Annotated in this window: 50 protein-coding genes and 2 pseudogenes; 46 read left to right on the plus strand and 6 right to left on the minus strand. The window is 59.8% G+C overall.

Features of this window, described 5'->3' with window-relative positions; all coding sequences use genetic code 11:
• Positions 1–57 precede the first annotated feature (57 nt).
• Positions 58–3291: a ribonuclease E gene (gene rne, locus PMI01S_RS26015; protein WP_084322974.1), complete on the minus strand. Its 3234-nt coding sequence runs from the start codon at positions 3289–3291 to the stop codon at positions 58–60.
• 701 nt (positions 3292–3992) lie between these two features.
• On the opposite strand from rne, the gene rluC reads away from it, so the two are divergent.
• Genes rluC through sppA form a run of 3 tightly spaced genes read left to right on the plus strand, consistent with a single transcriptional unit; the run spans position 3993 to position 6618 of the window.
• On the plus strand, positions 3993–4955 hold the full coding sequence (gene rluC / locus PMI01S_RS26025) for a 23S rRNA pseudouridine(955/2504/2580) synthase RluC (RefSeq protein WP_084322975.1): 963 nt from the start codon (positions 3993–3995) through the stop codon (positions 4953–4955).
• The gene (locus tag PMI01S_RS26030; RefSeq protein WP_084322976.1) at positions 4942–5604 is read left to right on the plus strand and encodes an HAD-IA family hydrolase; all 663 of its coding nucleotides are present in this window, start codon (positions 4942–4944) and stop codon (positions 5602–5604) included. Before rluC ends, PMI01S_RS26030 begins: the two co-directional genes overlap by 14 nt.
• Before the next feature lie 24 nt (positions 5605–5628).
• Positions 5629–6618: a signal peptide peptidase SppA gene (gene sppA / locus PMI01S_RS26035; RefSeq protein WP_084322977.1), complete on the plus strand. Its 990-nt coding sequence runs from the start codon at positions 5629–5631 to the stop codon at positions 6616–6618.
• A gap of 140 nt (positions 6619–6758) precedes the next feature.
• Here sppA and PMI01S_RS26040 read toward each other — a convergent pair whose 3' ends face one another.
• On the minus strand, positions 6759–7337 hold the full coding sequence (locus PMI01S_RS26040) for a Maf family protein (protein ID WP_084322978.1): 579 nt from the start codon (positions 7335–7337) through the stop codon (positions 6759–6761).
• 105 nt (positions 7338–7442) lie between these two features.
• Here PMI01S_RS26040 and PMI01S_RS26045 point away from each other — a divergent pair, with 105 nt between their 5' ends.
• From PMI01S_RS26045 to PMI01S_RS26175, 27 genes and pseudogenes are all read left to right on the plus strand, one after another.
• The gene (locus PMI01S_RS26045) at positions 7443–7970 is read left to right on the plus strand and encodes a YceD family protein (RefSeq protein ID WP_017340114.1); all 528 of its coding nucleotides are present in this window, start codon (positions 7443–7445) and stop codon (positions 7968–7970) included.
• Positions 7971–7983: 13 nt separating this feature from the next.
• Complete coding sequence (gene rpmF, locus PMI01S_RS26050; RefSeq protein WP_003179396.1) at positions 7984–8166, plus strand: 50S ribosomal protein L32; 183 nt, start codon at positions 7984–7986, stop codon at positions 8164–8166.
• A 4-nt stretch (positions 8167–8170) separates the two neighbouring features.
• Complete coding sequence (plsX, locus tag PMI01S_RS26055; RefSeq protein WP_084322979.1) at positions 8171–9181, plus strand: phosphate acyltransferase PlsX; 1011 nt, start codon at positions 8171–8173, stop codon at positions 9179–9181.
• 125 nt (positions 9182–9306) lie between these two features.
• Positions 9307–10245 (plus strand): ACP S-malonyltransferase, encoded by a 939-nt coding sequence (gene fabD / locus PMI01S_RS26060; protein ID WP_084322980.1) that lies wholly within the window; start codon positions 9307–9309, stop codon positions 10243–10245.
• 16 nt (positions 10246–10261) lie between these two features.
• Positions 10262–11005, plus strand: coding sequence for a 3-oxoacyl-ACP reductase FabG (gene fabG / locus PMI01S_RS26065; RefSeq protein WP_007942004.1), 744 nt, complete (start codon positions 10262–10264; stop codon positions 11003–11005).
• Between the two features lie 191 nt (positions 11006–11196).
• Positions 11197–11433 (plus strand): acyl carrier protein, encoded by a 237-nt coding sequence (acpP, locus tag PMI01S_RS26070; RefSeq protein WP_003442511.1) that lies wholly within the window; start codon positions 11197–11199, stop codon positions 11431–11433.
• A gap of 109 nt (positions 11434–11542) precedes the next feature.
• Positions 11543–12787 carry a beta-ketoacyl-ACP synthase II gene (gene fabF / locus PMI01S_RS26075; protein WP_084322981.1) on the plus strand — a complete coding sequence of 415 codons (1245 nt, stop codon included), beginning with the start codon at positions 11543–11545 and terminating at the stop codon, positions 12785–12787.
• Complete coding sequence (gene pabC, locus PMI01S_RS26080) at positions 12787–13602, plus strand: aminodeoxychorismate lyase (RefSeq protein ID WP_084322982.1); 816 nt, start codon at positions 12787–12789, stop codon at positions 13600–13602. The genes fabF and pabC overlap by 1 nt, the downstream gene beginning before the upstream one ends.
• A gap of 3 nt (positions 13603–13605) precedes the next feature.
• Positions 13606–14853, plus strand: a complete 1248-nt coding sequence (mltG, locus tag PMI01S_RS26085) for an endolytic transglycosylase MltG (protein ID WP_084322983.1) — start codon at positions 13606–13608, stop codon at positions 14851–14853.
• Positions 14854–14872: 19 nt separating this feature from the next.
• Positions 14873–15505, plus strand: a complete 633-nt coding sequence (gene tmk, locus PMI01S_RS26090) for a dTMP kinase (RefSeq protein WP_084322984.1) — start codon at positions 14873–14875, stop codon at positions 15503–15505.
• Positions 15498–16484, plus strand: coding sequence for a DNA polymerase III subunit delta' (locus PMI01S_RS26095; protein ID WP_084322985.1), 987 nt, complete (start codon positions 15498–15500; stop codon positions 16482–16484). The genes tmk and PMI01S_RS26095 overlap by 8 nt, the downstream gene beginning before the upstream one ends.
• Before the next feature lie 42 nt (positions 16485–16526).
• Positions 16527–16883, plus strand: a complete 357-nt coding sequence (locus PMI01S_RS26100) for a PilZ domain-containing protein (protein ID WP_084322986.1) — start codon at positions 16527–16529, stop codon at positions 16881–16883.
• 14 nt (positions 16884–16897) lie between these two features.
• A complete protein-coding gene (locus PMI01S_RS26105; protein WP_084322987.1) occupies positions 16898–17689 on the plus strand; it encodes a TatD family hydrolase in 792 nt (263 codons plus the stop codon).
• 397 nt (positions 17690–18086) lie between these two features.
• Entirely contained in the window at positions 18087–18725 is a 639-nt protein-coding gene (locus tag PMI01S_RS26110; RefSeq protein ID WP_008031613.1) for a TetR/AcrR family transcriptional regulator, read from the plus strand.
• A gap of 138 nt (positions 18726–18863) precedes the next feature.
• Positions 18864–19832, plus strand: a complete 969-nt coding sequence (locus PMI01S_RS26115) for a GTP 3',8-cyclase MoaA (protein WP_084322988.1) — start codon at positions 18864–18866, stop codon at positions 19830–19832.
• Between the two features lie 120 nt (positions 19833–19952).
• Positions 19953–20561, plus strand: coding sequence for a DUF4823 domain-containing protein (locus PMI01S_RS26120; RefSeq protein ID WP_084322989.1), 609 nt, complete (start codon positions 19953–19955; stop codon positions 20559–20561).
• A 16-nt stretch (positions 20562–20577) separates the two neighbouring features.
• Entirely contained in the window at positions 20578–21138 is a 561-nt protein-coding gene (locus PMI01S_RS26125) for a DUF1285 domain-containing protein (protein WP_084322990.1), read from the plus strand.
• Between the two features lie 207 nt (positions 21139–21345).
• Positions 21346–22062 (plus strand): FadR/GntR family transcriptional regulator, encoded by a 717-nt coding sequence (locus PMI01S_RS26130; RefSeq protein ID WP_017340101.1) that lies wholly within the window; start codon positions 21346–21348, stop codon positions 22060–22062.
• Positions 22063–22193: 131 nt separating this feature from the next.
• Positions 22194–23066 (plus strand): annotated as a pseudogene (locus PMI01S_RS26135) (SMP-30/gluconolactonase/LRE family protein); the annotation flags it as partial.
• A 200-nt stretch (positions 23067–23266) separates the two neighbouring features.
• Complete coding sequence (locus PMI01S_RS26140) at positions 23267–24085, plus strand: SDR family oxidoreductase (RefSeq protein ID WP_084322991.1); 819 nt, start codon at positions 23267–23269, stop codon at positions 24083–24085.
• Positions 24086–24200: 115 nt separating this feature from the next.
• Positions 24201–25205 carry a substrate-binding domain-containing protein gene (locus PMI01S_RS26145; RefSeq protein ID WP_084322992.1) on the plus strand — a complete coding sequence of 335 codons (1005 nt, stop codon included), beginning with the start codon at positions 24201–24203 and terminating at the stop codon, positions 25203–25205.
• 64 nt (positions 25206–25269) lie between these two features.
• On the plus strand, positions 25270–26814 hold the full coding sequence (gene araG / locus PMI01S_RS26150) for an L-arabinose ABC transporter ATP-binding protein AraG (protein WP_084322993.1): 1545 nt from the start codon (positions 25270–25272) through the stop codon (positions 26812–26814).
• Between the two features lie 12 nt (positions 26815–26826).
• On the plus strand, positions 26827–27795 hold the full coding sequence (araH, locus tag PMI01S_RS26155) for an L-arabinose ABC transporter permease AraH (RefSeq protein ID WP_084323013.1): 969 nt from the start codon (positions 26827–26829) through the stop codon (positions 27793–27795).
• Positions 27796–28015: 220 nt separating this feature from the next.
• Positions 28016–28729, plus strand: coding sequence for a GntR family transcriptional regulator (locus tag PMI01S_RS26160; protein ID WP_084322994.1), 714 nt, complete (start codon positions 28016–28018; stop codon positions 28727–28729).
• On the plus strand, positions 28726–29724 hold the full coding sequence (locus PMI01S_RS26165; RefSeq protein ID WP_084322995.1) for an ADP-ribosylglycohydrolase family protein: 999 nt from the start codon (positions 28726–28728) through the stop codon (positions 29722–29724). Before PMI01S_RS26160 ends, PMI01S_RS26165 begins: the two co-directional genes overlap by 4 nt.
• 213 nt (positions 29725–29937) lie before the next feature.
• Positions 29938–31404 carry a purine-cytosine permease family protein gene (locus PMI01S_RS26170; RefSeq protein WP_008031640.1) on the plus strand — a complete coding sequence of 489 codons (1467 nt, stop codon included), beginning with the start codon at positions 29938–29940 and terminating at the stop codon, positions 31402–31404.
• Positions 31397–32326, plus strand: a complete 930-nt coding sequence (locus PMI01S_RS26175) for a PfkB family carbohydrate kinase (RefSeq protein WP_084322996.1) — start codon at positions 31397–31399, stop codon at positions 32324–32326. Before PMI01S_RS26170 ends, PMI01S_RS26175 begins: the two co-directional genes overlap by 8 nt.
• A 183-nt stretch (positions 32327–32509) precedes the next feature.
• Here the strand turns inward: PMI01S_RS26175 and PMI01S_RS26180 are convergent, their stop codons facing one another.
• Together PMI01S_RS26180 and PMI01S_RS26185 are read right to left on the minus strand one after the other, a co-directional pair.
• On the minus strand, positions 32510–33712 hold the full coding sequence (locus PMI01S_RS26180; RefSeq protein WP_084322997.1) for an MFS transporter: 1203 nt from the start codon (positions 33710–33712) through the stop codon (positions 32510–32512).
• Positions 33713–33820: 108 nt separating this feature from the next.
• On the minus strand, positions 33821–34474 hold the full coding sequence (locus PMI01S_RS26185) for an HD domain-containing protein (RefSeq protein WP_084322998.1): 654 nt from the start codon (positions 34472–34474) through the stop codon (positions 33821–33823).
• A 133-nt stretch (positions 34475–34607) separates the two neighbouring features.
• On the opposite strand from PMI01S_RS26185, the gene PMI01S_RS26190 reads away from it, so the two are divergent.
• The 6 genes from PMI01S_RS26190 to PMI01S_RS26215 all read left to right on the plus strand — a co-directional run bounded on the left by PMI01S_RS26190 (position 34608) and on the right by PMI01S_RS26215 (position 40454).
• Positions 34608–35090: a GNAT family N-acetyltransferase gene (locus tag PMI01S_RS26190; RefSeq protein ID WP_084323014.1), complete on the plus strand. Its 483-nt coding sequence runs from the start codon at positions 34608–34610 to the stop codon at positions 35088–35090.
• Between the two features lie 190 nt (positions 35091–35280).
• Positions 35281–36273, plus strand: a complete 993-nt coding sequence (locus PMI01S_RS26195; RefSeq protein WP_084322999.1) for a 2-dehydro-3-deoxygalactonokinase — start codon at positions 35281–35283, stop codon at positions 36271–36273.
• Positions 36274–36292: 19 nt separating this feature from the next.
• Positions 36293–36913: a 2-dehydro-3-deoxy-6-phosphogalactonate aldolase gene (locus PMI01S_RS26200; RefSeq protein ID WP_084323000.1), complete on the plus strand. Its 621-nt coding sequence runs from the start codon at positions 36293–36295 to the stop codon at positions 36911–36913.
• A 47-nt stretch (positions 36914–36960) separates the two neighbouring features.
• Positions 36961–38109, plus strand: coding sequence for a galactonate dehydratase (gene dgoD / locus PMI01S_RS26205; protein ID WP_007903915.1), 1149 nt, complete (start codon positions 36961–36963; stop codon positions 38107–38109).
• A gap of 170 nt (positions 38110–38279) precedes the next feature.
• Positions 38280–39590: an MFS transporter gene (locus tag PMI01S_RS26210; RefSeq protein ID WP_084323001.1), complete on the plus strand. Its 1311-nt coding sequence runs from the start codon at positions 38280–38282 to the stop codon at positions 39588–39590.
• A 60-nt stretch (positions 39591–39650) separates the two neighbouring features.
• Positions 39651–40454, plus strand: a complete 804-nt coding sequence (locus PMI01S_RS26215) for an IclR family transcriptional regulator (RefSeq protein ID WP_084323002.1) — start codon at positions 39651–39653, stop codon at positions 40452–40454.
• On the opposite strand, the gene PMI01S_RS26220 is transcribed toward PMI01S_RS26215, so the two are convergent.
• A complete protein-coding gene (locus PMI01S_RS26220; RefSeq protein WP_084323003.1) occupies positions 40455–41507 on the minus strand; it encodes an NAD(P)-dependent alcohol dehydrogenase in 1053 nt (350 codons plus the stop codon).
• A 190-nt stretch (positions 41508–41697) separates the two neighbouring features.
• Here PMI01S_RS26220 and PMI01S_RS26225 point away from each other — a divergent pair.
• Positions 41698–42588: pseudogene (locus tag PMI01S_RS26225) on the plus strand (AraC family transcriptional regulator).
• A gap of 180 nt (positions 42589–42768) precedes the next feature.
• Here PMI01S_RS26225 and PMI01S_RS26230 read toward each other — a convergent pair.
• The gene (locus PMI01S_RS26230) at positions 42769–44433 is read right to left on the minus strand and encodes an electron transfer flavoprotein-ubiquinone oxidoreductase (RefSeq protein WP_084323004.1); all 1665 of its coding nucleotides are present in this window, start codon (positions 44431–44433) and stop codon (positions 42769–42771) included.
• 547 nt (positions 44434–44980) lie between these two features.
• On the opposite strand from PMI01S_RS26230, the gene PMI01S_RS26235 reads away from it, so the two are divergent.
• From PMI01S_RS26235 to PMI01S_RS26275, 9 genes are all read left to right on the plus strand, one after another.
• Entirely contained in the window at positions 44981–45730 is a 750-nt protein-coding gene (locus PMI01S_RS26235) for an electron transfer flavoprotein subunit beta/FixA family protein (RefSeq protein ID WP_017340080.1), read from the plus strand.
• On the plus strand, positions 45731–46660 hold the full coding sequence (locus tag PMI01S_RS26240) for an electron transfer flavoprotein subunit alpha/FixB family protein (protein WP_084323005.1): 930 nt from the start codon (positions 45731–45733) through the stop codon (positions 46658–46660).
• 181 nt (positions 46661–46841) lie between these two features.
• Positions 46842–47681 (plus strand): substrate-binding periplasmic protein, encoded by an 840-nt coding sequence (locus tag PMI01S_RS26245; protein WP_084323006.1) that lies wholly within the window; start codon positions 46842–46844, stop codon positions 47679–47681.
• Positions 47682–47690: 9 nt separating this feature from the next.
• Positions 47691–48047, plus strand: a complete 357-nt coding sequence (locus tag PMI01S_RS26250; protein ID WP_084323007.1) for a DUF4398 domain-containing protein — start codon at positions 47691–47693, stop codon at positions 48045–48047.
• Positions 48044–48856 (plus strand): OmpA family protein, encoded by an 813-nt coding sequence (locus tag PMI01S_RS26255; protein WP_084323008.1) that lies wholly within the window; start codon positions 48044–48046, stop codon positions 48854–48856. Before PMI01S_RS26250 ends, PMI01S_RS26255 begins: the two co-directional genes overlap by 4 nt.
• A 300-nt stretch (positions 48857–49156) precedes the next feature.
• Entirely contained in the window at positions 49157–50596 is a 1440-nt protein-coding gene (locus PMI01S_RS26260; RefSeq protein ID WP_084323009.1) for an aminotransferase-like domain-containing protein, read from the plus strand.
• Positions 50597–50694: 98 nt separating this feature from the next.
• Positions 50695–51168: a translation initiation factor 2 gene (locus PMI01S_RS26265; RefSeq protein ID WP_084323010.1), complete on the plus strand. Its 474-nt coding sequence runs from the start codon at positions 50695–50697 to the stop codon at positions 51166–51168.
• 165 nt (positions 51169–51333) lie between these two features.
• Positions 51334–51588: a YkgJ family cysteine cluster protein gene (locus PMI01S_RS26270; protein WP_084323011.1), complete on the plus strand. Its 255-nt coding sequence runs from the start codon at positions 51334–51336 to the stop codon at positions 51586–51588.
• A gap of 41 nt (positions 51589–51629) precedes the next feature.
• Entirely contained in the window at positions 51630–52235 is a 606-nt protein-coding gene (locus tag PMI01S_RS26275) for an START domain-containing protein (protein WP_084323012.1), read from the plus strand.
• Positions 52236–52461: the final 226 nt, after the last annotated feature.

The following is a 52461-nucleotide window of genomic DNA, read 5'->3' on the forward strand; positions in this document are numbered from 1 at the left end:
GACATAAAAAAAGCCCCGCCTGGATTACCAGGCGGGGCTTTTTAGTGGCCGATGGAATCAGACGAGGGGTTTAGGCTCGTGCTCTTTTTCCAGGGCTTGCTCGTGTTGCTCTACCGCTTCCTGAACGGAGCGCGGTGCTTCGTCGATCACGGATTCAACTGGCTCGGCAGTGACTTCAGCAGCCGGGGCAGGAGCAGCCTCGACGACTTCAGCCACAACCGGTGCCACTTCGACAGCGACCGGAGCCGCAGCGGCAGCCAGTTCGGCTTCCTTCTGCAGGCGCTCTTCTTCACGCTTGCGACGACGCACTTCACGCGGGTCGTTCGGCGCGCGGCCACTTGGTGTCAGGGCGCTGACAGGAGCGGCTTCAACGGCGGGTGCAGCCACTTCAGCGACAACCGGCGCTTCAACCACTGGAGCAGGTTCGGCGGCAGCCACTACTGGCTCGGAAACCATGGCTTCAGTCGTTTCGCTCTCAGCGACTGGCGCTGGAGCTGGCGTTTCGGCAACAACTGGCTCGGCAACCCAGTTGAACGCGGTTTGCTCTTCGCGAACTTCACGAACCGTTTCGGTCACGGTTTCAGCAACGGTTTCAACAACCGGTTCTGCAACCACGGCAGGCGCTTGAGCAACGAAGGCCGGTTCAGCGGCAGCTTCAACCTGAGGCTGTGCTTCTTGAGCCGGTGCCACTTCGATTTCCGGAGCGGAAGTTGCTTCTACAGGTGTAGTTGCTTCAACGACTGGCGCTTCTGGAGCAGTTTCCAGTGTGGCAGCAGTGGCGCGTTCGGCTTGCTCGTTGGCTTGTGCTTCGGCCGGAGCGCTGATCACGCTGCTGGCAACGGCTGCGGTGACAGCCAGGCCGGCGGCCAGATCGGCAGCGCTTGGCGCTTCGCGGCTTTCGCCAGCTTCGCTACCTTCGGCGGATTCCGATTCTTCCGAACCTTCGATCACGTTGCCGTTGGCATCGCGTTGACGCTCGCGACGGTTGCTGCGACGACGCTGGCCACGGGAGCGGCGGCGTGGACGATCGCCTTCGGCGCCTTCCTGACCCTCTTCCTGCAGTTGCTCTTCGTTGCCGGTCAGTTCTTCTTCGGCAACAGCGGCAGCGGCTTGCTCTGCACGTGGTTGACGCTCTTCACGCGGAGGACGCGGAGCACGCTCTTCACGTGGTTGACGGGCTGGACGCTCTTCAGCGGTTGCAGCAGCAGCCGGAGCAGTGGCGTCCAGCGGTTCACGCAGTTCACGAACCCGCTCTTCACGCTCGCCGCGTGGCTTGCGATCTTCGCGAGGTGCGCGCGGTGCACGTTCTTCACGAGGGGCACGCGGTGCGCGTTCTTCACGTGGAGCGCGTTCTTCGCGAGCGACTGCCGGGGTTTCTTCGCGGGCTTCGCGTGGCTCACGTGGTGCGCGTTCTTCACGCGGTGCACGTTCCTCACGAGGCTTGCGCTCTTCATCGCGGCGACCGTTGCGGTTGCGGCTCTGCTGGCGACCGTTGCGACGCTCTTCGTTGCGGGCCGGACGCTCGGTGGTCGCCGGTTTTTCAACCACAACCGGAGCGGCAGGCTCTTCTTTGGTCGCGAACAGGCTGACCAGCGACTTCACCAGGCCTTTGAACAGGCTTGGTTCTGGCGCGGCGGCCGGTGCGGCAACAGGTGCGGCAGCGACGACTTCGGTCGGGACCGGAGCGTTGGCGCGGGCCGGTGCAGTCTTGACCGCGGCTTCCTGGCGAACCAGGGTGCGGGTCGCAGCGGCTGGCTGGACTTCTTCGACTTCGGCAGCGGCAGCAGCGATTTCGTAGCTGGACTGGTTGATGCTGGCTTCCGGGCTGTCATCACGCAGACGCTGAACTTCGAAGTGCGGCGTTTCGAGGTGATCGTTCGGCAGAATGACGATGCGGGCACGGGTGCGCAGTTCGATCTTGGTGATCGAGTTGCGTTTTTCGTTGAGCAGGAAGGCTGCAACCGGAATAGGCACTTGTGCGCGAACTTCGGCGGTGCGGTCTTTCAGGGCTTCTTCTTCGATCAGGCGCAGGATCGCCAGCGACAGCGATTCAACGTCACGGATGATGCCGGTGCCGTTGCAACGCGGGCAAACGATGCCGCTGCTTTCGCCGAGCGATGGACGCAGGCGTTGACGGGACATTTCCAGCAGGCCGAAGCGCGAGATGCGACCGACTTGCACGCGAGCGCGGTCGGCTTCCAGGCATTCGCGGACTTTCTCTTCCACGGCGCGCTGGTTCTTGGCCGGGGTCATGTCGATGAAGTCGATGACGATCAGGCCGCCGATGTCGCGCAAGCGCAACTGACGGGCGATTTCTTCGGCGGCTTCAAGGTTGGTCTGCAGGGCGGTTTCTTCGATGTCGCTGCCTTTGGTGGCGCGCGCCGAGTTGATGTCGATGGACACCAGGGCTTCGGTCGGATCGATAACGATGGAGCCGCCGGAAGGCAGTTCAACGACGCGCTGGAAAGCGGTCTCGATCTGGCTTTCGATCTGGAAACGGTTGAACAGCGGAACGCTGTCTTCGTACAGCTTGATCTTGCTGGCGTACTGCGGCATCACCTGGCGGATGAAGGTCAGGGCTTCGTCCTGGGCTTCAACGCTGTCGATCAGCACTTCGCCGATGTCCTGGCGCAGGTAATCGCGGATGGCGCGGATGATCACGTTGCTTTCCTGGTAGATCAGGAATGGCGCGGAGCGATCCAGCGAGGCTTCTTTGATGGCGGTCCAGAGTTGCAGCAGGTAATCGAGGTCCCACTGCATTTCTTCGCTGCTGCGGCCCAGGCCGGCAGTGCGCACGATCAGACCCATGTCGGCCGGGGCAACCAGACCATTCAGGGCTTCACGCAGTTCGTTGCGCTCTTCACCTTCGATGCGACGGGAGATACCGCCGGCACGCGGGTTGTTCGGCATCAGTACCAGATAACGACCGGCCAGGCTGATGAAAGTGGTCAGGGCGGCGCCCTTGTTGCCACGTTCTTCTTTTTCGACCTGAACGATGACTTCCTGGCCTTCGCTCAGGACGTCCTTGATGTTGACGCGGCCTTCAGGCGCTTTCTTGAAGTATTCGCGGGAGATTTCTTTGAGGGGCAGGAAGCCGTGGCGCTCGGAGCCGAAATCGACAAAGGCAGCCTCAAGGCTTGGTTCGATGCGAGTAATCCGGCCTTTATAGATGTTGGCCTTCTTCTGCTCGCGTGCACCGGATTCGATGTCCAGGTCGTAGAGGCGTTGGCCATCTACCAGTGCAACACGCAACTCTTCGGGTTGAGTTGCGTTAATCAGCATTCTTTTCATGTAGTACCGTCGGTTTCCGGGCTGCCGGAAACGGCGTTCGGCACACACGACTTCTCATGGTCGGTGTCAGGTGCGTCGGGAGTGGTTGGCCATTCCCGTGTCCAGCGAAGTCCGGCCAATGTGGGCCTTCGTCGCGACGTACGCGTCCTGCTTGCTGTGGCTACTTAAGCACTCAGTCAGGAGGAGGAATCAACCGGCGGCTGTGGACGAGATGAAGCGTCTTGATAAAGCCTATTGCTACACAGTCCAGCGGTTGTGCATCTCCACCCTACACGTATCCCTGATAATTCGGGTGCTGCCGCGCGCAGAATCCGCAGCGGGTTGGCATTTACCGTGAGCTCCGAAAGGGGAGGTCACGCATCATGGCTAATTTAGGCGTTGTTTCCGAAGCGTCCGCTCGGGGTCATTCGCAGCTGACTGCACTTTGTGAACTGGCCGTGAATATTGGCTCGCGAAGCGAGTGAAAGCTCTGCTTTGCGGCGTGATTCAGGCCTTATGTCACCTGCGCTCGTTACACCTGCAAACTCCACCGTTACGTAGCGAAAGCCCCGTAGGACGGCCTCGCGTCCTGGTGAATTGCATTGGTCAGGGCCGGTTTTTGACCGTTTGTCCGCTGTCCAGGCCGCTTTTGGCGGCGTTCGCGACTATAGCAGTAATGATTAAGTGCTTCAATTCCATAAAAAATTGATATCATCCGCGCCATGACGACTACTGCCCCCTCGACCCCAGCCGTACAACTGCTTGAGGTCTCGCCGGAATATGCCGGCCAACGTATTGATAACTTCCTTCTCGCTCGGCTCAAAGGCGTGCCCAAGACCTTGATTTACCGCATTTTGCGCAAGGGCGAAGTGCGGGTGAACAAAGGTCGTATCAAGCCCGAATACAAGCTGCAGGCGGGCGATATCGTGCGCGTGCCGCCGGTTCGCGTGCCGGAGCGCGACGAGCCGGTGCCGCTGGCCCAGGGTCTGCTGCAACGCCTCGAAGCCTCGATTGTCTTTGAGGACAAAGCGCTGATCGTGATCAACAAGCCTTGCGGCATTGCTGTTCACGGTGGCAGCGGCCTGACTTACGGCGTGATCGAAGCCTTTCGTCAGTTGCGCCCCGACTGCAAGGAGCTCGAACTGGTTCACCGTCTCGACCGTGACACCTCCGGCCTGCTGATGATCGCCAAGAAGCGCAGCATGCTGCGTCACTTGCACACGGCATTGCGCGGCGATGGCGTCGATAAGCGCTATATGGCGCTGGTCCGCGGTAACTGGGCAGCCTCGATCAAGCAGGTTCGTGCGTCGCTCGGCAAGAGCAACCTGCGCTCCGGCGAGCGCATGGTCGAAGTCGATGAGGAGGAGGGCAAGGAATCCGTGACCGTGTTCAAGGTCCTGCGTCGATTCGGCGACTTTGCCACCCTGATCGAAGCCAAACCGATCACCGGCCGCACCCACCAGATCCGCGTTCACACCCTGCACGCCGGACATTGCATCGCTGGCGATACCAAGTACGGCGACGACGATTTCAGCAAGGAAATCCGCGATCTGGGCGGCAAGCGCCTGTTTCTGCATGCCTACATGCTGACCGTGCCGTTGCCCGATGGCAGCGAGCTGAAGTTGCAGGCGCCCGTTGACGACATGTGGGCCAAAACCGTGGAGCGCCTGAGTGCACCCCTCTGATTACAAGCTGCTGATTTTCGATTGGGACGGCACTCTCGCCGACTCCATTGGTCGGATTGTCGAGGCGATGCACGTTGCGTCCGAGCGTTCCGGCTTCCAGTTGCGCGATGATTTTGCTGTCAAAGGCATCATCGGCCTGGGCCTTCCGGAGGCCATTCGTACGTTGTATCCGGAAATCGGTGACAACGAATTGGTGGCATTCCGTGAGCACTATGCCGACCACTACATCGCTTCGGAAGCCGTACCTTCGCCGTTGTTTGAAGGGGTAGTCGAGTCGATGGAGGCGTTTCGCGCCGAGGGTTATCACTTGGCGGTTGCGACCGGCAAGGCGCGTCGTGGGCTGGATCGCGTGTTGAAGGCGCATGGTTGGGAAGATTATTTCGATATCACCCGTGCGGCCGACGAAACCGCCAGCAAGCCCCATCCGCTGATGCTTGAGCAGATCCTCGCCCATTGCGAGGTTCGCCCGGAGCAAGCGTTGATGGTCGGCGATTCGTCCTTCGACCTGCAGATGGCGCGCAATGCCGGCATGGACTCGGTGGCGGTCAGCTATGGCGCGCAATCGATCGAAGCGCTGAAGCTGTTCGAGCCTGCATTGGCCATCGATCGTTTTTCAGAATTGCATGCCTGGCTGAATCAGCGGGCCTAATGGATTTTTGCTGGGGTAGATGTCATGACCGACGAATGGAAAGCACCCGCCAAGGCGAGCGCAGAGAGCGGTGACGAGAAGAGCTGGAAGCTGTTGGAGAAGACCCTGCTGGCCAGTGTGCAGGAACAACGCCGGTCGCGGCGCTGGGGGATTTTCTTCAAGCTGCTGACCTTTGTGTATCTGTTTGGCGCGCTGGTCCTGTTCACGCCGCTGATGGACATGGAAAAAGCCGCCACCCGCAGCGCCAATTACACCGCGCTGATCGACGTGACGGGCATGATCGCCGACAAGGAGCCTGCCAGCGCTGACAACATCGTCGGCAGTCTGCGTGCGGCTTTCGAGGATGAAAAGGTCAAGGGCGTGATTCTGCGCATCAACAGTCCGGGCGGCAGTCCGGTGCAGTCGGGTTACGTTTATGACGAAATCCGCCGGTTGCGTGGCTTGCACCCGGACACCAAGGTTTATGCGGTGATCTCCGATCTGGGTGCGTCCGGTGCTTACTACATTGCCAGTGCGGCGGATCAGATCTACGCCGACAAGGCGAGTCTGGTGGGTTCCATCGGTGTGACGGCGGCGGGTTACGGGTTTGTCGGCACCATGGAAAAACTGGGTGTCGAGCGTCGCACCTACACGTCCGGCGAGCACAAGTCGTTCCTTGATCCGTTCCAGCCGCAAAAGCCCGAGGAGACTCGGTTCTGGCAGGGCGTACTCGATACGACGCACCAGCAGTTCATCAACAGCGTCAAGAAGGGGCGTGGCGATCGCCTCAAGGACAAGGAGCATCCGGAGCTGTTCTCCGGGTTGGTCTGGTCCGGTGAGCAGGCGCTGCCCTTGGGGCTGATCGATGGTCTGGGTAATGCCAGTTCGGTGGCGCGTGACGTGATTGGCGAGAAGGAACTCGTGGACTTCACTGTTCAGGAATCGCCGTTCGATCGCTTCTCGAAGAAGCTTGGTGCCGCCGTGGCTGAGCAGTTGGCGATGTGGATGGGCTTTCACGGTCCGTCGCTGCGCTGATCTTCCGGCTACATAAAAAAACCGGCCCCAGTGGCCGGTTTTTTTTGCGCTCACATCCTGTAGGAGCCGGCTTGCTGACGATGCGGGCTGTGTGGTGCATCAGATTCGCCGCCATCGCCAGCAAGCCGGCTCCTACAGCGTCAGGGTATTTGCACGCCTTCAGCGAGCAGCATGTCGGTCAGGCGAATCAGCGGCAGGCCGATCAGGCTGGTGGCGTCTGGACCTTCGGTGCTTTGAAACAGGCTCACCCCCAAACCTTCGGCCTTGAAGCTCCCAGCGCAATCGTAGGGCTGTTCGGTGTGCAGGTAGCGTTCGATGCGCGCGGTGTCGAGTGTGCGCATGTGCACGGTGAATGGCACGCAGTCGACCTGGCAGCGTCCGGTCTGGCTATTGAGCAGGGCCAGGCCGGTCAGAAAGGTTACGCTTGCGCCGCTTGATGCCAGCAACTGCTCGCGAGCCTTTTCGAAGGTATGGGGTTTGCCGATAATGCGCTCGCCGAGCACCGCGACCTGATCGGAGCCGATAATCAGATGGGCGGGGTGGCTGCCGGTAAGAGCCCGGGCTTTTTCTTCGGCGAGGCGCTTGACCAGTTCGACGGCGGCTTCATTCGGCCGATGACTTTCATCGATATCCGGCGAGCTGCAGGTGAATGGCAGCTGCAAGCGGGCCAGTAATTCCCGGCGATACACCGAGCTTGAAGCGAGTAATAAAGGCAGCATGCGCATCTCCAGAAGACAGGCGCGAATTCTAGCGAGGCTTCCAGGTGACGGACAGGGCTGAATTTCCTTTGACATGGCCGGGTGCATCCCTATAATGCTGCGCCTATGTTGAATGACCCGATTCCACCTCACGTTGACCCGCGCAAATTGGCTGACCGTGGCACCACCCTTCAAGGTGAACTGCTGCTGGCCGATTTGGAGAGACTCTGCGACCCGCTTTCCGACACTGTCGGTACGGTGCAGGCTAAATTCGTTTTTGAACGAGATGAACGTAAGTCTGTGGTAATCCACAGCTTTATCGACACCGAAGTCAAAATGGTTTGCCAGCGTTGTCTTGAGCTGGTCACCCTGCCGATCCATAGCGAATGCAGTTATGCTGTGGTGAAGGAGGGTGCGAATACCCAGTCGTTGCCGAAAGGTTATGACGTGCTGGAACTGGGCGAAGATCCATTGGATCTGCAGTCACTGATCGAGGAGGAGCTTCTGCTCGCCTTGCCCATTGTGCCTGCTCATCATCCGGAAGAATGCCAGCAGCCGGGGGGTCTCGAAGAGGCCGAACCGAGCGAGGACGAGGTAACGCGGTCCAACCCGTTCAGTGTATTGGCGCAGTTAAAGCGTGACCCAAACGTTTAGGAGTTAATCAATTATGGCTGTTCAGCAGAACAAAAAATCCCGCTCTGCCCGTGACATGCGTCGTTCGCACGACGCTCTCGAGGCTAGCACCCTGTCTGTAGAAAAAACCACCGGTGAAGTTCACCTGCGTCACCACGTATCGCCAGAAGGCGTATACCGTGGCCGTAAAGTGATCGACAAGGGCGCTGACGAGTAATCACTTGTCCGCTCAAGTCATCGCGATTGACGCAATGGGCGGGGACTTCGGTCCCCGCAGCATTGTTCAGGCCAGCCTTGCTTGTCTGAATGCTACGCCCTCGCTACACCTGACCCTTGTCGGTCAACCCTCCCTTCTTGAAGAATTGATCGCTGGCCAATCGGCTGTGGATCGCTCGCGCCTGTCGATTGCACCGGCATCCGAAGTCATCACCATGGACGAAAAGCCTGCCCAGGCTTTGCGCGGAAAACCCGATTCGTCAATGCGCGTGGCGCTCGAGTTGCTGCGTGACGGCAAGGTTCAGGCCTGTGTCAGCGCTGGCAATACCGGTGCGCTGATGGCGTTGTCGCGGTTTGTGCTCAAGACCTTGCCGGGCATTGATCGGCCGGCCATGGTCGCGGCGATTCCGACGCAGAAGGGCTTTTGTCAGTTGCTCGATCTGGGCGCCAATGTCGACTGCAGTGCCGAGCATCTCCTGCAGTTCGCGGTGATGGGCTCGGTCGCTGCAGAAACCCTTGGTATCGTTCGCCCACGTGTTGCGTTGCTGAACATCGGCACCGAAGACATCAAGGGCAATCAGCAGGTCAAGCTGGCGGCGACGTTGTTGCAAAGTGCTCGCGGCATCAATTACATCGGTTTTGTCGAAGGTGACGGCTTGTACCGGGGCGAGGCGGATGTGGTTGTGTGCGACGGCTTCGTTGGCAATATCCTGCTCAAATCGAGCGAAGGGTTGGCGACCATGATCTCGGGGCGCATCGAAGCCCTGTTCAAAAAAAACTTTGCATCAAAAGTAATCGGCGCAATGGCGCTGCCGCTGATGAAACGCCTGCAAGCGGACCTGGCGCCCGCGCGGCATAACGGGGCAAGCTTCCTGGGTTTGCAGGGAATTGTGGTGAAAAGTCACGGTTCTGCAGGGGTTCAGGGTTTCCAGAGCGCCATTTCGCGAGCCTTGATCGAAATTCAGGAAAACCTGCCGGAACGGATTCACGGTCGCCTGGAGGATTTGTTGCTTTAGGCGTTTTCGTCGGACAATGCTTAAATGTGACCGCTCAGTTCAATTTGCCATCCAACTGTCAGTTTCTTGTGTCCCTCTAGCGGGACGTCAATTCTCCGACGACAAGATCATTAGGGGCTTGTTACATGTCTGCTTCCCTCGCATTCGTCTTTCCAGGACAGGGTTCGCAGTCCCTCGGCATGCTGGCCGAGTTGGGCGCGCAACATCCGGTGGTCCTCGAAACATTCAAAGAAGCATCCGCCGCTCTCGGTTACGACCTGTGGGCACTGACCCAGCAGGGGCCGGAAGAGCAGCTCAATCAAACCGATAAAACCCAGCCGGCGATTCTGACCGCCTCGATCGCCTTGTGGCGGCTGTGGCTGGCTGAAGGCGGCGCGCGTCCGGCTTATGTTGCCGGTCATAGCCTGGGCGAATACAGCGCCCTGGTCGCTGCGGGCAGCCTGAGTCTGGGCGACGCGGTGAAGCTGGTAGAGCGTCGTGGCCAGCTGATGCAGGAAGCGGTTCCGGCCGGGCAGGGCGGCATGGCTGCCATCCTCGGCCTGGACGATGCTGACGTACTGGCAGCCTGCGCCGAAGCGGCACAAGGCGAAGTGGTCAGCGCGGTGAATTTCAACTCGCCAGGCCAGGTGGTTATCGCCGGTGCCAAGGCTGCGGTCGAACGCGCCATCGAAGGTTGCAAGGCGCGTGGTGCCAAGCGCGCCATGCCGTTGCCGGTCAGCGTGCCGTCTCACTGCGAGCTGATGCGTCCGGCGGCCGAACGTTTTGCCGAGTCGATCGCTGCGATCGACTGGCAGGAACCACAGATTCCTGTGGTACAGAACGTCAGTGCGAACGTGCCGGCCGATCTCGAAACCCTCAAGCGCGATCTGCTTGAACAGCTCTACAAGCCTGTGCGCTGGGTCGAGTCGGTCCAGGCATTGGCTGCCAAGGGCGCGACCCAACTGGTCGAATGCGGTCCTGGCAAGGTGCTGGCCGGCTTGAACAAACGCTGCGCCGAAGGCGTGTCGACATCCAACCTCAATACCCCAGACGCCTTTGCTGCCGCCCGCGCAGCGCTGGCCTGAATCAGGAGAAGCTTGCATGAGTCTGCAAGGTAAAGTTGCACTGGTCACCGGTGCGAGCCGCGGTATCGGTCAAGCCATCGCCCTGGAACTGGGTCGTCAGGGTGCCATCGTTGTGGGTACCGCGACATCCGCTTCGGGCGCCGAGCGCATCGCCGCTACCCTGAAGGAAAACGGTATTCAAGGCACTGGCCTGGAACTCAATGTCACCAGCGACGAATCCGTTGCGGCGGTGCTGGCGAGCATCCAGGAGCAGTTCGGTGCGCCGGCGATCCTGGTCAACAATGCCGGTATCACCCGCGATAACCTGATGATGCGCATGAAAGATGACGAATGGCATGATGTCGTCGATACCAACCTGAACAGTCTGTTCCGCCTGTCCAAGGGCGTTTTGCGCGGCATGACCAAAGCCCGTTGGGGACGAATTATCAGTATTGGCTCGGTAGTGGGTGCCATGGGCAACGCAGGCCAAGTAAACTACGCTGCCGCCAAGGCAGGCCTGGAAGGTTTTAGTCGCGCCCTGGCGCGTGAAGTCGGTTCGCGTTCGATTACGGTAAACTCGGTGGCCCCTGGGTTCATTGACACTGATATGACCCGCGAACTGCCCGAGGCACAGCGTGAAGCCTTGCAGACGCAAATTCCGCTGGGCCGTCTGGGGCAAGCTCAAGAGATCGCGTCTGTGGTCGCTTTTCTTGCGTCCGACGGTGCGGCTTACGTTACTGGGGCTACAATCCCGGTGAACGGCGGGATGTACATGAGTTAAATGTGACGGATTGCTTCAAAAAAATGTCATACGAGCTGTCTAAAATCCGTTATAAAGCTGCAATCTATTTATAGGCAGAGGGCTGCAGGGTTTGAGGAGTGAAGCTTTCAGTTGAAAAACTGAAAAGTCTTTCTATACACTTACCCACTGGCCAGCTGCCTGAATTTGTCCATTAGGAGTGAAAACAAGGTATGAGCACCATCGAAGAGCGCGTCAAGAAAATCGTTGCCGAGCAACTGGGCGTTAAAGAAGAAGAAGTGGTCAACACTGCTTCCTTCGTTGAAGACCTGGGTGCCGACTCCCTTGACACCGTTGAGCTGGTGATGGCTCTGGAAGAGGAATTCGAGACCGAAATCCCTGACGAAGAAGCTGAGAAGATCACTACTGTACAAGCTGCAATCGATTACGTTACTAACCACCAGGCTTAATAGCTTGTAATCGTTGCTTGCTGTCATGGAAAAACCGCACTGCCATCTTGGCGTGCGGTTTTTTCTTTAGGCCTGATGCAAAGTCGTCATTTGAAAAAAGGAGAGTGCTGTGTCGCGTAGACGCGTCGTAGTCACCGGTATGGGTATGTTGTCGCCACTGGGCACGGATGTGCCGAGCAGTTGGCAGGGCATTCTGGCTGGCCGCAGTGGCATTGGTCTGATCGAACACACCGACCTTTCTGCCTATTCCACCCGTTTTGGCGGCTCGGTAAAGGGCTTCAATGTCGAGGAATACCTGTCGGTCAAGGAAGCTCGCAAGCTCGACCTGTTCATTCAGTACGGTCTCGCCGCCGGTTTCCAGGCTGTGCGTAATGCCGGTCTTGAAGTCACCGACGCCAACCGTGAACGCATCGGCGTGGCCATGGGTTCGGGTATTGGCGGTCTGACCAATATCGAAGAAACCAGCCGCACGCTGCATGATTCCGGCCCACGACGGATCTCTCCGTTTTTCGTGCCAGGCTCGATCATCAATATGATTTCCGGTTTCCTGTCGATCCACCTGGGTGCACAGGGGCCTAACTACGCCATCGCCACCGCGTGTACCACCGGTACGCACTGCATCGGCATGGCGGCTCGCAACATTATGTACGACGAAGCCGACGTGATGATTGCCGGCGGTGCCGAGATGGCCGCTTGCGGTCTGGGCATGGGGGGCTTCGGTGCCTCCCGCGCGCTGTCGACCCGCAACGACGAGCCGACCCGCGCCAGCCGCCCGTGGGACAAAGGCCGTGATGGCTTTGTCCTGTCCGACGGTGCCGGTGCGCTTGTGCTTGAGGAGCTGGAGCACGCGAAGGCTCGCGGCGCGACCATCTACGCCGAGCTGATCGGCTTCGGCACCAGTGGCGATGCCTACCACATGACTTCGCCACCAGCGGACGGTGCAGGCGCTGCGCGTTGCATTACCAATGCCCTGCGCGACGCGAAGATCAACAGCGATCAAGTCCAGTACATCAACGCCCACGGCACATCGACTTCTGCCGGCGACCTCGCCGAAGCCTGTGCGATCAAATCGGTGTTCGGCGATCACGCCTATAAGCTGGCGGTCAGTTCGACCAAATCCATGACCGGTCACCTGCTGGGTGCGGCAGGCGCGGTCGAAGCGATCTTCAGTGTGCTGGCGATCAACAGCCAGGTGGCACCGCCGACCATCAACCTCGATGAGCCGGACGAAGGCTGTGATCTCGATTTCGTGCCGCACACCGCGCGCAATATGGATATCGACGTGGTGCTGTCCAACTCCTTCGGTTTTGGCGGTACCAACGGCTCGCTGGTGTTCCGCCGGTTCGCTGACTGATGGACAGCTGGGTCGACGGTCAGCCGGCTGACGCTCTGTCGCTGAAGGATCGCGGCCTGGCCTACGGTGATGGTCTGTTCGAGACCATTGCCGTGCGCGGCGGCCAGCCGCTATTGCTGGACCGGCATTTGTCGCGTCTGGCCGATGGCTGTTCGCGCCTGGCAATCACGACCGATCACGCGCTGATCCGCAGTGAACTGCTGGCCTACTCCGCAGCTCTGGGTGAAGGTGTGCTTAAACTCATCCTCACTCGCGGCGACAGCTTGCGCGGTTATGCTCCCGATCCTGCGGCCCAGGCCCGACGTATTCTGCAAGGTAATCCTCCTGCTGCTTATCCAGCGGTTCATGGGGAGCAGGGCATTCGCCTCTTTCCCTGTACCACGCGATTGTCCATACAACCCTTGCTCGCCGGGCTTAAACATCTGAACCGTCTGGAGCAAGTCATCGCCCGCTCCGAATGGCAAGACACTGAGCATGCCGAAGGCTTGATGCTTGATCTGGCCGGTCGCGTGATCGAAGGCGTGTTCAGCAATCTGTTCCTGGTCCGAGATGGCGTGTTGATCACCGCCGATCTCAAACGCTGCGGTGTCGCCGGCGTGATGCGTGCCGAATTATTGTTTCAAGCCGAGTCGCTGGGGATACCCACGCAAATCACCGGCATCACCCTTGAACAGCTGCAATGGGCTGATGAAGTCTTCGTCTGCAACAGCGTGTATGGCGTTTGGCCGGTGCGCGCCTATGCAGCACTGAGCTGGTCGGTTGGGCCGCTCACCCGTAAACTCCAAACCATTGCCCGCGCGCTACTGGATGCTTGATACGTGAGACGTAAATTCTTGCTGTTGCTGGAAACCGGCCTGGTTCTGGCAGGGCTATGTCTGGGCGCTTCGGCCTGGAAAATCCATTCGGCGCTGCAACAGCCGCTGAACATTACCCAGGAAAAACTGCTGGACGTGCCCAAAGGCACGACGCCCACCCGCACTTTCTATCGACTCGAAGCCGATGGCGTCATCAAGGACGCTTTCTGGTTGCGCGTGTACTGGCGCTTCAATCTGGCCGGGCAACCGCTGCACAAAGGTGAGTACCGCATGCAGCCCGGCATGACCGTTGAAAACCTGATCGACCTGTGGAAGCGCGGAGAAATGGTTCAATACAGCCTGACGCTGGTCGAAGGCTGGAATTTCCATCAGGTCCGTCTGGCCCTGGCCAAGGATGAAAAGCTCGAGCAGACGTTGAACGGCTTGAGCGATAGCGAAGTGATGGACAAAATCGGTCACCCCGGGATCTTTCCGGAAGGGCGATTCTTCCCGGACACCTACCGGTTCGTGCGGGGCATGACGGACGCCGAGCTGCTGAAAAAAGCTTACGATCGCCTGGATGAAGTCCTTGCCAAGGAGTGGGGGCAGCGCGCGGCGGACGTGCCGTATACCGAGCCCTATCAAGCGCTGATCATGGCCTCGCTGGTGGAAAAGGAAACCGGCGTACCGCAGGAGCGTGGGCAGATCGCCGGCGTATTCGTGCGGCGAATGGAAATGGGCATGCTGCTGCAGACTGATCCGACCGTGATCTACGGCCTGGGTGATCGTTACAACGGCAAGTTGACCCGCGCCCATCTCAAGGAACCTACCCCTTACAATACCTACGTGATCGCCGGCCTGCCGCCGACGCCGATTGCGATGGTCGGCCGCGAGGCGATCCACGCTGCGTTGAATCCGGTGGCTGGCAACAGCCTGTATTTTGTCGCACGCGGCGATGGCAGCCATGTGTTCTCGGATGATCTGGACGCCCATAACAACGCGGTGCGTGAATTCCAGCTCAAGCGCCGCGCCGATTACCGTTCCAGCCCGGCACCGGTCACCGCCCCAGAGGCGACGGATGAGTCGGCGCCGATCCCGGCGGCTTCGCCCGACACAGCCCCCGAGGCTTTGCCGCCAGTGACGCCGCAAGAGCCGGTTCAACAAGCGCCGACTCAAGAGGCAACGCAAGAACCGGTTGAAGAACCTGCCAAAGAGCCCGCTGCAGCGCCTGCGCCCGAGCCCAATGCAACCGCGCCGCAAAGCCCGCAATGATTCTGAATAAGGACTGCCTGTGACTGGCTTGTTTATTACCCTGGAAGGCCCTGAAGGCGCCGGCAAGAGCACCAACCGTGAGTACCTGGCCGAGCGCCTGCGCGCCGCCGGTATCGAGGTGGTGCTGACCCGCGAGCCGGGTGGCACACCTTTGGCCGAGAAAATTCGCGAGGTGCTGTTGGCACCGGTCGATGAAGCCATGGACCCGGACACCGAGTTGTTGCTGGTGTTTGCCGCGCGCGCCCAGCACCTGGCTGGCGTGATCCGCCCGGCGCTGGCCCGTGGTGCGGTGGTGTTGTGTGATCGCTTTACCGATTCGACCTATGCCTATCAGGGCGGCGGTCGCGGCTTGTCGCTGGAGCGCATCGCGACGCTGGAAACGTTCGTCCAGGGCAATCTGCGCCCGGACCTGACACTGATTTTCGATCTTCCTGTGGAAGTTGGCCTGGCGCGTGCCAGTGCTCGCGGTCGCCTGGATCGATTCGAGCTGGAAGGCCGGGCGTTTTTCGATGCAGTGCGCAGTGCGTTCCTCAAGCGTGCTGAAGCCGATCCGGCGCGTTATGTATTGGTCGATGCCGCCCAGCCGCTGGCGCAGGTTCAGCAGTCGCTGGACGCCTTGCTCCCTCGTTTGCTGGAGCTGACCCGTGGCTGAAGCCTATCCGTGGCAGGACAGCCTCTGGCAGCAACTGGCGGGTCGCAAGCAACATGCTCACGCGTATCTGCTGCATGGTCCGGCCGGGATCGGCAAACGCGCGTTGGCCGAACGCTTGATGGCCAGTTTGCTGTGCCAGCGCCCGACAGCTCAGGACGCCTGCGGTGAATGCAAATCCTGCCTGTTGCTCAAGGCCGGTAGCCATCCCGACAACTACATCCTGGAACCGGAAGAAGCCGACAAGGCGATCAAGGTTGATCAGGTGCGTGATCTGGTCAGCTTTGTGGTGCAGACCTCGCAGATGGGCGGGCGCAAAGTGGTGCTGATCGAGCCGGTCGAGGCGATGAACGTCAACGCGGCCAATGCCTTGCTCAAAAGCCTTGAAGAGCCGTCCGGCGATACGGTGTTGCTGCTGGTCAGCCATCAGACCAGCCGTTTGTTGCCGACCATCAAGAGCCGTTGCGTGCAGCAGGCCTGCCCGCTGCCGAGCGAGGCAATGAGCCTGGTGTGGCTGGCGAAGGCGCTGCCGGACTGTTCCGAAGAAGAGCGCATCGAGTTGCTGACCCTCGCCGCCGGTTCGCCGCTGGCCGCCGTCAACTTGCAGGCCCAGGGCGTGCGCGAGCAGCGGGCGTTGGTGGTTGACGGTGTGAAGAAGTTGCTCAAGCAACAGCAATCGCCGACGCAACTGGCCGAAGGCTGGAACGCGATTCCGCTGTTGTTGCTGTTCGACTGGTTCTGCGATTGGTCGAGCCTGATCCTGCGCTATCAGCTGACACAGGATGAAGAAGGGCTCGGACTGGCCGATATGCGCAAGGTGATTCAGTACCTTGCGCAAAAATCCGCTCAGGACAAAGTGCTGGGCATTCAGGACTGGATCCTCGCCCAGCGCCAGAAAGTCATGAGCAAGGCCAACCTCAATCGGGTGCTGTTGCTGGAAGCGTTGCTGGTGCAATGGGCGTCATTGCCTACCCAGAAGTGACCGACTGGGCCTATCCTCTGAACATCAGCAGTGGAGGTCAGCATGAATGAAGCCGTCAATCCTGGGCCGCGCAACGGTATTCTGTCCCTGACCATCAAGGACAAGTCCGTGCTATACGCGGCCTATATGCCATTCATCAAGAACGGTGGCCTGTTTATCCCGACCAATAAAAGCTACAAGTTGGGCGATGAGGTATTCATGCTGCTGAACCTGATGGACGAGCCGGAGAAGATTCCGGTGGCCGGCAAGGTCGCCTGGATCACGCCCAAAGGCGCGCAAGGCAACCGCGCCGCCGGCGTCGGCGTGCAGTTCAACGACGGCGACGACACCGCCCGCAGTCGAATCGAAACCCATCTGGCCGGAGCCCTGAAGTCCGACCGTCCCACCCATACGATGTAAGTTGCAGCCCTTTTATGCTCGTAGATTCCCATTGTCACCTTGATCGTCTCGACCTCGCCGCCCATGACGGCTCTCTGGATGCCGCACTCGATGCGGCCCGGCAGCGCGGGGTAGGGCACTTTCTGTGTATCGGCGTCAGCGTCGACAACGCGGCCGACGTCAAAGCCCTGGCCGAACGTTACGACGATGTCGACTGTTCCGTCGGCGTGCATCCGCTGGACGTGCAGCCGGACGCAGCCCCGGCGCTCGACTGGTTGTTGCAGGAGCTCAACCACCCGCGTGTGGTTGCGATCGGTGAAACCGGCCTGGATTATCACTACGAACCTGAAGCGGCCGAGTTGCAGCAGGAGTCGTTTCGCCTGCACCTGCAAGCCGCGCAGCAAACCGGCAAGCCAGTGATCATTCACACCCGTGGCGCCCGTGCCGACACCTTGAACCTGTTGCGCGAAGCCGCGCTACCCCAGGCTGGCGTCCTGCACTGCTTCACCGAAGATTGGGACATGGCCAAAGCGGCGCTGGACATGGGCTATTACATCTCCTTGTCCGGCATCGTCACTTTCCGCAATGCCGACGCACTGCGTGACGTGGCCAGCAAAGTGCCTGCTGACCGCTTGCTGGTGGAAACCGACTCGCCGTACCTGGCGCCGATCCCTTATCGCGGCAAGCCGAACCTGCCGCAGTATGTGCGGGAAGTGGCAGAGTTCCTGGCGATGTTGCGCGGTGAGCCCTACGAGCGGTTTGCTGAGCAGACCACTGAGAATTTCAAGCGGCTGTTTCCGTTGGCGCATGTCAGGACGTCGGCGTAGCGCTGGGACAAAAAATCGCAGCCTTCGGCGGCTCCTGCGGGGCTTTGGCCGCTGAATCGCAGGCAAAAAAAACCCGGGTTCTGGGGGGTGAATCCGGGTTAAGACCATTAGGAGTAAAACAATGGTACGCGGTCCGTTGGTACCAATATCGACGCAGCACTTGGGGGAGATGCCCCGCCGACAGTTGAAGTATTGATCAGTATTGCGCCGAGTCCAGTTTACCGGTCGAGGTTTTTAAACAATTTTGGAATACGTGCGCTTCGGAAGCGTTCTCATTAAATGGCGGCGTTGCCAGAATTCATCAAGAAACACAGATATGGATGGATGATCCGTGCATTTTGCCGCAAGTTAGGCATAATACGCGGCTTCGAATTTTGACCCCGACAGACCTTTTCTTATGCATAAAGAACCTCGTAAGGTCCGTGAATTTCGTCGCCGTGAGCAAGAAATTCTCGATACCGCGCTCAAGCTGTTCCTCGACCAAGGTGAAGACAGTGTCACCGTCGAGATGATTGCTGATGCCGTCGGTATCGGCAAAGGCACGATTTACAAGCACTTCAAATCGAAAGCGGAGATCTATCTGCGCCTGATGCTCGATTACGAGCGCGATTTGAACGAGCTGTTGCATTCGGCAGACGTCGACAAGGACAAGGAAGCCCTGTCTCGGGCTTACTTCGAATTCCGCATGCGCGATCCGCAACGCTATCGCTTGTTCGATCGCCTGGAAGAAAAGGTGGTCAAGGGCAACCAGGTGCCGGAGATGATCGAGGAGCTGCACAAGATCCGCGCCTCGAATTTCGAACGCCTGACCCTGCTCATCAAGGGGCGCATCAGCGAAGGCAAGCTCGAAGACGTGCCGCCTTACTTCCATTACTGCGCGTCCTGGGCGCTGGTGCACGGCGCCGTGGCGCTGTATCACTCGCCGTTCTGGAGCAATGTGCTGGAAGATCAGGAAGGTTTCTTCCAGTTCCTGATGGACATCGGCGTGCGCATGGGCAACAAGCGCAAGCGCGACACCGACACCCCGAGCAGCTGAGCCATTCAGTTGCCTTATTGCGCCATTATTTAGCTACATGGCGCAGTACCTCAGGAATATACTCAGGCATGGGACTTGCTAAAACTTGATTTGTAAGTCAAGTTTTACGCCGTCCGATTTCCTTGTGCCGGAGTGACCATGATCGTTGACCGTCAAGGCAGGCGTTTCCGAAATCTGCGAATCAGCCTGACCTCAGCCTGCAATTACGCGTGTACCTACTGCGTGCCCAACGGCAAGCGGTTGGTCGCTGCGCAGGATGAACTGTCGGCCGAAGCCATGGCGCGCGGTGTGGCGTATCTGATCGAAGCCGCCGGCATCGAGCGTTTGCGCATCACCGGGGGTGAGCCGCTGGTCAGTCCCAAACTCGAAGCCTTCATGACTGCCGTCGGGCAGATGGGCCTGCAAGACATCAGCCTGACCACCAATGGTCAACTGCTGGCGAAAAAACTGCCCCTGCTGGTCGACGCCGGCATCCGCCGCATCAATGTTTCCCTCGATACCCTGGATGCCGGTGCATTCCGCAGCATTGCTCGTGGCGGTGATCTGGCGACAGTGCTCGACGGCATGGACCAGGCCAGCGCCGCCGGCATGAAGATCAAGGTCAATATGGTGCCGTTGCGAGGGCAGAACCTCGATCAGGTGATGCCGCTGCTCGATTATTGCCTGGAACGTGGCTATGAGCTGCGTTTCATCGAGCTGATGCGCATGGGGCACCTGGCCAATGACAACAACGCTTTCCTGCAACAGTTCGTCAGCCTTCAGCAATTGCTGGGCCTGATCGGTGATCGCTATGAGTATCTTCAGGCGGATGCTCCCGTCGACGCGACGGCGGTGCGCTATGAAATTCCGGGGCAGGGCTACTTCGGCGTAATTGCCAATGAAAGCGTTCCGTTCTGCCGCACCTGCTCCCGACTGCGCTTGTCGTCGACGGGTTGGCTGCATGGCTGCCTGTCGTCGAGCAACCGGCACTATGTCGGTGATCTGCTGGACAAGCCGCGCCATCAGGCGTTGCCGGCCTTGCAGAGACTGTTGGTGAAGGCCTTGGGTGACAAGCAGGAAGTGGCGTTTTCCGGTGGTGCTACCGTCATGAAAATTATCGGTGGCTGATCCAGCTGTGGCGAGGGGATAAATCCCCTCGCCCAATTGTTCGCGCTCCTGAAGACTGGCGCGGAAGCTGCATCCCATGGCCATTCGCCGGTTTTCCGTCACCGGCCTCTGGAGGGTAGGATGCGTAGCCTGGTTTTGCTGCTGGCCGTTTTGGCGCTTGGTGGCTGCATGAATGTCAGCGATATGGCTGAAGGGACTCGCTACCACATGAGCGACGCGGGTCTGCTCGACCACAGCGACAGCCGCCGGGTGAACAACCTGCGCATTCAGCCGGACTCGTTCGTCTATATCGCCCAGGGTGCCTTTGCACCGCCGGGCAGCTCGGTTTATCCGCGACCTAACGTGATCGCCGAAGTCGCCTTCGATGGCTTTATCGAATACTTCCCGATGGTCCGCCGTGCGCGTGCGCCGGAAGGCCTCGACCAGGCCCTGGGCGAAGCCCGTGCGGCGGGTGCGCATTACCTGCTCTATACCCGTTTCGCCAAGTCTGATGATCGCATCGGCAACTCGGACGAATGGCTCGATCAGGAGGCCGTGGATCGCCTCGGTATCGACACCGGCGTGATTCAGATCATGTTGATCGAGACCAGCACCCAGTATTTGATCGATACTGCACGTATCAAGAGTCGTGGCGGTTTACTGACGTTCCACGACAAAAAGCCAGAAGACCTGATGGGCCCGCCGCTGGAACAATACGCGCGTGGCCTGCTGGGGCTCAGCGACCAGTAATTCCAAGGAGAACGCCATGAGTGGCCCGCAAAAAGCCAACGACCTGTTGGGGCAAATCCCCAAGACCAAAGGCTTGCCACCGGTCCACTTGTGGAACCCCGACTTCTGCGGCGACATCGACATGCGCATCGCCCGCGACGGCACCTGGTATTACCTGGGCACGCCGATCGGGCGCAAGCCGATGGTCAAATTGTTCTCCACCATCATTCGCCGCGACGGCGATGATTATTTCCTTATCACCCCTGTCGAGAAAGTCGGCATCAAGGTCGATGATGCACCGTTCGTGGCGATCGCCGTCGAGGTGGAAGGCGAGGGTGAAGCCCAGGTCCTGCGCTTCGCCACCAACGTCGATGAAACCGCCGAGGCCGGTGCCGAGCATGCGATTCGCGTGGTGATTGATCCAGTGACACAAGAGCCTGCGCCTTACGTGCATGTGCGCACCAACCTTGAAGCGCTGATTCACCGCAATGTGTTTTACCAATTGGTGGAACTGGCGGTCACCCGCGAGATTGAAGGGCAGCGCTGGCTCGGTGTGTGGAGCGGCGGTGAGTTCTTTCGCATCGGTTTAGAGCCTTGACCGGATCAAAGTATGAGCGGGCTTGCTCGCGAAAGCGGTGTGTCATTCAGCAGCGATATTGACTGATACACCGCTTTCGCGAGCAAGCCCGCTCCCACATTTGATCTCTGCAATATTTCGAAAAATCAAATTGACACCCAATCATATGATGATTAGCGTGGGCAACCATCGCGAACGGTTTTGTGCCGTCCCTGCCTCGAGGTGCCCATGTCCAGCAGTTTTCACGCATCGACGGTCGATTGGCTGGGTTGCTGGATTGCCACCGGTCAGGTGAAACCCGGCGAAACCCTCAAGGTTGAAGCCGATCTGGGCGAGCAACTTGGCGTCAGTCGCACGGTCATCCGCGAAGCCATCAAAACCCTGGTCGCCAAAGGCATGCTTGAAGTCGGGCCCAAGGTTGGCACGCGTGTGTTGCCAGTGCGGCGCTGGAACCTCTTCGATCCGCAAGTCGTTGGCTGGCTTTCCCGCAGCGGCTTGCCGGAAAATTTCGTCGACGACCTGCTCGATCTGCGCCGCACCATCGAGCCGATGGCCGTGCGCTGGGCGTGCGAGCGAGCTACCGTCGAACAGGTGCAAGCGGTGCTTCAGGCCTACAACGCGCTGGAGCGGGCGGTCGACAGCGGCATCGATTACAACCGCGCCGACCAGTTCTTCCACGAGTGCATTCTGGCGGCCAGCCACAATCAATTCATCGAACAAATGGTTCCGGCCCTCGGCGCGTTGCTGGCGGTGTCTTTCGAAGTCTCCGCCGCCGACCCCGACGAACTGCGCCGCACATTACCGATTCACAAAGACATGGCCGACGCCATCGCCGCTCGCGATGCCGCGCGCGGTGTGTGGGCCTGCATGACCCTGATCGACAACGCGGACCTGGCCATCAAGCGCTTCTACCCAAAAGTCATGGCCGACAAAAAAGCCGGCTAAAAATACAGGACCCTTGTGGGAGCGAGCTTGCTCGCGAAGAGGCCGTCACATTCAGCATTGATGTCGACTGACGCTCCGCCTTCGCGAGTAAACCCGCTTCCCCATAAAACAAGAACAATGCAGGAGGTTTCATGGAGTGGACCGCAGTTACCCAGCACCGTGCACACCTCGGCGAAGGCCCGTTCTGGGATGCGCCGACGCAGGCGCTGTACTGGGTGGATATCGCCGGCAAACAGGCACTGCGCCTGATCGGCGCCAACGTGCAGATCTGGCAGATGCCCGAGCACGTGTCAGCCTTCATTCCCTGCGAAAACGGCGATGCGCTGGTGACATTGAGTAGCGGCGTGTACCGGCTCGATCTCGATTCACCGGGGCTTGAGCCACGACTGACCTTGTTCTGCGTCGCCGACCCGCAACCTGACAATCGCGCCAACGAAGCTCGTTGCGATGCGCAGGGCCGGCTCTGGCTCGGCACCATGCAGAACAACATCGGTGAGAACGGCGAAGACCTGCCCATCGTGCGGCGTTCCGGCGGCTTGTTTCGTATCGACCGTGATGCCCGGGTCACGCCGCTGCTTCGTGGATTGGGCATTCCCAACACGTTGCTGTGGAGTGAAGACGCCACCACGCTTTATTTCGCCGACAGCCTGGATGGCACGCTCTACCAGCATTTCATCCGCACCGACGGCGGCCTCGAACCCGCGCAAGTCTGGTTCGGCCCCCATGAACGCGGCGGCCCCGATGGCTCGGCGATGGATGTCGAGGGTTACTTCTGGAACGCACGCTGGGACGGCAGTTGCCTGCTCAGGCTGACGCCAGACGGTCATCTCGATCGCGTGATCGAACTGCCGGTCAGCCGTCCCACCAGCTGCGTGTTCGGCGGTGCAGACCTGAAAACCCTCTACATCACCAGCGCCGCGAGCCCGCTCAACCATCCGCTGGATGGGGCGGTGTTGTCCCTTCAGGTTGATGTGCCCGGAAAACCCTGTACGAGGTTTGCTGGGTTAATCCCAAAATATGGGATGTTAAATTATATATTGAGATTATTTGGTGGTCGGGTTTATAGTCGGCCCCATCAGTTACACGCACTCACACTTAAAAAAACAAAACAGGTGAAGTGATGCAGCGATTTTCCAAAAAGCTTTTTGGCCGGACATCGACAGATGCCCGGTTTTTGTCGTGCCTGGAAAAGGGAGTTTGAGGCATGGCTGAACGACTCTCCTTTCCGCCGCTGGCCGAACCGCCCAAGGGCAACCGTCTGAAAGATAAGGTCGTGCTGTTGACCGGTGCCGCCCAGGGCATCGGCGAGGCGATTGTCGCGGCCTTCGCCCACCAACAGGCCAAACTGATCATCAGTGATATCCAGGGCGAGAAGGTCGAAAAACTCGCGGCGCGGTGGCGTAATCAAGGCTTCAACGTTCATGCGATTACGGCTGATGTCTCCCGGCAGCAGGATCTCGACGCTATGGCCGATCTGGCGATGGAGCGCCACGGTCGCATCGACGTGCTGGTCAACTGCGCCGGGGTCAACGTGTTCCGCGATCCGCTGGAAATGACCGAGGAAGACTGGCGTCGCTGCTTCGCCATTGACCTGGACGGCGCCTGGTTTGGCTGTAAAGCAGTGCTGCCGCAGATGATCGAGCAGGGCATCGGCAGCATCATCAACATCGCCTCGACCCATTCCACTCACATCATTCCGGGCTGCTTCCCGTACCCGGTGGCCAAGCACGGTCTGCTGGGCCTGACCCGCGCGCTGGGCATCGAATACGCGCCCAAGGGCATTCGCGTCAACGCCATCGCACCGGGCTACATCGAAACCCAACTGAACATTGATTACTGGAACGGTTTTGCCGACCCGCACGCCGAACGCCAGCGGGCTTTCGATCTGCATCCACCGCGGCGCATCGGTCAGCCGATTGAAGTGGCGATGACGGCCGTTTTCCTCGCCAGCGACGAAGCGCCATTTATCAACGCATCGTGCATCACCATCGATGGTGGTCGCTCGGTGATGTATCACGACTGAATAACCGGGGTTTCAGGCGCGGAACTCCGTCTGAAATTCAATCATCATACGATATGACTATTTGCTGCACCGGCTTTCAAAATAACGCTCAAAAAAAATAACAAGGAGTCATCTTATGAATCGTCGTCGTGGGATCCGTTCCCTGTGCTGTGCCGCTTTGGCGGTCACCGCGGTCAGCCTGAGCAGTACGTTGCTGGCGGCCGAGGAAGTGAAGATCGGTTTTCTGGTCAAGCAGGCGGAAGAGCCCTGGTTCCAGACCGAATGGGCCTTCGCCGAAAAGGCCGGCAAAGAGAAAGGCTTCAAAGTCATCAAGATCGCGGTACCGGACGGCGAGAAGACCCTTTCCGCCATCGACAGCCTGGCCGCCAACGGCGCCAAGGGTTTCGTGATCTGCCCGCCGGACGTATCCCTCGGCCCGGCCATCATGGCCAAAGCCAAGCTGAACGGTTTGAAAGTGATTGCGGTGGATGACCGCTTTGTCGATGCCAGCGGCAAGTTCATGGAAGACGTTCCGTACCTCGGCATGGCGGCGTTCGAAGTCGGCCAGAAGCAGGGCGCGGCCATGGCCACCGAAGCGAAAAAACGCGGCTGGGACTGGAAAGACACCTACGCGGTCATCAACACCTACAACGAACTCGACACCGGCAAGAAGCGCACCGACGGTTCGGTCAAAGCGCTGGAAGACGCCGGCATGCCGAAAGACCACATCCTGTTCTCGGCGCTGAAAACCCTCGACGTGCCGGGCAGCATGGACGCCACCAACTCGGCGCTGGTGAAGCTTCCGAGCGCGGCGAAAAACCTGATCATCGGCGGCATGAACGACAACACCGTACTGGGCGGCGTGCGCGCCACCGAGAGCGCCGGTTTTGCCGCGGCCAACGTGATCGGCATTGGCATCAACGGCACCGACGCCATTGGCGAACTGAAGAAACCCAACAGCGGCTTCTTCGGCTCGATGCTGCCGAGCCCGCACATCGAGGGCTACAACACCGCCAGCATGATGTACGAGTGGGTCACCACCGGCAAAGAACCGCCGAAATACACCGCCATGGACGACGTGACCCTGATCACGCGCGACAACTTCAAGCAGGAACTGGAAAAGATCGGCCTCTGGAACTGAGGCACGGTTGATTTCATCGGCGGCCCTGGCGACGGGGCTGCCTGATCTGTTGATGAGGTGGCTTATGCACGCGCAAGTACAGACACAACACGACAGCGTCGGCGGGAGCCTGCGCTTCAACGGGATCGGCAAGACCTTTCCCGGGGTGAAGGCGCTGGACGGCATCAGCTTCGTCGCCCATCCGGGCCAGGTTCATGCCTTGATGGGCGAGAACGGTGCTGGCAAATCGACGTTGCTGAAAATCCTCGGTGGTGCCTACACGCCGAGCAGCGGAGACCTGCAGATCGGCGAGCGAACGATGGTCTTCAAATCCACCGCCGACAGCATCGGCAACAAGGTGGCAGTGATCCATCAGGAGCTGCACCTGGTCCCGGAAATGACCGTGGCGGAAAATCTGTTCCTCGGTCATCTGCCCGCCAGTTTCGGCCTGATCAATCGCAACGCACTGCGGCAACAAGCGCTGGCCTGCCTCAATGGCCTGGCCGATGAAATCGATCCGCAGGAGAAAGTCGGGCGCCTGTCCCTCGGTCAACGGCAACTGGTGGAAATCGCCAAGGCGTTGTCCCGTGGCGCGCATGTGATCGCGTTCGACGAACCGACCAGCAGCCTCTCGGCGCGGGAAATCGATCGCTTGATGACGATCATCGGACGCCTGCGCGACGAGGGCAAAGTGGTGCTCTACGTCTCCCACCGCATGGAGGAAGTGTTCCGCATCTGCAACGCGGTGACGGTGTTCAAGGACGGCCGCTACGTGCGCACCTTCGAGGACATGAGCGAGCTGACCCATGATCAATTGGTCACGTGCATGGTCGGGCGCGACATTCAGGACATCTACGATTACCGCCCGCGCAAGCGTGGCGCGGTGGCGTTGAGGGTCAACGGTCTGCTCGGGCCGGGTTTGCGTGAGCCGGTGAGTTTCGACGCGCACAAGGGCGAGATCCTGGGATTGTTCGGTCTGGTCGGTGCCGGTCGTACCGAGCTGTTCCGCATACTCAGCGGCCTCGAGCGCAACACCGCCGGGCGCTTGGAATTGCGCGGGCATGAACTGAAACTGCGCTCCCCCCGGGATGCCATTGCGGCAGGGATTCTGCTGTGCCCCGAAGACCGCAAGAAGGAGGGCATCATGCCGCTCTCCAGCGTCGCCGAGAACATCAACATCAGCGCACGCGGCGCCCATTCCACCTTCGGTTGCCTGTTGCGTGGCCTGTGGGAGAAGGGCAACGCCGACAAGCAGATCAAGGCGCTGAAAGTGAAGACGCCCAACGCGGCGCAGAAAATCATGTACCTGTCCGGCGGCAATCAGCAGAAGGCGATTCTCGGTCGCTGGCTGTCGATGCCGATGAAAGTCCTGCTGCTCGACGAACCCACTCGCGGCATCGACATCGGTGCGAAAGCCGAGATCTACCAGATCATCCACAACCTGGCGGAAAGCGGGATCGCGGTGATCGTGGTGTCCAGCGACCTGATGGAAGTCATGGGCATTTCCGACCGCATCCTGGTGCTCTGCGAAGGGGCGATGCGCGGCGAACTGTCCCGTGACGAGGCCAACGAATCCAACCTGCTGCAACTGGCTTTGCCGCGCCAACGCGCTGACGGCGTGGCGAACTGAGAGGTGACTATGATGACAACCCAAAACAACGCTCTGCCCACCCCGCGCAAACCTCTGGACCTGCGGCGCTTTCTCGATGACTGGGTCATGCTGCTGGCGGCCGTCGGGATCTTTGTGCTCTGCACCTTGCTGATCGATAACTTCCTTTCGCCGCTGAACATGCGCGGCCTGGGCCTGGCGATTTCGACCACCGGGATAGCGGCGTGCACCATGTTGTATTGCCTGGCGTCCGGGCATTTCGACTTGTCGGTGGGGTCGGTGATTGCTTGTGCCGGTGTGGTCGCGGCGGTCGTGATGCGGGACACCGACAGCGTTTTTCTCGGCGTGAGTGCGGCGCTGGTAATGGGGCTGATCGTCGGGCTGATCAACGGGATCGTGATTGCCAAGCTGCGGGTCAATGCGTTGATCACCACGCTGGCGACCATGCAGATCGTTCGCGGTCTGGCTTACATCTTTGCCAATGGCAAAGCGGTGGGCGTGTCGCAGGAGTCGTTCTTCGTCTTCGGCAACGGTCAGTTGTTTGGCGTGCCGGTGCCGATTCTGATCACCATCGTCTGTTTCCTGTTTTTCGGCTGGCTGCTGAATTACACCACCTACGGGCGCAACACCATGGCCATCGGTGGCAATCAGGAAGCCGCGCTGTTGGCCGGGGTCAACGTTGACCGGACCAAGATCATCATCTTCGCCGTGCATGGTGTGATCGGGGCGTTGGCCGGGGTGATCCTGGCTTCGCGGATGACCTCGGGACAGCCGATGATCGGCCAGGGTTTCGAGCTGACGGTGATCTCGGCCTGCGTGCTCGGCGGGGTGTCGCTGAGCGGCGGGATAGGCATGATCCGGCATGTGATCGCCGGGGTGCTGATTCTGGCGATCATCGAGAATGCGATGAACCTGAAGAACATCGACACGTTTTATCAGTACGTGATCCGTGGTTCGATCCTGTTGCTGGCGGTGGTGATCGATCGCCTCAAACAACGCTGATTCCAACGGCGATCCTGCTGACGCCATCGCGGGCAAGCCCGCTCCCACAGGTTCTGTGTCGGTTGCATCATGTGTGAACGACACAGGCTCTGTGGGAGCTGGCTTGCCAGCGATGGCGGTCTGACTGATTAATCCCGCTCCTGCAAACGACCGCTTCCTTCCGTCACTTCCCCTAAATATTTCTTGCCCGCTACAACCGGTTTCGGTTATCACTTTGTACATGATTAGACAGGTACGATTTGACAAGAAACAACGGGTGGTCGACGAACTCATCCGGCGCATCGAAAGCGGCCTCATGGAGGACGGCTTTCTGTTGCCGGGCGAGCATCAGTTGGCTCAAGAATTCAAAGTCAGCCGAGGTACGCTGCGTGAAGCCCTGGCCGAATTGAAACGGCGCAACTACATCGCGACGCAAAGCGGTGTGGGTTCCATCGTCACCTTCGACGGAGTGGTGCTCGATCAGCGCAGCGGCTGGGCGCAGGCCCTGGCCGACAGCGGGGCGCTGATCAATACCGAAGTGCTGCGGCTGGAGGCGGTGACCCGTCCTGACCTGCTGCCGCGTTTCGGCACTGACCAGTTCATCACCCTCGACCGCCGCCGCCGTTCCACCGACGGCAAGCTGGTTTCCCTCGAACGCTCATTGATGCCCGCCACCGGAGGCCTGGAAAGCCTGCCGCGTGTCGGCCTGATCGACAATTCCCTGACCATCACCCTGGCCGCCTACGGCTACATCGGCGAGCGTGGCGATCAATGGATCGGCGCCGAACCCTTGAATGCCGAAGACGCCGAGCTGCTCGGTCGTCCGGTCGGCACAGTGTTCCTCAAAGCCCTGCGCACCACGTACGACCGACAAAACCGTTTCATGGAGCAAGTCGAAAGCCTGCTCGATCCCGTGCACTTTCGCCTGCATCTGCAATTTGGACATCAACAATGACCGCGCTCAATCGTGCACTGGGCGCGTTTTACGGACTGGCCCTGGGCGATGCGCTGGGCATGCCGACCCAATCCCTGAGCCGCGCTGAAATCAAGGCACGTTTCGGTGAAATCATCGATCTGCAAGACGCTGGCCCGGATCAACCCATTGCGGCCAACATGCCCAAGGGCTCGATCACCGACGACACCGAGCAGGCGATTCTGGTCGGCCAGTTGTTGATCGAAGGCGAAGGCAAGATCGACCCTTCGGTGCTGGCCCAGCGGCTGATCGAATGGGAAGCGGCGATGCAGGCCAAGGACTCGCAGGATTTGCTCGGGCCGTCGACCAAACGTGCGATCGAGATGATTCTCGCCGGCCAGTCGCCGGAAGAGGCGGGGCGCTATGGCACCACCAACGGCGCGGCGATGCGTATCACGCCGGTCGGGATTTCGGCGGATGTCAGCGATCCCGAGCGTTTCATCAACGCCGTGGTTCAGGCCTGCCAAGTCACTCATAACACTACGCTGGGCATTTCCAGCGCAGCGGCGGTGGCCGCGGTGGTGTCGGCCGGCATCAACGGCATGGACCTGGGTGAAGCGTTGAATCTCGGCCAGCAGATCGCTCTGCAAGCGGAAAGCCATGGCCACTGGGTTGCGGGCGGACGCATTGCCTCGCGCATCAGTTGGGCACGGACGATCAGCGTCGACAGTGACAAGGCGTTGCTGGCGGACTTGATGTATGACGTGATCGGCACTTCGGTGGCGTCACAGGAGTCGGTGGTGGTTTCGTTTGCCCTGGCGCAACAAGTGGCCATCGGTGAGATGAATGCCTTCGAAGCGGTTTGCATGGCCGCAGGTTTAGGCGGTGACACTGACACCATCGCGGCGATTCTGGGGGCCATGCTTGGGGCCTGCCTGGGGCTTGAGAGTTGGCCTGTTGCGATGATCGACCAGGTTAAAGCCGTTAACTCGCTGGCGTTGGAACCGTTGGTGCAGGGGCTGTTGGCTTTGCGTTGACTGCGCTGACGCCTTCGCGAGCGAGCCCGCTCCCACAGTGATCTGCGGCGTTCACAAACCCTGTGGGAGCGGGCTTGCTCGCGATGGGTGCACCACCTATTTCAATTGATAACCCCGCAATGGATCGCACTGACTTGGCCAGGACAGCCGGGCTGTAGTTTTCGTCTTCCGTCATTGCCCATAACCACAACAAAGGCAACAGGAGCATTTCACATGAGTTCATCGAACGCCGGGCAAAGCGCCGGGCAACTGGAAACCCGTGGCATCGAACCGGTGCCGGAAGCGGAGTGCAACGGTCATCCGCTGCAACTGTTCTGGGTCTGGTTCGCCGCCAACATTTCCATCCTCGGCCTGCCACTGGGCGCCACGCTGGTGGCGTTTCGCGGCTTGGCGATCTGGCAGGCGATCATCGTTGCCATCCTCGGCGCTGCCGGTTCCTTCGCGGTGGTCGGGATCATTTCCATCGCCGGTCGCCGAGGTCGCGCACCGAGCCTGACGCTGTCGCGGGCGATCTTCGGTGTGCGCGGCAATATCGGCCCGACACTGGTCTCGCTGATGTCGCGCCTGGGTTGGGAAACCGTCAACACCACCACTGCCGCGTTCGTGCTGTTGTCGCTGTGTTCGATTCTGTTTGGCTCTCCGGTGGAAGCCAAAAGTGCACCGGTGTTGACCCTGATCTTCATCGCGATTTTCGTGCTGCTGACCCTGTCGGTGTCCGGTCTCGGTCACGCGACGTTGCTGGTGATCCAGAAGTGGGCGACCTACGTGTTCGGCGCGCTGAACATTCTGGTCGGCGGTTTCCTTTGCGCCACCATCGACTGGAGCGCCGTGTTCAACGCCACGCCTGCGCCGTTGAGCGCGATGATCATCGGCGTCGGTACCATGGCCGCCGGCACCGGGATCGGTTGGGCCAATGCTGGCGCCGACATGTCGCGCTACCAGCACCGCAGCGTCAAGGCTGCTCGTCTGGTGGCCTCGGCCGCATTCGGTGCGGGTATCCCGCTGGTGTTGCTGATCACCCTCGGCGGCCTGCTGTCGGTGGGCAACAACGACCTGGCGTCGGCCACTGACCCGATCATCGCGATCCGCGACATGCTGCCGACCTGGATGGCCGTGCCGTACCTGATCACCGCATTCGGCGGCTTGCTGCTATCGAATAACCTGTCGGTGTACTCCGCCGGTTTGACCACATTGACCCTGGGCCTCAAGGTCAAACGCGTCTACGCCGTGGTGGTCGACATCGTTGCGATCTTCGCCGGTTCGATCTACTTCATGCTGATCGCCGACAGTTTCTACGGCCCGTTCATTACCTTCATTTCCTTGCTGGCCGTGCCGATCACTGCGTGGGTCGGGATCTTCGTCGTCGACCTGATTCACCGCCATTACTACAGTCCGAAAGACCTGCTGGACGTCAGCCCGAGCAGCGCCTACTGGTATCGCGGCGGCGTGGAATGGCGCGCCTTCGGTGCATGGGCGCTGGCGATCGTGTTGGGTTTCAGCTTCACCACCATCGGCACCACCGAACAAACCGTCTGGTTCCGCGGCTTCCTCTCCGATTCGTGGCTGGGTCACAACGGTCTCGGCTGGATCGTCACGTTCCTGGTCGCCGGCGGGATTTATTTTGTACTCGGCGGGGCCAGGGATCGCCGCGCCGCGTCGCTCGAGAATGCTCATGCCTAAAATGTTGCACACCGGCCAGGTCATCATCGACCTGGTCATGGCCGTGGATAAACTGCCTCAACCCGGCGGCGACGTACTGGCGCAATCCGCCAGTTTCGAAGCCGGTGGCGGGTTCAATGTGATGGCCGCCGCTCAGCGTAATGGCTTGCCGGTGGTTTACCTGGGCCGTCACGGCAACGGTCGTTTCGGCGACCTGGCGCGTGAGGCGATGAAGGCTGAAGGCATTCGCATCGGCATTGCTCACAGTGCTGAGCGAGACACGGGGTTGTGCGTGGCAATCACGGATGCTTCCGCCGAGCGCAGCTTCGTCTCCTATATCGGCGCCGAAGGTGAAGTGTCCGCAGAGGATTTGAACAGCGTAGCGGCGCAGGCGGGCGACTATGTCTACGTCAGCGGCTACAGCCTGCTGCATGTCGGCAAGGCTCAGGCGCTGGTGGATTGGGTGTTGGCGTTGCCGAGTGCGGTCAACGTGGTGTTCGACCCGGGCCCGCTGGTGGAATCACCCGATGCGCCGTTGATGCAGGCGTTGTTGCCGCGTATCGATGTGTGGACCAGCAACAGCGTCGAGGCACTGCGTTTTACCGGGGCGTCGGACATTGCCGAGGCGCTGGATCGACTGGCCGATCATCTGCCGTCGAGGGTGTTGATGGTGGTTCGCGACGGTCCGCAAGGGTGCTGGATTCATCAGCATGGCGAGCGTCAGCACGTGCCGGGTTTCAAGGTTGAGGCAGTGGACAGTAACGGTGCCGGGGATGCGCACGCCGGGGTGTTTGTGGCCGGGTTGGCGCAAGGGTTGTCGGCGGGTGAAGCGGCGCGGCGGGCGAATGCGGCTGCGGCGCTGGCGGTGACGCGGTGGGGGCCGGCGACTTCGCCTGGGGCGGATGAGGTGGATGCGTTGATCAGCAAGACTTTCGGCGCCTGACGGGACGCCATCGCTGGCAAGCCAGCTCCTACAAGGGATCGCGTAATTCCTGTAGGAGCTGGCTTGCCGGCGATAGGCCCTCAAAGGTTTACACGTCCAACTTGCACGCCGCCTCAACCCCAGCCGCACATAGCTTGATCGGTTTTTATCGACGTTCATGGATACTGATGAACGACGAACGGTTCAGGCCTGTTGCAACGTTTTGACCGTGTAGCGGCGCCAGATCAGGCGGCCCACGGTGATCAGCCAGTTCAACAGCGCCACGGCGAGAACGGTGAGCAACAGTGTCGCCATCCCGTGTTCGACGATGATCTTCCCGGCCAGCAACGGAAAGCCGAACACACCAATGAAGTACGACAGGCTGAACAGCAGCAACGCTTGCGCGGTGGTGCCGTGCGGCGTTTCATTCGCCGCCAGGCCATTGATCACCGAATACGTCAGCCCGTAACCGACCCCGAGCATCATCGCCGCGAGCACGTAGCTCAAGCCGCTGTCGACCACGAAACCGAACATCACAATCGAAACCATCATCAGCCCCGACAACAGGCAGGATGCGAGGAACGGATCGCGCTTGACCACGAATCCGGCAATCACCATCCGGCTGCTGATTGCCGCGCCCATGAAGCCGAAAAAGAACAGCGAGTAATCCAGCGAACGAGACGCCGCATAGCTGGTCTGGAAACTCGACAGACCACCGAAGACGCAGCCGCCGAGGCCTACCATGAGGATCGGGAACACTGCGCGGGACGACAAAATCTGCCGGGTTGCGCGCCAGGAAATGCGTGCGACCGCAGCGGTCGGCGAGGGCGCTTTTTTCAGCTGCGCATCCAGGCGCCAGAACAGCAACACGCCGATCAGGCTGGCCAGCGCCGCGAGGTAAAACGCCGCCGTTACGGGATAGCCCAGCGCACTGGCCGCGCGGCCCAGCAACGGACCGCTGCCGATCCCGGTCATCATGCTGCCCGACAGTAGCGCGAAATATCTGGCCCGTTGGGCAGGCGTCACAAGGCTTGCGACGATGATCGGCCCGAGTGTGTAGAAAACGCCCCAGCCCAAACCCAGCAGCAAGCCGAAAAACAGCAGCAGATGACCGAAGCCCGGCGTCAGTGCAAAACCCAGGCTGGCCGCCACCAGCAGCACGCCGAACAGCGCAATCGAACGCGCCGCGCCAAGCCAGTCGGACAAGTGCCCGGAAACGATCACCGCCGCAAACGTGCTGAGCATCGCCGCCGAAATCACGCTCCCGGCATCGTGTTCGTTGCCGCCGCGTGAGCCGATCAACAGCGACAGCAAAAACGTCGAGCCGTAGGACAGCGACAGCAAATAACTGGCGAGGCAAAACAGGCCGAACAGTTTGCTGGAGACCTGAGGTGGAGCAGTAGACATGACGCGCTTCCTTGACCCGATAACGGAGAGTGTCATCTATCATGCAAGGCGCCGATGTTAGGTCTGAGGTTATCGATTCCAGGGTTAGTGGTGGGCGGAGTAATGCACTCAGCCGATGCCGATTTCTTCCTTGAACAGCTCCATGAAATTTTTCAAACGTTCATGCCGGATGCGGGCCAGGCGTTGACCGGTGAGGGTCTGGAAGCCGTCTGCCAAGTGCAGCAGCTTGGTCTGGAAATGATCGAGGCAAAAGCGTTTGTCATCGTATTCCCGCGCATTCGCTTCCGGGTCTTGTGGGTCATACAGCGCGCTGCCCATGCGACCGGCGATGTAAAAAGTGCGCGCAACGCCGAGCATGCCAAGGGAATCGAGACGGTCGGCGTCCTGCATGATTTTCGCTTCGAGGGAACTTGGGGTGATGTTTGCAGAAAAGCTGTGGGCCTCGATGGCGTGTCCAACGGCGCTGATTTTCGCGCTGGGCCAGTGCATGTCGGTCAACACTGCAGAGGCCTTCTCGGCTGCCAGCCGCGATGCTTGCGAACGCAACGGCGAGTTCTTCTCCACCGACACGCAATCATGCAAAAGCACCGCTGCCAGCAGCACTTCAACATCGCCACCTTCCTCGGCATGAAGAGTGCGCACGTTGTGCCAGACCCGCTGCAAGTGCGACAGATCGTGGGCGCCGTCTTCCGAGGGTTCCAGTGCGTGGGGCAGCAGCCTGGCGGCGAGGATTGGCAGCGGCGCGAAAGCATCAGTCGTCATAAACGTCCTGTTAAGTGAAAACGGTTGGAGCAGCGGCTCCACATCCTCCATAGATCAGCTTTGAATTTCCAGTGTGACGAGCGTTGCGCGCCGACTTAGTATGGCGTTTTCCACTTTTGACGAAGGCACGTCCATGACGATCGAAATCCGCCCGGCGACCCCCAGCGATGCACCGCAAATCCTCGGGTTCATCACTGAACTGGCCGATTACGAACGTGCCCGCCACGAAGTCATCGCCAGCGTTGCCGACATCGAGCGCAGCCTGTTCAGTGAAGGCGCCACGGCCCACGGCCTGATCTGCCTGCGGGACGGTTTGCCCATTGGCTTTGCAGTATTTTTCTTCAGCTACTCCACCTGGCTCGGCAGTAACTGCCTGTACCTCGAAGACCTCTACATCACCCCTGAACAACGTGGCGGCGGCGCGGGGAAAACCTTGTTGCGGCACCTGGCGAAAATCGCCTGCGCCAATGATTGCGGACGATTCGAGTGGAGCGTGCTGGACTGGAACAAGCCGGCCATCGAGTTTTACAAATCGTTGGGTGCGCAGCCGCAGGAAGAGTGGGTGCGGTATCGAATGGATGGTGCGGTGTTAAGGGATTTTGCCGCGGGCGATTGAATCCCTGAAAGATCGCAGCCTTCGGCAGCTCCTACATTGGGTGGCGTACACCTGTAGGCGCTGCCGAAGGCTGCGATCTTTTTTTTGTGTTGTCCCAATATATGGGAGTGATATTTATATATTGAGATTTTGACGCGTCCGGGTTTATAGTCCAGCTCACTCACTGCCAATAAACAAAACAGGTGAAGCGATGCTGGCGCAATTGATCGCGCTCGATTGGGGGACAACCTCATTACGTGCTTACAAACTTGCCGCGGGTGGCCAGGTGCTCGAACAGCGTTCGCTGTCATCGGGGATCATGCAGCTGCCCCGGACGCCGCGAATCATTAAAGGCCAGGAATGCACCGATGGTTTTGAACTGGCCTTCGATGACGCCTGTGGCGACTGGCTCGACGCGCAACCCGACTTGCCGGTGATTGCCTGCGGCATGGTCGGCAGCGCTCAGGGTTGGCGCGAAGCGGCCTACCGCGATACACCGGCGAATGTCGCCAATCTCGGAACTTCCCTACAAACCATTCGCAGTCTTCGTGGTGTCGATGTGCACATCGTGCCGGGCGTCATTCAGCGTTCGCCGCTGCCGAACGTGATGCGCGGCGAAGAAACCCAGGTCCTCGGCGTGCTGCAAAACCTGCCGGTCGGGGCGGGCGAAGATCTGTTGATCGGCCTGCCGGGCAGTCATTCGAAATGGGTGGAAGTGGCCGACGGCTGCATCGTGCATTTCGATACCTTCATGACCGGCGAAGTCTTCGCCGTGCTCAGCGAACACAGCATTCTGGGGCGCACTCAACAACGCGGCGCATCCTTTGATGGCGAAGCGTTTGACCGTGGTGTGCAAGTGGCCCTGTCGGCGGAGGGCGAAATCGGCCCGTTGTCGACATTGTTCAGCGCCCGCAGCCTCGGGCTGACCGGTGAGCTGAGCGGCAGCGCGCAACCGGACTATTTGTCGGGTCTGTTGATCGGTCATGAGCTGTCGGCGCTGGCCACTGTTCAGCGGCGTCGGCGCAACAGCGCTCATCTGCCGTCGATCATCCTCATCGGTAACTCACACCTGTGTGCCCGCTACAGCCGGGCCCTCGACGTCTGTGGTTTTACTCGCGTGACGCTGGCCGAAAATGCCACCGAACGCGGGTTGTGGCAGTTGGCGCTCGCTGCCGGACTCGTCACCCCACATCCATCCCGTTAAACCTGACTGGAGGTCTGACATGCTCAAGCAAGCCCTGGCGCAAAACGGCCTGATCGCGATCCTGCGTGGCCTGCGCCCGCAGGAAGCGGCGGCTATCGGAGAAGTCCTTTACGCAGCCGGATTTCGCGTCATCGAAGTGCCGCTCAATTCCCCCGAGCCGTACGAAAGCATCCGCATCCTGCGCAGTACCTTGCCCGCCGATTGCCTGATCGGTGCCGGCACGGTGCTGACGCCGGAACAGGTCGAGCAAGTGAAAGCCGCAGGCGGGCAGGTGATCGTCATGCCCCACAGCGATCCCAAAGTGCTGCGCGCTGCAAAAGCGGCGGGGCTGTTCCTGTCGCCGGGTGTTGCGACGCCGACCGAGGCCTTCGCCGCATTGGCCGAAGGGGCGGACGTGCTGAAGATGTTCCCGGCCGAGCAAATGGGCCCGGCCGTCGTCAAGGCCTGGCTCGCGGTGTTGCCGGCAGGAACCATTCTGGCGCCGGTGGGCGGGATCACGCCGGACAACATGCAGGTGTTCATCGACGCCGGCGTCAAAGGCTTCGGCCTCGGGTCCGGGTTGTTCAAACCCGGCATGACGGCGCAAGAAGTGGCAGTCAACGCCAAGGCGTATGTCGCTGCATGGAACGCTCTGCGTTAAGACTTTTCTGGCGCCGAGCGCGCTGCATCTAACAAGAGAGAGAAGAGATGAAAATCACCAAACTGACCACCTTCATCGTTCCGCCACGCTGGTGTTTCCTCAAGGTCGAAACCGACGAGGGCGTGACCGGATGGGGCGAGCCCGTGGTCGAAGGCCGCGCCCACACGGTGGCAGCCGCCGTTGAAGAATTGTCCGACTATCTGATCGGCAAAGACCCACGCAACATCGAAGATATCTGGACCGTGCTTTACCGCGGCGGCTTCTACCGGGGCGGCGCGATCCATATGAGTGCCCTGGCCGGTATCGACCAGGCGCTGTGGGACATCAAGGGCAAGGCTCTGGGTGTGTCAGTCAGCGACCTGCTGGGTGGTCAGGTACGGGACAAGATTCGCGTGTATTCGTGGATCGGCGGCGACCGGCCGGCCGACACCGCGCGGGCGGCGAAAGAAGCGGTCAGCCGTGGTTTCACCGCGGTGAAAATGAACGGTACCGAAGAGCTGCAATTCCTCGACTCTTTCGAAAAAGTCGACCTGGCTTTGGCCAACGTCGCTGCCGTGCGTGACGCGGTCGGGCCGAACGTCGGCATCGGCGTGGACTTCCATGGCCGGGTGCACAAGCCCATGGCCAAGGTGCTGATGAAGGAACTCGATCCGTACAAACTGATGTTCATCGAAGAGCCGGTGCTCAGCGAAAACTACGAAGCGCTGAAGGAACTGGCGCCGCTGACCAGCACGCCGATCGCCCTTGGCGAGCGGTTGTTCTCGCGCTGGGATTTCAAGCGCGTGCTCAGCGAAGGTTACGTCGACATCATCCAGCCCGATGCTTCTCACGCTGGCGGCATCACCGAAACCCGCAAGATTGCCAACATGGCCGAAGCCTACGACGTCGCGTTGGCGCTGCATTGCCCGTTGGGCCCCATTGCCCTCGCGGCGTGCCTGCAACTGGACGCGGTTTGCTACAACGCGTTCATCCAGGAACAGAGCCTAGGCATTCACTACAACGAGAGCAACGACCTGCTGGATTACGTCAAGGATCCGCGGGTGTTCGATTACGACAAAGGCTTCGTGAAGATTCCGAATGGCCCGGGCCTGGGCATCGAGATCAACGAGGAATACGTGATCGAACGCGCGGCGGTCGGGCATCGCTGGCGCAACCCGATCTGGCGCCATGCCGATGGCAGTTTTGCCGAGTGGTGATTTCTCCCTGACCCACCGTAAATCTCTGTAGGAGCCGGCTTGCTGGCGATAGCGGCAGATCATTCGACATTGATGGTGCCTTCACACCGCCGTCGCCAGCAAGCCGGCTCCTACAGGGTTCGTGCACGTCTTCAGAACGACCTCAATAAACATAAGAAGAGGCAATCCCCATGCAACCGCAAACCCTCATCGGGCAGGCGTCGTTGGCGGCGCCCAGCCGCAAGCGTTTTTTCATCATGGTGCTGCTGTTTATCACCGTGGTGATCAACTACCTGGACCGCAGCAATCTTTCTATTGCCGCCCCGGCGTTGACCAGCGATCTGGGCATCGACCCGATCCACGTCGGGCTGATTTTCTCGGCGTTCGGCTGGACCTATGCCGCCATGCAAATCCCCGGCGGCTGGCTGGTGGATCGCGTCCCGCCGCGCATTCTCTATAGCGTCGCATTGCTGCTGTGGTCGATCGCTACGGTGATGCTCGGCTTCGCCGCCAGCTTCATCGCGCTGTTCGTCCTGCGCATGGCGGTTGGTGCGCTTGAAGCCCCGGCGTATCCGATCAACAGCCGTGTGGTGACCACATGGTTTCCGGAACGCGAACGCGCCACAGCCATCGGTTTCTACACGTCCGGCCAGTTCGTTGGCCTGGCATTCCTGACGCCGGTTCTCGCCTGGTTGCAGCATGAATTTGGCTGGCACATGGTGTTTGTCAGCACCGGTGCGGTGGGCATTCTCTGGGCGGTGATCTGGTACGCGGTGTATCGCGAACCGCGGGATTTCAAGGGCGCCAATGACGCCGAAATCGACTTGATCCGCGAGGGTGGCGGGTTGGTGGATATCCAGGCCGAGACCGCCAAGGCCAAGGCGAAATTCAGCTGGACCGACCTCGGCATCGTCCTGACCCAACGCAAACTCTGGGGCATCTACCTCGGTCAGTTCTGCCTCAACTCGACGCTGTGGTTTTTCCTGACGTGGTTCCCGACCTACCTGGTGAAATACCGCGGCATGGACTTTATCAAGTCGGGCCTGCTGGCGTCGCTGCCGTTTCTCGCGGCCTTCGTCGGCGTGCTTTGTTCCGGGTTCTTTTCCGACTTCCTGATCCGCCGCGGTTACTCAGTGGGTTTCGCCCGCAAGCTGCCGATCATTGGCGGCTTGCTGATTTCCACTTCGATCATCGGCGCCAACTTCGTCGAATCGACGCCGCTGGTGATTGCCTTCCTTGCGCTGGCCTTCTTCGGTAACGGGCTCGCCTCGATCACCTGGTCACTGGTTTCAACGTTGGCACCGGCACGTTTGTTGGGGCTGACCGGCGGCGTGTTTAATTTCATCGGCAACCTGTCGGCGATCACCACACCGATCGTCATCGGCTTCCTCGCCAGCGGTAATTCGTTTGCCCCCGCGATTACCTATATCTCGGTTCTGGCGTTGATTGGCGCACTTTCCTACATTCTGTTGGTGGGCAAGGTCGAACGTATCAAGTTGTAGTCGCAGCCATCGGGCGACCATAATGCCGCCCGTTCCCTCGCTCAACGGTAAAGGCTGGATATGCAGGAAGACGCCCCAAAAACCGCCAAGGACGCTGCTCCGACCGGCACTCAGACACTGCTTCGCGGTCTGGGTGTGGTTCAGGCCGTGGCCAGTGGCGCCCGCGATCTCAAGGAAATCGCCCGGCTGATCGGCACGACACGCAGCACCACCCATCGTCTGGCCAGTTGCCTGGTGGACGAGCGTTATCTGCGCGTGGTGCCGCAAGTCGGGTATCTGTTGGGGCCGAAGCTGATCGAATTGGGCTTTCAGGCGCGTGAAGAATTGCCGCTGGTCACGTTGGCCGGGCCGTATCTGGACGAGCTGTCGGCGTTGACCGGCGACACCATCCACCTGGCGATTCGCGAGGGCGACGAGGTGCTGTACCTGCACAAGAATCCAGGACGCAACGGACCGGAAATGCGTTCCCGGGTCGGCCACCGCATGCCCTTGGCGCGCACCGGGATCGGCAAGGCGCTGATGCTGGATGACACGCAGGAAGAATGGCAACGGCTGTACGAAGTCAGCTTGCCGGCGGGTGGGAAAAATCAGTTCTGGCCGCAGCACCCGGAGCAATCCTGGGAGCAGTTTCAGCAACGCATGGTCGAGTACGTGGCGGGTGGTTACGCCTTCGATCTGGAAGACAACGAACCGTCGATCCGCTGCGTGGCGGCGCCGATCCGCGATGCCAGCAAACGCATCGTTGCCGGCATCAGCATCGCCAGCACCGTGCCGTACATGCCGCTGGAAAAAATGGCCGAGCTGATCCCCCTGATCAAAGGGGTCACAGCCCGGCTCTCGGCAGAGCTTGGCGCCAAGGTCTGATCAGACTTTCAGCGTCGCCATGTCGATGACGAAACGGTACTTCACGTCACCGGCAATCATGCGGGCGTAAGCCTCGTTGATCTGGCGAATGTCGAGCATCTCGATGTCGCAGGTGATGTTGTGCTCGGCGCAGAAATCCAGCACTTCCTGGGTTTCGGCGATGCCGCCGATCAGCGAGCCAGCCAGCACGCGACGGCTCATCACCAGTTTGCCGGCGTGGACCGGTGGATCGACCGGTTCGATCAACCCGACCAGAATGTGCACGCCGTCAAAACGCAACGTGTCGAGGTAGGGATTAAGGTCATGCTGCACCGGAATGGTGTCCAGCAGGAAGTCAAAGTAACCCGCCGCCGCCTTCATCTGCTCGGCATCGGTGGACACGATCACGTGGTCCGCGCCTTGGCGACGACCTTCTTCTGCCTTGCTCGCCGAGCGGGTGAACAGCGTCACTTCCGCGCCCATCGCCTTGGCGAACTTGATGCCCATGTGGCCGAGACCGCCCATGCCGAGAATCCCGACTTTGTCGCCCGCCTTCACGCCATAGTGCTTGAGCGGCGAGTAGGTGGTGATGCCGGCGCAGAGAATCGGTGCGGCGCTGGCCAGTGCGAGTTTTTCCGGGATGCGTACGACGAAGTGTTCGCTGACCACGATGCTGTCGGAGTAACCGCCCATGGTGTTGCTGCCATCCACGCGGTCCGGTGTGGCATACGTCATGGTCGGACCTTGGAGGCAATATTGCTCAAGGTTGGCCTGGCAAGCTTCGCAGCTGCGGCAGGAATCGACCATGCAACCGACGCCGACCAGATCGCCGACTTTATGCCGGGTGACATTCGCACCGACGGCGGTCACTTTGCCTACGATCTCGTGGCCGGGCATCAGCGGGTAAACGGCAATGCCCCACTCGTTGCGGGCCTGGTGGATGTCGGAATGGCAGACGCCGCAGTAAAGAATGTCGATCGCGACATCGTCGGCCCGAGGGCTGCGGCGCTCGAATTTCATCGGGGCGAGGGGAGTGGTGGCCGACTGGGCGGCGTATCCGATGGCGGTGTACATGGTGAACCTCGCAAAAGCAGTGACAGGTGAGGCGGCGCATTCTGGGTGCCGCACCGATCAGCGGCCATGGCGATTCCTCCGGGTGTCATGCCTATTCCTCCGGCATCAGCGTTCGTTTGGTCAAATGGACGATCAGACCTGCGATGATGCTTTCATCCCTTTTTCCACGACTTTTTTGTGAAGAGCTCCCATGTTGTTGACCCGTCATCTCGATGCCAATGCCGCGCTGGTTTCGCTGATTGAACCACTGGCGACCCGCGACGGTTTCAACCAGACCGCGTTGCCTGGCGTGCAGGTTCTGCGGGCGAGTTGCGATGTCGCCCGTGGCCCGCATATTTACGAGCCGAGCCTGATGATCATCGCCCAGGGCAGCAAACTGGCGTATCTGGGGCCGCGAACGCTGGAGTACGGCGCCGGGCATTATCTGATTCAAGCGTAGCCGGTGCCGTTCGAGTGCGAAACCTATGCGTTGCCGAATGCACCGCTGCTCGGGATTTCGGTGGCCATCGACCGGGTATTGCTGGGGGAGCTGGTGCTGGCCATGGGACTCGTGCCTGATCGGCACGTTGCGGCGCAGACGCCGGAGTCGATGACCTCGGTAGTGCTTGACGACGGCATGCGCGGTTGCGTGGAACGACTGTTGCGTTGCCTGCACGATCCGCTGGACGCCCAGATCATGGGGCCGTCACGCTTGCGCGAGTTGTTGTTCGTCGCCTTGCGTGGGCCGCAGTCCGATGTGTTGCGTGCGCTGGTGGAACAGCAGGGGCAGTTTGCCCGTGTCGCAGCGGCGATCAGTCATTTGCATGCGCACTACACCGAGCCGTTGAACGTCGAGACGCTGGCCAGTTGCGCGAACATGAGTCCGTCGACCTTTCATGAGCATTTCAAGCGCAGCACGTTGTTGTCGCCGGTGCAGTACCTGAAGCGCTTTCGGTTGCTCAAGGCGCAGACGTTGCTGGTGGCGGAAGGTTTGGGCGTGGCGCAGGTGGCGCATCGGGTCGGGTACCAGAGCACGTCTCAGTTCAGTCGCGAGTACAAGCGCTACTTTGAGCGTAATCCGGGAGATGAGCGCGCTGCCTGACAACTGCAAATCCCCTGTAGGAGCCGGCTTGCTGGCGATAGCGTCCATTCAGTCAATAAACAAGTTGACTGACACACCGCTATCGCCAGCAAGCCGGCTCCTACAGGGACCGTGTTGGGGTATGAATTTTGGGCAACAAAAAGGCCCCCATTCGGGAGCCTCGTTGTTCAGGCGTACGACTTACATGTTCGGGTAAGTCGGGCCGCCAGCACCTTCCGGTGCCACCCAGGTGATGTTCTGTGCAGGGTCCTTGATGTCGCAGGTCTTGCAGTGAACGCAGTTCTGGGCGTTGATCTGGAAGCGCTTCTCGCCGTCTTCCTTGGTCACCACTTCGTACACGCCGGCCGGGCAGTAGCGCTGGGCAGGTTCATCGTACATCGGCAGGTTCTTGGCGATCGGGATGCTTGGATCGGTCAGCTTCAGGTGGCAAGGCTGTTCTTCTTCGTGGTTGGTACCGGAGATGAACACCGAGCTGAGCTTGTCGAAACTGATCTTGCCGTCCGGTTTCGGGTAGTCGATCTTCTTGCAGTCGGCCGCGAGCTTCAGGCAAGCGTAATCCGGCTTGGTGTCGTGCAATGTGAACGGCAGTTTGCCGCCGAAGATGTTCTGGTCCAGCCAGTTGAAACCACCGCCAACGATGGCGCCGAACTTGTGGATCGCCGGACCGAAGTTGCGGCTGGCGAACAGTTCGTCGTAGAGCCAGCTCTTCTTGAACGCGTCGACGTAAGTGGTCAGCTCTTCGGTGCCGTCCTTCTCGGCGAACAGCGCCTCGGCCACGGATTCAGCGGCGAGCATGCCGGACTTCATCGCGGTGTGGCTGCCTTTGATCTTGGCGAAGTTCAGGGTGCCGAGGTCGCAACCGATCAGCGCACCGCCCTTGAAGACCATTTTCGGCAGCGAGTTCAGGCCGCCTTTGCAGATGGCGCGGGCGCCGTAGCTGATGCGCTTGCCGCCTTCCAGGTACTGCTTGAGCACCGGGTGATGCTTGAGGCGCTGGAACTCGTCGAACGGCGACAGGTAGGTGTTGCTGTAGGAAAGGTCGACGATCAGACCGACCACCACCTGGTTGTTTTCCAGGTGATAGAGGAAGGAGCCGCCGGTGTTCTCGGTGCCCATGATGTCCAGCGGCCAGCCGGCGGTGTGCACCACCAGGCCTGGCTGATGCTTGGCCGGGTCGATTTCCCAGATTTCTTTCAGGCCGATGCCGTAATGCTGGGCGTCGGCTTCGCTGTCGAGGTTGAAACGCTTGATCAACTGTTTGCCGATGTGGCCGCGGCAACCTTCGGCGAACAGCGTGTATTTGCCACGCAGTTCCATGCCCGGGGTGTACAGGCCTTCTTTCGGATGACCTTCGCGGTCAACGCCCAGATCACCGGTGATGATCCCGCGAACCACGCCGTTCTCGTCGAACAGTGCTTCCTGGGCGGCGAAGCCGGGGTAGATTTCCACGCCCAGGTTTTCGGCCTGCTGAGCCAGCCAGCGGCACAAGTTGCCCAGGGAGATGATGTAGTTACCTTCGTTGTGCATGGTCTTGGGCACAAAGAGGTCAGGAATTTTCTGCGCGCTGTCGGCGTTCTTGAGAACGAAGATGTCGTCGCGGGTGACCGGCGTGTTGAGCGGGGCGCCGAGTTCTTTCCAGTCCGGGAACAATTCGTTCAGGGCGCGTGGTTCGAACACGGCGCCAGACAGGATGTGAGCACCGACTTCGGAGCCTTTTTCGACCACGCAGACGCTGATTTCCTTACCGGCTTCGGCGGCCTTCTGCTTCAAGCGGCAGGCGGCGGAAAGACCAGCGGGGCCGGCACCGACGATGACCACGTCGAATTCCATGTATTCGCGTTCCACAGGTTATCTCCTACTCAAGGCTCAACAGTTTTTTTTCTAATTGGAGGTTTGGTGTCGCATCCATGAATCCCTGCGCAAGCGGGGAAGAGGACAATCGATGAACCACCTTTCTCTTTGGGTGGCGCATTATATCTACACCACTCCTAGCGTCCAATACAAACGTTTGTTTGAATTGGCTCAAAGCCAGAGAAATCAAAGTCACGCGGCTTATGAACGGCTATTTTGCCGTATTGACCGGAATAGGCGTTCCGGTCAAGATACGGTCGGTTTTGCGCTCGCCGTAGGCTGACTGTTGGTTTCAAGAGCACCTCTAAAGACAGGGCGATGGCAGTACAAGGTGATGCGCGGCGCGGTGTTGGCGCGCAGTTTACACGCCACGATATTGAATGACTTGTTGGTCACCACTGACGAACGGTCATCAACTTCTTGAGCGAGGGTCACTTGATACGTATGCCGGCGTTTTTAGAGGTGCCCTTGCGCCCGATGAGCATCAACCGCCAGGTTCGCCTAGGCGACTTTCTTTTCACCGGAGAGTAACGAGGAATCCATGAAGGTTCTTGTAGCTGTCAAACGCGTTGTGGATTACAACGTCAAGGTTCGCGTCAAGGCGGACAATTCCGGCGTCGACCTCGCTAACGTGAAGATGTCGATGAACCCATTCTGCGAAATCGCCGTGGAAGAAGCCGTACGCCTGAAAGAGAAAGGTGTTGCGACTGAAATCGTCGTCGTTTCCGTCGGCCCGTCCACCGCTCAAGAGCAACTGCGCACCGCGCTGGCTCTGGGTGCCGACCGCGCCATCCTCGTCGAATCCGCTGAAGATCTGACTTCCCTGGCGGTTGCCAAACTGTTGAAAGCTGTTGTCGACAAGGAACAGCCTCAGCTGGTGATCCTTGGCAAGCAAGCCATCGACAGCGACAACAACCAGACTGGCCAGATGCTCGCTGCATTGAGCGGTTACGGTCAGGGCACCTTCGCTTCGAAAGTCGAAGTGTCCGGCGACAGCGTTGCCGTGACCCGCGAAATCGACGGCGGCGCGCAGACAGTTTCCCTGAAACTGCCAGCCATCGTCACCACCGACCTGCGTTTGAACGAGCCGCGCTACGCGTCCCTGCCAAACATCATGAAAGCCAAGAAGAAGCCTCTCGAAGTGCTGACTCCGGACGCTTTGGGCGTTTCCACCGCCTCCACCAACAAGACCGTGAAAGTCGAAGCGCCAGCTGCACGCAGCGCGGGTATCAAGGTCAAGTCGGTGGCTGAACTGGTCGAGAAACTGAAAAACGAAGCGAAGGTAATCTAAATGACTATCTTGGTTATTGCTGAACACGACAACAAAGTGCTGGCCCCGGCCACGCTGAACACCGTGGCCGCTGCCGCCAAAATCGGCGGTGACATCCACGTACTGGTTGCTGGTCAGGGCGCTGGCGCCGTGGCTGAAGCCGCTGCGAAAATCGCTGGCGTAGCGAAAGTGCTGGTGGCCGATAACGCCGCCTACGCTCACCAACTGCCGGAAAACGTCGCACCGCTGGTGGCCGAATTGGGCAAAGGCTACAGCCACATCCTGGCTGCCGCGACTTCCAATGGCAAAAACATCCTGCCGCGCGTTGCCGCTCAGCTGGACGTTGACCAGATCTCCGAGATCATCTCGGTTGAAAGCGCTGACACCTTCAAGCGCCCGATCTACGCCGGTAACGCCATCGCCACCGTTCAGTCGAACGCTTCGGTCAAAGTGATCACCGTACGTGCCACCGGTTTCGACCCGGTTGCTGCTGAAGGTGGTTCCGCTGCTGTTGAAGCGGTTGCTGCTGCGCACAACGCTGGCACTTCCAGCTTCGTCGGTGAAGAACTGGCCAAGTCCGATCGTCCGGAACTGACCGCTGCCAAAATCGTCGTTTCCGGCGGTCGCGGCATGCAGAACGGCGACAACTTCAAACACCTGTACGCCCTGGCCGACAAGCTGGGCGCTGCCGTCGGTGCTTCCCGCGCCGCGGTCGACGCAGGTTTCGTACCCAACGACATGCAGGTCGGTCAGACCGGCAAGATCGTTGCTCCACAGCTGTACATCGCGGTCGGTATCTCCGGCGCGATCCAGCACCTGGCCGGCATGAAAGACTCCAAAGTGATCGTTGCGATCAACAAGGACGAAGAAGCGCCGATCTTCCAGGTGGCCGATTACGGCCTGGTAGCGGACCTGTTCGAAGCCATCCCTGAGTTCGAGAAGCTGGTCTAATCCAGCGGCTTGACCTATAAAGAGCCCGACCTTTTGGTCGGGCTTTTTTTTTGCTCTTCTGTAGGAGCCGGCTTGCTGGCGATGGCATCACTTCGGTTCATCTGAAACACCGCAGTGATGCCATCGCCAGCAAGCCGGCGCCTGCGGGGGATATAACCGGGTTTGAGTGGAGTGTGTTGCCATGGATTTGCGCCGCGTGTGTGGCTGGTCATTGCTGCTGGGTTTGACGGTGTTTTCGACGCTGTCTATCGCGGCGGGCAAGTGCGAACGCCTGGTGGTCACCGGCAGCCCGGATGCGCCGCCGTATTTGTGGCAAGACCCGCAAAACCCCAAGCACCTGATCGGTGCCAGTGCCGACCTGCTGCAACAAGTAGCAGAGCAGTTGGGCATCAAAGTCGAGATGCTCTATGCCGGCAAACGCGCCCAGGCGCTGGAGGAAGTGCGCAGTGGGCGCATGGACATGCTGGCGGATGCGCCGTTGACGGTCAGCGAGCTGGAAACCCTGGATTACATCCATCCGGCGTTGCTTGAAAACGATTATCTGGTCTGGACCCGAAAAGACTCGTCTCTGGTCTACAACGAAGCACAGGACCTCCACGGTCACCCCGGCGCGTTGTCGGAAAAGTCTCGAATAACCCCGGAATTTGGTAAGTTCGCCGAGCAGCAATTGACCCTCGTACGTACGCCAAACCTGACCCAGGCCTTTCAGAAATTGCTCTTGGGCGAAGTGGAATTTGTCCTCGCGGGACGCTACTCCGGCATGGCAGCGGCACAGGCACTGAGCATGGCCAATGATCTGGTGGCGCGCCCACAACCGGTCGACAAACCTGGCTTGTTCCTCGCGGTTTCCCATAACTCCGCCTGCAACGATCCGTGGTTGCGCGGACAGCTGGCCAAAAAGATGACAGAATTGCCCGCGTCCGGACTGACGGAAGCCGTGCTGCTGCGCAACATCGAGCGCTGGAAAATTCAACTCTCTCAAAAGCAACAGCAACAACCCGCCAGTACCCCAAAACAGTAGGGATTTTTAGTGAGTATTCGACCTCTTTTCGCTGCCCTGGCCGTTCTGGCTCTGGCGGGTTGTGCAGCCGATCCGGCGCCGAATGAACAAATACGCCTGACCGATCAGGCACTGATACAAGCCAAAGCCGTGGGCGCCACCGCTGACGAGGTGCCGGAACTGAAACTGGCCGAAGACAAGTTCAGCCGTGCCCAGGGCGACATGGCGGACCAGTCCTACAAGCATGCGCGGATGCGGGCCGAACAGGCTGAGCTGGATGCGCGCCTGGCCGAGGCGAAGGTCCTGACCCTTAAGAGCGAGGAGCAGTTGAACGTGCTCAATACCCGCATCACCCGTCTGCGCAAGCAAGTGGGAGATGCCCAATGAGCCTCAAGTCCAGCGCCATCGGCGGATTGATCCTCGCAGGTTGCGCCAGCCTGTATGGCTGCGCCGGTCAGCACAGCGAAACCGCGTTGCAAGATGCCAGTGCCGACTTCCAGAAGGTCAAGGAAGATTCCAACGTGCTGCGTATCGCGCCGAAAGACGTGATTCGCGCCGGTGAGTCCCTGGCCCGCGCCGATCGCCTGTCCAGTTATTGGGGCAGCGGTTCGGACGTTGTCCATTACGCCTACCTGAGCAAGCGCTACAGCGAAATCGCTCGGGAGCACACCAATCAGGTGCTCAATGAAGAGCGCGCGGCGAAGCTCGAGCTGGAGCGTCAGCGCCTGCAACTGGCCTTGCGCGAGTCCAAGTTGCTCAGCGTGCAGCAGCAGGGCAAATGGCTCGAAGAACAGATTGTCGCGCTCGCCACCACCCAGACCGATCGTGGCCTGGTGATGACCCTGGGCGACGTGCTGTTCGATACCGGCGAAGCGGAGTTGAAAAACTCGGCGAACCGCGTGGTGTTGAAAATCGTGCAGTTCCTGCAGCTCAACCCCAAGCGCGTCGTACGCATCGAAGGCTACGCCGACAGTACCGGTGGCAAGCAGGAAAACCTGAAGCTGTCCCGTGACCGTGCGCAATCGGTGGCCAATGTGCTGATGGACCTGGGCATCGACGATAAACGTATCCAGGTCGAAGGGTATGGCGACGAATACCCGGTGGACGCGAACGCCTCCGAACGGGGGCGTGCACAGAACCGGCGGGTGGAAATTGTGTTCTCCGACGAAAAAGGCCAGCTCGGCGCCGCCCGCTAATGGGCGCCTCCTGGTAAATCTACGCACTCCGGTAGGAGCCGGCTTGCTGGCGATGGCGTCAACGCGTGTTTCAGATAAACCGCAGTGATGCCATCGCCAGCAAGCCGGCTCCTACAAACCCGGCCTGCTTGTCAGCGCCGGGTTTTTTTACGCCTGCTAATCAACTCACAAAACAGTACAGTTTTTGCTGACACTGCACTGTACCGTCGACTATTGTGGCAACTGTCCCCGTACACTTCTAAACTGTTCCGGTATTGTTTCACACAAGAATAAAATGCCCGTGAAATCGAGTGCTGCGTCATGACCAATCTCTTGCTCTACCAACGTATTGCTCAGCAACTGGCCGAAGACATCCGTCGGGGTGTCTATCAACCGGGGGAGCGCGTGCCTTCGGTGCGCAAGATGAGCTCGCAGCTCAACGTCAGCCATGCCACGGTGTTGCAGGCTTACGCCAATCTCGAAGATCAGGGGCTGATCCGTGCCCGGCCGCAGTCGGGTTACTACGTGCACCAGACCCCGGCCCTGACTGCGCCGACCCCGGACATCGCCCGGGTAGAGCGTCCCGGTCTGGTCACTCGCAGCAGCATCATTCAACAAGTGTTGGTCGAATCCCGGCGTGAGGGCGTGTTCCCTTTGGGCGCGGCGGTGCCCAGTGTCGATTACCTGCCGGTACGGGCGCTGCATCAGCAACTGGCCAAGGTCACCCGTTTCCATAGCCCGCGTGCTTTCAGCTACATGTTCAGCCCCGGTTTCGAGCCGCTGCGTCGCCAGGTGGCCATTCGCATGCGCGACGCCGGTGTGGTGGTCGATCCGTCCGAAGTGGTGATCACCCACGGCTGCGTCGATGCCTTGCAGATGTCTCTGCGCGTACTGACCCGGCCGGGGGACTTGATCGCCGCCGAGTCGCCGACCTATTACGGTTTGTTGCAACTGGCCGACCTGCTGGGCCTCAAGGTCATCGAGATCCCCAGCGATCCGGCCACGGGCATGAGCCTTGAAGCCCTGCAACTGGCGGCCAATCAATGGTCGATCAAAGCGCTGGTGCTGACCACGCGCCTTAGCAATCCGCTGGGCGGCACCATGCCCGAAGAGCGTCAGAAACAACTGCTGCGTCTGGCTTCGGATTTCGATATTCAGGTGGTCGAAGACGATATCTACGGCGAACTGATGTTCGAGCAGGGCCGCACCAAGTCGCTCAAGGCCTACGACCGGCTGGATCGGGTGATCTATTGCTCGAGTTTCTCCAAGACCCTGTCTCCGGGTGTGCGGATCGGCTGGATGATCGCCGGCAAGTACCAGCAGGAAATCCAGCGCCTGCAGACTTTCAGCACGCATTCCGCCTGCAGCGTCACGCAGATGGGCATTGCTGCTTATCTGGAAAATGGCGGTTACGACCGGCATCTGCGCTACATCCGTCAGGAATACCGCAAGAACCTCAGCGCTTTCCAGCTCGCAGTGCAGCAGTATTTTCCTGAAGGCACGCAGATGACCCGGCCGACCGGCGGTTTCATTCTGTGGGTGAGTCTGCCAGGCCGGGTCAACACGCAAGAGTTGCACGTGCGTGCGTTGCAACAAGGCATCAGCATTGCGCCGGGGCTGATTTTCAGTAACACCGAGCAGTTCAATCACTGCATTCGGCTTAACTGTGGAACGCCCTGGAACCGTGAAGCCGAGCGTGCCTTGATGACCCTGGGCATGCTCGCCACGCAACTTTGCCAAGAGATGGCTGGCGGCCTTTGAAAGGGCGGGCGGGTAATTCCCGCCCGAGCTTGTCATGTCGCGCCCAACAAGCGAGCATATGGCCCTCTGCCGATAGTGCCGTTAGCTTCGTTGGGTCCATGAAACCGATTTTTTCCGCCGTCTGGCTGTCGATCTGCCTGTTGATGACCTTCCAAGCGGAAAGCATCATGGCGGCTTCCGTTCAGGAAAAACCCGCCGCTGGCACGGCCTCGAAAAAAACAGCACCGGTCAAGAAAGCCGCACCGGCCAAAAAGAACGTGGCCAAGGTGAAGAAACGTCCACCGATTGCGTCCAAGTCCAAACCGGCCAGCGAGGTTGTGAAAACCCAACTGCCTTCGGTTGACCTGGATTTGAGTCTGCCCGAGGAGATGGCCGAAGAGTTAAAGCCGATCGGTACAGTCCCGTTGCCCCGGCACGACGCCGTGTTGCCACAAATGTTCGGCGACAAGGCCGGCAGCTCTCCCTTCCAGCTTAATGGACGACTGATCAGCAACGAAATGAAGTTGCAACTGCGTAACGAAGAGCGCCGTGATGTTGAAGGCGCCGCGCTGGAATTCGAGTTCAAGCGATAACTCCTTCCCCACTGTGACCTGTTCGCCAGACGCTTTGTCGGAGACTGGTCAGTCACGTTCGGTTAAGCGTAAAAACCCGGCCTCCGGTAATTTAAAACAACTGTTTTAGCGGTTACTCTGTGCCCCGTCCTTTAACACATCGCCCTTCGCGAGGAGCTCGTCGTCATGAAATGCCGTGAAGGCTGTGGTGCCTGTTGCATTGCCCCTTCCATCAGTTCGCCGATTCCCGGCATGCCCAATGGCAAAGCCGCCGGAGAACGTTGCGTACAACTCTCTGTCGAAAACCTGTGCAGTATTTTCGGCCAACCGGAGCGTCCTGCTGTGTGTTCGGCGTTCGAAGCCGATGTCGAAGTCTGTGGAAGCAGCAGCCACGAAGCGATCAGATTGCTGGGCTGGTGGGAGCAAATGACGGCTGCGTGATGTGTTCTATGAACGGAACTTCAATAACAAGGAATAAGACTATGGGTTCGTTGCATCGTATGGCTGTTCTGTGTGGTTTGACGGTTGTGTTGGCGACTTCCGCCGCACAGGCCGAAGACTGGAAGGTGGCCAAGAATGAAGACGGCATCAAGGTGTCCTTGAGCGAAGTGGCCGGCTCCGACTACAAGGCTTATCAGGGCGTTACACTGATGAAAACCACCGTGGCCAAACTGCGCGCACTCCAGGACGACGTGGTAGGCGCCTGCACCTGGATTCATGAGTGCAAAACGCAGAAGCTGCTCAAGCATGAAGGCGACCAGAGCTGGACCTACACCCAGTTCAATACCCCATGGCCGGTGACCGCGCGTGATTCGGTGTTGCATATCACGACCACCGAAGGTGCCGACGGTAGCCTGACGCGCAAACTGGAAGGCGTGCCGAAGTACATTCCTGAAGAAAAGGGTTTCGTGCGGGTCACCAAGATTGATGGGTTCTGGAAGTTGGTGCCCAAGGGTGATCAGGTTGAAGTGACCTATCAGGTTCACACTGAGCCGGGTGGGAGCATTCCGTCGATGGTGGCCAACAAGTTTGTGGTCGATGCGCCGTTTAATACTTTGAAGGCGCTGAAGGAGCGGGCTGAGAAGTAATTGCTTTGGGTTGGGTGTACATATCCATTGCTGTGGTAACGGCGGCTATTGGTTCCGCCCTTACGGCGGGTCACTTTGAAAAGCGCAAAGTAACCAAACGCTCTCGCCCCTGACGTACGGTGCCTCGCTGTGGCTCGGCATGCCCTCGCTCCGGTCCTGCTCCGTGGGCCCGCCGCGATCGGCCATCCTTGGCCGTGCGCGGCTAACCCGGCATCCATGCCGGGTT

It is taken from the genome of Pseudomonas migulae NBRC 103157, from assembly GCF_002091715.1.
In the GTDB taxonomy this organism is placed as follows: Bacteria; Pseudomonadota; Gammaproteobacteria; order Pseudomonadales; family Pseudomonadaceae; genus Aquipseudomonas; species Aquipseudomonas migulae_A.

Coding starts and splice junctions, on each gene's coding strand:
- PMI01S_RS26115 (WP_084322988.1), top strand. CDS start 18,864: ATGATCGTTGACCGTCAAGGCAGGCGTTTCCGAAATCTGCGAATCAGC.
- fabG (WP_007942004.1), top strand. CDS start 10,262: ATGAGTCTGCAAGGTAAAGTTGCACTGGTCACCGGTGCGAGCCGCGGT.
- araH (WP_084323013.1), top strand. CDS start 26,827: ATGACAACCCAAAACAACGCTCTGCCCACCCCGCGCAAACCTCTGGAC.
- PMI01S_RS26140 (WP_084322991.1), top strand. CDS start 23,267: ATGGCTGAACGACTCTCCTTTCCGCCGCTGGCCGAACCGCCCAAGGGC.
- PMI01S_RS26215 (WP_084323002.1), top strand. CDS start 39,651: ATGCAGGAAGACGCCCCAAAAACCGCCAAGGACGCTGCTCCGACCGGC.
- PMI01S_RS26255 (WP_084323008.1), top strand. CDS start 48,044: ATGAGCCTCAAGTCCAGCGCCATCGGCGGATTGATCCTCGCAGGTTGC.
- PMI01S_RS26190 (WP_084323014.1), top strand. CDS start 34,608: ATGACGATCGAAATCCGCCCGGCGACCCCCAGCGATGCACCGCAAATC.
- PMI01S_RS26110 (WP_008031613.1), top strand. CDS start 18,087: ATGCATAAAGAACCTCGTAAGGTCCGTGAATTTCGTCGCCGTGAGCAA.
- sppA (WP_084322977.1), top strand. CDS start 5,629: ATGACCGACGAATGGAAAGCACCCGCCAAGGCGAGCGCAGAGAGCGGT.
- PMI01S_RS26165 (WP_084322995.1), top strand. CDS start 28,726: ATGACCGCGCTCAATCGTGCACTGGGCGCGTTTTACGGACTGGCCCTG.
- PMI01S_RS26260 (WP_084323009.1), top strand. CDS start 49,157: ATGACCAATCTCTTGCTCTACCAACGTATTGCTCAGCAACTGGCCGAA.
- fabD (WP_084322980.1), top strand. CDS start 9,307: ATGTCTGCTTCCCTCGCATTCGTCTTTCCAGGACAGGGTTCGCAGTCC.
- PMI01S_RS26180 (WP_084322997.1), bottom strand. CDS start 33,712: ATGTCTACTGCTCCACCTCAGGTCTCCAGCAAACTGTTCGGCCTGTTT.
- PMI01S_RS26170 (WP_008031640.1), top strand. CDS start 29,938: ATGAGTTCATCGAACGCCGGGCAAAGCGCCGGGCAACTGGAAACCCGT.
- PMI01S_RS26185 (WP_084322998.1), bottom strand. CDS start 34,474: ATGACGACTGATGCTTTCGCGCCGCTGCCAATCCTCGCCGCCAGGCTG.
- PMI01S_RS26160 (WP_084322994.1), top strand. CDS start 28,016: ATGATTAGACAGGTACGATTTGACAAGAAACAACGGGTGGTCGACGAA.
- araG (WP_084322993.1), top strand. CDS start 25,270: ATGCACGCGCAAGTACAGACACAACACGACAGCGTCGGCGGGAGCCTG.
- PMI01S_RS26210 (WP_084323001.1), top strand. CDS start 38,280: ATGCAACCGCAAACCCTCATCGGGCAGGCGTCGTTGGCGGCGCCCAGC.
- PMI01S_RS26270 (WP_084323011.1), top strand. CDS start 51,334: ATGAAATGCCGTGAAGGCTGTGGTGCCTGTTGCATTGCCCCTTCCATC.
- PMI01S_RS26040 (WP_084322978.1), bottom strand. CDS start 7,337: ATGCTGCCTTTATTACTCGCTTCAAGCTCGGTGTATCGCCGGGAATTA.
- dgoD (WP_007903915.1), top strand. CDS start 36,961: ATGAAAATCACCAAACTGACCACCTTCATCGTTCCGCCACGCTGGTGT.
- rluC (WP_084322975.1), top strand. CDS start 3,993: ATGACGACTACTGCCCCCTCGACCCCAGCCGTACAACTGCTTGAGGTC.
- PMI01S_RS26045 (WP_017340114.1), top strand. CDS start 7,443: ATGTTGAATGACCCGATTCCACCTCACGTTGACCCGCGCAAATTGGCT.
- rne (WP_084322974.1), bottom strand. CDS start 3,291: ATGAAAAGAATGCTGATTAACGCAACTCAACCCGAAGAGTTGCGTGTT.
- acpP (WP_003442511.1), top strand. CDS start 11,197: ATGAGCACCATCGAAGAGCGCGTCAAGAAAATCGTTGCCGAGCAACTG.
- PMI01S_RS26220 (WP_084323003.1), bottom strand. CDS start 41,507: ATGTACACCGCCATCGGATACGCCGCCCAGTCGGCCACCACTCCCCTC.
- PMI01S_RS26100 (WP_084322986.1), top strand. CDS start 16,527: ATGAATGAAGCCGTCAATCCTGGGCCGCGCAACGGTATTCTGTCCCTG.
- PMI01S_RS26105 (WP_084322987.1), top strand. CDS start 16,898: ATGCTCGTAGATTCCCATTGTCACCTTGATCGTCTCGACCTCGCCGCC.
- PMI01S_RS26125 (WP_084322990.1), top strand. CDS start 20,578: ATGAGTGGCCCGCAAAAAGCCAACGACCTGTTGGGGCAAATCCCCAAG.
- PMI01S_RS26175 (WP_084322996.1), top strand. CDS start 31,397: ATGCCTAAAATGTTGCACACCGGCCAGGTCATCATCGACCTGGTCATG.
- PMI01S_RS26265 (WP_084323010.1), top strand. CDS start 50,695: ATGAAACCGATTTTTTCCGCCGTCTGGCTGTCGATCTGCCTGTTGATG.
- PMI01S_RS26200 (WP_084323000.1), top strand. CDS start 36,293: ATGCTCAAGCAAGCCCTGGCGCAAAACGGCCTGATCGCGATCCTGCGT.
- PMI01S_RS26120 (WP_084322989.1), top strand. CDS start 19,953: ATGCGTAGCCTGGTTTTGCTGCTGGCCGTTTTGGCGCTTGGTGGCTGC.
- rpmF (WP_003179396.1), top strand. CDS start 7,984: ATGGCTGTTCAGCAGAACAAAAAATCCCGCTCTGCCCGTGACATGCGT.
- PMI01S_RS26275 (WP_084323012.1), top strand. CDS start 51,630: ATGGGTTCGTTGCATCGTATGGCTGTTCTGTGTGGTTTGACGGTTGTG.
- PMI01S_RS26195 (WP_084322999.1), top strand. CDS start 35,281: ATGCTGGCGCAATTGATCGCGCTCGATTGGGGGACAACCTCATTACGT.
- PMI01S_RS26235 (WP_017340080.1), top strand. CDS start 44,981: ATGAAGGTTCTTGTAGCTGTCAAACGCGTTGTGGATTACAACGTCAAG.
- pabC (WP_084322982.1), top strand. CDS start 12,787: ATGGACAGCTGGGTCGACGGTCAGCCGGCTGACGCTCTGTCGCTGAAG.
- PMI01S_RS26130 (WP_017340101.1), top strand. CDS start 21,346: ATGTCCAGCAGTTTTCACGCATCGACGGTCGATTGGCTGGGTTGCTGG.
- PMI01S_RS26240 (WP_084323005.1), top strand. CDS start 45,731: ATGACTATCTTGGTTATTGCTGAACACGACAACAAAGTGCTGGCCCCG.
- PMI01S_RS26145 (WP_084322992.1), top strand. CDS start 24,201: ATGAATCGTCGTCGTGGGATCCGTTCCCTGTGCTGTGCCGCTTTGGCG.
- PMI01S_RS26245 (WP_084323006.1), top strand. CDS start 46,842: ATGGATTTGCGCCGCGTGTGTGGCTGGTCATTGCTGCTGGGTTTGACG.